General features: G+C 71.5%; 53 protein-coding genes and 1 pseudogene (2 of these 54 only partly in view). 28 read left to right on the top strand and 26 right to left on the bottom strand.

Annotated elements, in window-relative coordinates; translation table 11 throughout:
- On the bottom strand, positions 1-869 hold the 5' portion of the coding sequence (deoC, locus tag QQM72_RS13970; protein WP_314221397.1) for a deoxyribose-phosphate aldolase. Its footprint begins 94 nt before the window's first position; 869 of the gene's 963 nt are visible here — the first part of the coding sequence; its start codon is at positions 867-869; its stop codon lies off the left edge, out of view.
- 123 nt (positions 870-992) lie between these two features.
- Here deoC and QQM72_RS13975 point away from each other — a divergent pair, with 123 nt between their 5' ends.
- Together QQM72_RS13975 and QQM72_RS13980 are read left to right on the top strand one after the other, a co-directional pair.
- Positions 993-1,721, top strand: a complete 729-nt coding sequence (locus QQM72_RS13975) for a PH domain-containing protein (RefSeq protein WP_314221186.1) — start codon at positions 993-995, stop codon at positions 1,719-1,721.
- Positions 1,722-1,881: 160 nt separating this feature from the next.
- Positions 1,882-2,346, top strand: a complete 465-nt coding sequence (locus QQM72_RS13980) for a hypothetical protein (protein WP_314221187.1) — start codon at positions 1,882-1,884, stop codon at positions 2,344-2,346.
- Between the two features lie 294 nt (positions 2,347-2,640).
- Here QQM72_RS13980 and QQM72_RS13985 read toward each other — a convergent pair whose 3' ends face one another.
- The 4 genes from QQM72_RS13985 to QQM72_RS14000 all read right to left on the bottom strand — a co-directional run bounded on the left by QQM72_RS13985 (position 2,641) and on the right by QQM72_RS14000 (position 6,111).
- Positions 2,641-4,269, bottom strand: a complete 1,629-nt coding sequence (locus QQM72_RS13985) for a phospho-sugar mutase (protein ID WP_314221398.1) — start codon at positions 4,267-4,269, stop codon at positions 2,641-2,643.
- A gap of 136 nt (positions 4,270-4,405) precedes the next feature.
- Entirely contained in the window at positions 4,406-5,230 is an 825-nt protein-coding gene (locus tag QQM72_RS13990) for a purine-nucleoside phosphorylase (protein WP_314221188.1), read from the bottom strand.
- Between the two features lie 106 nt (positions 5,231-5,336).
- On the bottom strand, positions 5,337-5,615 hold the full coding sequence (locus tag QQM72_RS13995) for a type II toxin-antitoxin system RelE family toxin (protein WP_054242524.1): 279 nt from the start codon (positions 5,613-5,615) through the stop codon (positions 5,337-5,339).
- A gap of 49 nt (positions 5,616-5,664) precedes the next feature.
- Positions 5,665-6,111 carry a gamma-glutamylcyclotransferase gene (locus tag QQM72_RS14000; protein WP_314221190.1) on the bottom strand — a complete coding sequence of 149 codons (447 nt, stop codon included), beginning with the start codon at positions 6,109-6,111 and terminating at the stop codon, positions 5,665-5,667.
- A gap of 96 nt (positions 6,112-6,207) precedes the next feature.
- Here QQM72_RS14000 and QQM72_RS14005 point away from each other — a divergent pair, with 96 nt between their 5' ends.
- Both QQM72_RS14005 and QQM72_RS14010 read left to right on the top strand, forming a co-directional pair.
- The gene (locus QQM72_RS14005) at positions 6,208-7,656 is read left to right on the top strand and encodes an NAD(P)H-quinone dehydrogenase (protein ID WP_142265905.1); all 1,449 of its coding nucleotides are present in this window, start codon (positions 6,208-6,210) and stop codon (positions 7,654-7,656) included.
- A gap of 188 nt (positions 7,657-7,844) precedes the next feature.
- Positions 7,845-8,810 (top strand): DeoR/GlpR family DNA-binding transcription regulator, encoded by a 966-nt coding sequence (locus QQM72_RS14010; protein WP_314221191.1) that lies wholly within the window; start codon positions 7,845-7,847, stop codon positions 8,808-8,810.
- 458 nt (positions 8,811-9,268) lie between these two features.
- On the opposite strand, the gene QQM72_RS14015 is transcribed toward QQM72_RS14010, so the two are convergent.
- The gene (locus tag QQM72_RS14015; protein WP_314221192.1) at positions 9,269-11,041 is read right to left on the bottom strand and encodes an acetyl/propionyl/methylcrotonyl-CoA carboxylase subunit alpha; all 1,773 of its coding nucleotides are present in this window, start codon (positions 11,039-11,041) and stop codon (positions 9,269-9,271) included.
- A 373-nt stretch (positions 11,042-11,414) separates the two neighbouring features.
- Between QQM72_RS14015 and QQM72_RS14020 the strand changes: the two genes are divergently transcribed.
- Entirely contained in the window at positions 11,415-11,909 is a 495-nt protein-coding gene (locus tag QQM72_RS14020) for a hypothetical protein (RefSeq protein WP_314221193.1), read from the top strand.
- Here the strand turns inward: QQM72_RS14020 and QQM72_RS14025 are convergent.
- From QQM72_RS14025 to QQM72_RS14040, 4 genes are all read right to left on the bottom strand, one after another.
- Positions 11,878-12,483, bottom strand: coding sequence for a Maf family protein (locus QQM72_RS14025; protein ID WP_054242526.1), 606 nt, complete (start codon positions 12,481-12,483; stop codon positions 11,878-11,880). The two genes, QQM72_RS14020 and QQM72_RS14025, sit on opposite strands and share 32 nt — an antisense overlap.
- A 27-nt stretch (positions 12,484-12,510) precedes the next feature.
- Positions 12,511-12,639 (bottom strand): morphogenic membrane protein MmpB, encoded by a 129-nt coding sequence (gene mmpB / locus QQM72_RS14030; RefSeq protein WP_020128130.1) that lies wholly within the window; start codon positions 12,637-12,639, stop codon positions 12,511-12,513.
- A 234-nt stretch (positions 12,640-12,873) separates the two neighbouring features.
- Complete coding sequence (locus QQM72_RS14035; protein ID WP_314221194.1) at positions 12,874-13,083, bottom strand: acyl-CoA carboxylase epsilon subunit; 210 nt, start codon at positions 13,081-13,083, stop codon at positions 12,874-12,876.
- Positions 13,084-13,092: 9 nt separating this feature from the next.
- On the bottom strand, positions 13,093-14,706 hold the full coding sequence (locus tag QQM72_RS14040; RefSeq protein WP_314221195.1) for an acyl-CoA carboxylase subunit beta: 1,614 nt from the start codon (positions 14,704-14,706) through the stop codon (positions 13,093-13,095).
- Between the two features lie 110 nt (positions 14,707-14,816).
- On the opposite strand from QQM72_RS14040, the gene QQM72_RS14045 reads away from it, so the two are divergent.
- A complete protein-coding gene (locus QQM72_RS14045; RefSeq protein WP_314221196.1) occupies positions 14,817-15,692 on the top strand; it encodes a biotin--[acetyl-CoA-carboxylase] ligase in 876 nt (291 codons plus the stop codon).
- 114 nt (positions 15,693-15,806) lie between these two features.
- Complete coding sequence (locus tag QQM72_RS14050; RefSeq protein WP_314221198.1) at positions 15,807-16,955, top strand: adenylate/guanylate cyclase domain-containing protein; 1,149 nt, start codon at positions 15,807-15,809, stop codon at positions 16,953-16,955.
- Here QQM72_RS14050 and QQM72_RS14055 read toward each other — a convergent pair.
- Entirely contained in the window at positions 16,952-17,632 is a 681-nt protein-coding gene (locus QQM72_RS14055; protein WP_314221199.1) for a hypothetical protein, read from the bottom strand. The two genes, QQM72_RS14050 and QQM72_RS14055, sit on opposite strands and share 4 nt — an antisense overlap.
- A gap of 246 nt (positions 17,633-17,878) precedes the next feature.
- Between QQM72_RS14055 and QQM72_RS14060 the strand changes: the two genes are divergently transcribed.
- The 3 genes from QQM72_RS14060 (at position 17,879) to hutH (ending at position 21,550) form a co-directional block, all read left to right on the top strand.
- Positions 17,879-18,682, top strand: coding sequence for an enoyl-CoA hydratase/isomerase family protein (locus tag QQM72_RS14060; RefSeq protein ID WP_314221200.1), 804 nt, complete (start codon positions 17,879-17,881; stop codon positions 18,680-18,682).
- 102 nt (positions 18,683-18,784) lie between these two features.
- Positions 18,785-19,927 (top strand): GGDEF domain-containing protein, encoded by a 1,143-nt coding sequence (locus tag QQM72_RS14065; protein ID WP_314221201.1) that lies wholly within the window; start codon positions 18,785-18,787, stop codon positions 19,925-19,927.
- Between the two features lie 84 nt (positions 19,928-20,011).
- Entirely contained in the window at positions 20,012-21,550 is a 1,539-nt protein-coding gene (gene hutH, locus QQM72_RS14070) for a histidine ammonia-lyase (RefSeq protein WP_314221399.1), read from the top strand.
- 74 nt (positions 21,551-21,624) lie between these two features.
- Here hutH and QQM72_RS14075 read toward each other — a convergent pair whose 3' ends face one another.
- Together QQM72_RS14075 and QQM72_RS14080 are read right to left on the bottom strand one after the other, a co-directional pair.
- Positions 21,625-22,413, bottom strand: coding sequence for a hypothetical protein (locus QQM72_RS14075; RefSeq protein ID WP_314221202.1), 789 nt, complete (start codon positions 22,411-22,413; stop codon positions 21,625-21,627).
- 42 nt (positions 22,414-22,455) lie between these two features.
- Positions 22,456-22,863 (bottom strand): LPXTG cell wall anchor domain-containing protein, encoded by a 408-nt coding sequence (locus tag QQM72_RS14080; RefSeq protein WP_314221203.1) that lies wholly within the window; start codon positions 22,861-22,863, stop codon positions 22,456-22,458.
- A gap of 109 nt (positions 22,864-22,972) precedes the next feature.
- Here QQM72_RS14080 and QQM72_RS14085 point away from each other — a divergent pair, with 109 nt between their 5' ends.
- The 5 genes from QQM72_RS14085 (at position 22,973) to QQM72_RS14105 (ending at position 28,042) form a co-directional block, all read left to right on the top strand.
- Positions 22,973-23,329, top strand: coding sequence for a hypothetical protein (locus QQM72_RS14085; RefSeq protein WP_314221204.1), 357 nt, complete (start codon positions 22,973-22,975; stop codon positions 23,327-23,329).
- A 200-nt stretch (positions 23,330-23,529) separates the two neighbouring features.
- The gene (locus QQM72_RS14090; protein WP_314221205.1) at positions 23,530-24,792 is read left to right on the top strand and encodes a L,D-transpeptidase; all 1,263 of its coding nucleotides are present in this window, start codon (positions 23,530-23,532) and stop codon (positions 24,790-24,792) included.
- Between the two features lie 155 nt (positions 24,793-24,947).
- The gene (locus tag QQM72_RS14095) at positions 24,948-26,426 is read left to right on the top strand and encodes an ABC transporter permease (protein WP_314221206.1); all 1,479 of its coding nucleotides are present in this window, start codon (positions 24,948-24,950) and stop codon (positions 26,424-26,426) included.
- A gap of 46 nt (positions 26,427-26,472) precedes the next feature.
- Positions 26,473-27,159 carry an ABC transporter ATP-binding protein gene (locus QQM72_RS14100; protein ID WP_314221207.1) on the top strand — a complete coding sequence of 229 codons (687 nt, stop codon included), beginning with the start codon at positions 26,473-26,475 and terminating at the stop codon, positions 27,157-27,159.
- A 91-nt stretch (positions 27,160-27,250) separates the two neighbouring features.
- Positions 27,251-28,042: a group II truncated hemoglobin gene (locus tag QQM72_RS14105; protein ID WP_314221208.1), complete on the top strand. Its 792-nt coding sequence runs from the start codon at positions 27,251-27,253 to the stop codon at positions 28,040-28,042.
- A 41-nt stretch (positions 28,043-28,083) separates the two neighbouring features.
- On the opposite strand, the gene QQM72_RS14110 is transcribed toward QQM72_RS14105, so the two are convergent.
- On the bottom strand, positions 28,084-28,989 hold the full coding sequence (locus QQM72_RS14110) for a helix-turn-helix domain-containing protein (RefSeq protein ID WP_314221209.1): 906 nt from the start codon (positions 28,987-28,989) through the stop codon (positions 28,084-28,086).
- A gap of 173 nt (positions 28,990-29,162) precedes the next feature.
- On the opposite strand from QQM72_RS14110, the gene QQM72_RS14115 reads away from it, so the two are divergent.
- Positions 29,163-30,203, top strand: coding sequence for an NAD(P)-dependent alcohol dehydrogenase (locus QQM72_RS14115; RefSeq protein WP_314221210.1), 1,041 nt, complete (start codon positions 29,163-29,165; stop codon positions 30,201-30,203).
- Positions 30,204-30,379: 176 nt separating this feature from the next.
- Here QQM72_RS14115 and QQM72_RS14120 read toward each other — a convergent pair.
- From QQM72_RS14120 to QQM72_RS14135, 4 genes and pseudogenes are all read right to left on the bottom strand, one after another.
- A pseudogene (locus tag QQM72_RS14120) lies at positions 30,380-30,559 on the bottom strand (IS30 family transposase); the annotation flags it as partial.
- A gap of 11 nt (positions 30,560-30,570) precedes the next feature.
- Positions 30,571-31,377: a type 1 glutamine amidotransferase family protein gene (locus tag QQM72_RS14125; protein ID WP_314221211.1), complete on the bottom strand. Its 807-nt coding sequence runs from the start codon at positions 31,375-31,377 to the stop codon at positions 30,571-30,573.
- Positions 31,378-31,470: 93 nt separating this feature from the next.
- Positions 31,471-32,592: a serine hydrolase domain-containing protein gene (locus QQM72_RS14130; RefSeq protein WP_314221212.1), complete on the bottom strand. Its 1,122-nt coding sequence runs from the start codon at positions 32,590-32,592 to the stop codon at positions 31,471-31,473.
- Between the two features lie 60 nt (positions 32,593-32,652).
- Positions 32,653-33,348, bottom strand: a complete 696-nt coding sequence (locus QQM72_RS14135) for a DUF4389 domain-containing protein (protein WP_314221213.1) — start codon at positions 33,346-33,348, stop codon at positions 32,653-32,655.
- 342 nt (positions 33,349-33,690) lie between these two features.
- On the opposite strand from QQM72_RS14135, the gene QQM72_RS14140 reads away from it, so the two are divergent.
- The gene (locus QQM72_RS14140) at positions 33,691-34,143 is read left to right on the top strand and encodes a DUF5707 domain-containing protein (RefSeq protein WP_314221214.1); all 453 of its coding nucleotides are present in this window, start codon (positions 33,691-33,693) and stop codon (positions 34,141-34,143) included.
- Positions 34,144-34,375: 232 nt separating this feature from the next.
- Entirely contained in the window at positions 34,376-34,945 is a 570-nt protein-coding gene (locus QQM72_RS14145) for a DUF4760 domain-containing protein (RefSeq protein ID WP_314221215.1), read from the top strand.
- Positions 34,946-35,097: 152 nt separating this feature from the next.
- Here the strand turns inward: QQM72_RS14145 and QQM72_RS14150 are convergent, their stop codons facing one another.
- Together QQM72_RS14150 and QQM72_RS14155 are read right to left on the bottom strand one after the other, a co-directional pair.
- On the bottom strand, positions 35,098-36,216 hold the full coding sequence (locus tag QQM72_RS14150; RefSeq protein WP_314221216.1) for an AI-2E family transporter: 1,119 nt from the start codon (positions 36,214-36,216) through the stop codon (positions 35,098-35,100).
- A 127-nt stretch (positions 36,217-36,343) separates the two neighbouring features.
- Positions 36,344-37,462, bottom strand: a complete 1,119-nt coding sequence (locus QQM72_RS14155) for a hypothetical protein (protein ID WP_314221217.1) — start codon at positions 37,460-37,462, stop codon at positions 36,344-36,346.
- 166 nt (positions 37,463-37,628) lie between these two features.
- Between QQM72_RS14155 and QQM72_RS14160 the strand changes: the two genes are divergently transcribed.
- Positions 37,629-38,783: a cystathionine gamma-synthase gene (locus QQM72_RS14160; protein WP_020128098.1), complete on the top strand. Its 1,155-nt coding sequence runs from the start codon at positions 37,629-37,631 to the stop codon at positions 38,781-38,783.
- Between the two features lie 66 nt (positions 38,784-38,849).
- Here the strand turns inward: QQM72_RS14160 and QQM72_RS14165 are convergent, their stop codons facing one another.
- The 3 genes from QQM72_RS14165 to QQM72_RS14175 form a co-directional block, all read right to left on the bottom strand.
- Entirely contained in the window at positions 38,850-39,098 is a 249-nt protein-coding gene (locus tag QQM72_RS14165; protein ID WP_314221218.1) for a hypothetical protein, read from the bottom strand.
- Positions 39,095-39,607 (bottom strand): sigma factor-like helix-turn-helix DNA-binding protein, encoded by a 513-nt coding sequence (locus tag QQM72_RS14170; protein WP_314221219.1) that lies wholly within the window; start codon positions 39,605-39,607, stop codon positions 39,095-39,097. The genes QQM72_RS14165 and QQM72_RS14170 overlap by 4 nt, the downstream gene beginning before the upstream one ends.
- A gap of 133 nt (positions 39,608-39,740) precedes the next feature.
- The gene (locus QQM72_RS14175; RefSeq protein ID WP_314221220.1) at positions 39,741-40,250 is read right to left on the bottom strand and encodes a MarR family winged helix-turn-helix transcriptional regulator; all 510 of its coding nucleotides are present in this window, start codon (positions 40,248-40,250) and stop codon (positions 39,741-39,743) included.
- A gap of 163 nt (positions 40,251-40,413) precedes the next feature.
- Here QQM72_RS14175 and ilvA point away from each other — a divergent pair, with 163 nt between their 5' ends.
- The 3 genes from ilvA to QQM72_RS14190 all read left to right on the top strand — a co-directional run bounded on the left by ilvA (position 40,414) and on the right by QQM72_RS14190 (position 43,785).
- Entirely contained in the window at positions 40,414-41,643 is a 1,230-nt protein-coding gene (gene ilvA, locus QQM72_RS14180) for a threonine ammonia-lyase (RefSeq protein WP_314221221.1), read from the top strand.
- Positions 41,644-41,902: 259 nt separating this feature from the next.
- Positions 41,903-42,925: an ATP-binding cassette domain-containing protein gene (locus QQM72_RS14185; protein WP_314221222.1), complete on the top strand. Its 1,023-nt coding sequence runs from the start codon at positions 41,903-41,905 to the stop codon at positions 42,923-42,925.
- On the top strand, positions 42,922-43,785 hold the full coding sequence (locus tag QQM72_RS14190) for an ABC transporter permease (protein WP_314221223.1): 864 nt from the start codon (positions 42,922-42,924) through the stop codon (positions 43,783-43,785). The genes QQM72_RS14185 and QQM72_RS14190 overlap by 4 nt, the downstream gene beginning before the upstream one ends.
- A 77-nt stretch (positions 43,786-43,862) precedes the next feature.
- Here QQM72_RS14190 and greA read toward each other — a convergent pair whose 3' ends face one another.
- Positions 43,863-44,363, bottom strand: coding sequence for a transcription elongation factor GreA (greA, locus tag QQM72_RS14195; RefSeq protein WP_314221224.1), 501 nt, complete (start codon positions 44,361-44,363; stop codon positions 43,863-43,865).
- Between the two features lie 210 nt (positions 44,364-44,573).
- Positions 44,574-44,975, bottom strand: a complete 402-nt coding sequence (locus QQM72_RS14200) for a DUF4307 domain-containing protein (protein ID WP_314221225.1) — start codon at positions 44,973-44,975, stop codon at positions 44,574-44,576.
- A 125-nt stretch (positions 44,976-45,100) separates the two neighbouring features.
- Here QQM72_RS14200 and mca point away from each other — a divergent pair, with 125 nt between their 5' ends.
- Entirely contained in the window at positions 45,101-45,961 is an 861-nt protein-coding gene (gene mca, locus QQM72_RS14205) for a mycothiol conjugate amidase Mca (RefSeq protein WP_054242565.1), read from the top strand.
- Positions 45,954-46,217: a hypothetical protein gene (locus tag QQM72_RS14210; RefSeq protein WP_314221226.1), complete on the top strand. Its 264-nt coding sequence runs from the start codon at positions 45,954-45,956 to the stop codon at positions 46,215-46,217. The genes mca and QQM72_RS14210 overlap by 8 nt, the downstream gene beginning before the upstream one ends.
- 96 nt (positions 46,218-46,313) lie before the next feature.
- Here QQM72_RS14210 and QQM72_RS14215 read toward each other — a convergent pair whose 3' ends face one another.
- Positions 46,314-49,544, bottom strand: a complete 3,231-nt coding sequence (locus tag QQM72_RS14215) for a tetratricopeptide repeat protein (protein ID WP_314221227.1) — start codon at positions 49,542-49,544, stop codon at positions 46,314-46,316.
- A gap of 157 nt (positions 49,545-49,701) precedes the next feature.
- On the opposite strand from QQM72_RS14215, the gene QQM72_RS14220 reads away from it, so the two are divergent.
- The 4 genes from QQM72_RS14220 to QQM72_RS14235 all read left to right on the top strand — a co-directional run.
- A complete protein-coding gene (locus QQM72_RS14220) occupies positions 49,702-51,747 on the top strand; it encodes a thioredoxin domain-containing protein (protein ID WP_314221228.1) in 2,046 nt (681 codons plus the stop codon).
- Between the two features lie 214 nt (positions 51,748-51,961).
- On the top strand, positions 51,962-53,350 hold the full coding sequence (locus tag QQM72_RS14225; protein WP_314221229.1) for a glycosyltransferase: 1,389 nt from the start codon (positions 51,962-51,964) through the stop codon (positions 53,348-53,350).
- Positions 53,347-54,996, top strand: coding sequence for a phospholipid carrier-dependent glycosyltransferase (locus QQM72_RS14230; RefSeq protein ID WP_314221230.1), 1,650 nt, complete (start codon positions 53,347-53,349; stop codon positions 54,994-54,996). The genes QQM72_RS14225 and QQM72_RS14230 overlap by 4 nt, the downstream gene beginning before the upstream one ends.
- On the top strand, positions 54,993-55,706 hold the 5' portion of the coding sequence (locus QQM72_RS14235; protein WP_314221231.1) for a glycosyltransferase family 2 protein. Its footprint extends 486 nt past the window's final position; the window shows 714 of its 1,200 coding nt (coding positions 1-714); its start codon is at positions 54,993-54,995; its stop codon lies off the right edge, out of view. Before QQM72_RS14230 ends, QQM72_RS14235 begins: the two co-directional genes overlap by 4 nt.

Consider the following 55,706-nt stretch of genomic DNA (forward strand, 5'->3'; position numbering starts at 1 on the left):
AAGCGGAACCAGTGGTTGTCCAGCCAGTCCTCGCCCGCGGTCTCGTTGACCAGGACGAGGAACTTGATCGCGTCCTTGGTGGTGCGGATGCCGCCGGCGGGCTTCACGCCGACCTGGACGCCGGTCTGGGCGCGGAAGTCGCGCACCGCCTCCAGCATCAGCAGGGTGTTCGCGGGCGTGGCGTTGACGGCGACCTTGCCGGTCGAGGTCTTGATGAAGTCGGCGCCCGCGAGCATGCCGAGCCAGCTCGCCCGGCGGATGTTGTCGTACGTCGACAGCTCGCCCGTCTCGAAGATGACCTTCAGCCGGGCGGCCGTCCCGCACGTCTCGCGCACGGCGGTGATCTCGTCGTACACCTTCAGGTACTTGCCCGCGAGGAACGCCCCGCGGTCGATGACCATGTCGATCTCGTCGGCGCCCGCGGCGACGGCGTCGCGGACGTCCGCGAGCTTCACGTCGAGGGCGGCGCGGCCGGCCGGGAAGGCGGTGGCGACCGAGGCGACCTTGACGCCGGATCCGGCGACGGCCGCCTTGGCGGTGGCGACCATGTCCGGATACACGCAGACCGCGGCCGTGGTCGGGGTCGTACGGTCGGTCGGGTCGGGGTGGACCGCCTTCGCGCCGAGCGCCCGGACCTTGCCCGGGGTGTCCGCGCCTTCCAGCGTCGTCAGGTCGACCATCGAGATGGCGAGGTCGATGGCGTACGCCTTCGCGGTCGTCTTGATGGAACGGGTGCCGAGCGCGGCGGCGCGCGCCTCCAGGCCGACCGTGTCGACGCCGGGCAGCCCGTGGAGGAAGCGGCGCAGCGAGCCGTCGGACGCCGTGACGTCCGTGAGTGCGTCGGCTGCGGTAGGTGTATTGGTGGGCATGGTCACCAGACGAGCATATCTACGCGCGTAGCGGCTGTACACCCCGTCGGTTGCATCCGTGCTCGTCGGCAACGGCGGGGCTGCGGATGAGCGGGCCGGTGGGCGTCGGGCAGAATCGGGGCCATGACGACCCCGGAAGACCAGCCACCCGCGCCGCAGCCTTCGGCACCCGAGACCAAGGACCGCGTCTACCGGTCGCCCGCGGGCATGGCCGGGGGTGCGCTGCTGCTGGGCCTGGTGGGCTGGCTCGGCCTCGACGCGATCTTCGTGGGCGACGGGCGCACGCCGTGGCTGGCCCTCGCCTCGCTGATCCTGCTGGTGCCGCTGATCGTCGCCTTCACGCTGCGGCCCGCCGTGTTCGCGGGCCAGGACCGGCTCCGGGTGCGCAACCCGTTGCGGGTGATCGTGCTGCCGTGGGGGCAGGTGGCCTCCCTGCGGTCCGGGTACTCCAACGAGGTCGTCGACGCGTCGGGGAAGAAGTTCCAGCTGTGGTCCATCCCCGTCTCGCTGCGGGCGCGGAAGAAGGCGAACCGGCGGGAGTCCAAGGCGGCGGCTGGGCGGACCGGGCGGACCGGCGGCCGGGACGCCGCGCGGGGCGGCGGCGGGTTCGGCGGCCTCGGTGGCGGGCTCTCGGGTGGCGGTGGGCTCTCGCGCGGCGGCGGCGCCGCCGTGCCGGACGGGCCCGTGCGCGCCGAGACCGACCGGGTCATGGACGAGCTGCGGGAGCTGTGGGGGGCGCGCGAGAAGGAGGGGACCGCACAGGGCGAGGTGACCGTGCGCTGGGCCTGGGAGATCCTGGGCCCGGCGGTGGCGGGGGCCGTGGTGCTGGGGATTCTGCTGGCCGTGGGGTGAGGGCGGCGCGGAGGCGCGGGGTGCGGGGCTCCGGGAGGCCCGGCAGGAGGAGCTGCGCGGGGCCGCCGCGGTCGTCGTCGCCGAGCGGGCCGCCCGGCAGGCCGCCGCGGGCATACGCAAGTGGCGTGCCGGATGGGCCGACTGGTTCGCCGTCGGGCTGGTGCTGCTGTTCCTCCCGCTCTACTGGGAGGACTCCGGCTGGTGGAGGTACGGCTACGGCCTGGTCGCCACGCTGCTCGCCGCCCTGCTGCTGCCGCGCCGCATCGCCTGGCGGGTCACCGCCGACCACGACGGCCTGTGGTTCAACGGTCTGAGCGGCACCCGGCACCTCGCCTGGGACCACGTCCGGGCCGCGGAGTGCGAGGGCGCCCGGCTGCGGATCCTCGGCACGCGGGCCTCGTTCGAGGAGTGGCGGGTGGCCTCGCCGCGCTGGCCGTGGCTGGAGAGCAGGCTCGGCGTGCTGCACCCGTACGAGCGGACCGCCGCCGAGATCACCGCGATGTGGCGGGACCCGGCGACCCGCCCGGCCGCCCCGGCCGACGAACGGCAACGGGGGCGTGCGCTGTGGCCGATCGGGATCGCCATCGGCATCGTGGGTGCGGCGACGGTGATCTTCCTGCCCTGACGCCTGCCCGGCCCGCGAAGGGCCCGCGGCACCCGTGGGCGGGCCGCCCGCCGCTGTGCGGCCCGCCCCTTGGGTGCCGGTGCGGCTCTGCCGCCGAGGTCGCCGGCCGCTCGGCCTTCACCGCCCTGGCCGCCGACCGCCTCGACGAGGACGGCGACGGCGACACCTCCGGTCAAAGATCGACCGATGTGCGCGGCCCGCAGGCCGCGGAGGCCCCGCAAGCCGGTGTTGCGCTCGGCGCGCCCGCGCGCGCCCGAAGGGCCGGCACGGGCCGCCGGGGCTCGCCGGGCGAGGTCAGATGCCGGCCGCCGCCGACAGGTCCCGCTTGATCGCGGTGAGCAGGTCGTCGGCCGTGCCGCGGGCCGTCGGGAGGTCGGCGTGGGTGGGGACCGGGACCACGACCTCCAGGTAGCACTTCAGCTTCGGTTCGGTGCCGCTGGGGCGGACGACGACCCGGGCGCCGTCCAGCGTGTAGCGCAGGCCGTCGGTCGGGGGCAGCTTGTCCGTGCCCAGCGTGAGGTCCTCGGCCCGGGTGATGGCCAGGCCCGCGAGGGAGGTCGGGGGCTGCTCCCGGAGGCGCCGCATCGCGTCGGCGATGAGCGAGAGGTCCTGGACGCGCACCGAGAGCTGGTCGGTGGCGTGCAGACCGTGCTCCACGGCGAGGTCGTCGAGCAGGTCGAGGAGGGTGCGGCCCTCGGCCTTGAGGGTGGAGGCGAGCTCCGTGATCAGCAGGGCGGCGGTGATGCCGTCCTTGTCGCGTACGCCCTCGGGGTCGACGCAGTAGCCGAGGGCCTCCTCGTAGCCGTAGCGCAGGCCGTCGACGCGGGCGATCCACTTGAAGCCGGTGAGGGTCTCCTCGTAGGGCAGGCCCGCCTTCTCGGCGATACGGCCGAGGAGGGAGGAGGACACGATCGACTCGGCGAACGTGCCCCGCGCGCCGCGCCGGACGAGGTGCGCGGCGAGGAGCGAGCCGACCTCGTCGCCCCGCAGCATGCGCCAGTCGCCCGCGTGGGGCACGGCCACGGCGCAGCGGTCGGCGTCCGGGTCGTTGGCGATGACCAGGTCGGGGTGGGTCTCGCGGGCCCTGGCGAAGGCCAGGTCCATCGCGCCGGGCTCCTCCGGGTTGGGGAAGGCGACGGTCGGGAATTCCGGGTCGGGTTCGGCCTGCTCGGCGACGAGGACGGGCTCGGGGAAGCCCGCGCGGGCGAAGGCGGCCAGCAGGACGTCCTTGCCGACGCCGTGCATCGCCGTGTAGACCGTGCGGGCCGTGCGGGGGGAGTCCGCGGCGAGGACCGCGTCCGTGCGGGCCAGATAGGCGTCGAGGACGGCGTCGTCGAGGGTCTGCCAGCCGGCCTCCGGACGCGGAACGTCCTTCAGGGCGGCGATCGCGTCGATCTCGGCCGCGATCCCGGCGTCGGCGGGCGGCACGATCTGCGAGCCGTCCCCCAGGTACACCTTGTAGCCGTTGTCGCGCGGCGGGTTGTGGCTGGCGGTGACCTCCACGCCGGCGACCGCGCCCAGGTGCCTTATGGCGAAGGCGAGGACGGGGGTGGGGAGAGGACGCGGGAGCACGGCCGCGCGGAAGCCCGCGCCCGTCATCACGGCCGCGGTGTCGCGGGCGAAGTCCTCCGACTTGTGCCGGGCGTCGTAGCCGATGACGACCACGCCGCCGGCCCCGCCGTTCTTCGTGAGGTACGCGGCGAGGCCGGCCGCGGCCCGGATCACGACGGAGCGGTTCATCCGCATGGGCCCGGCCCCGAGTTCACCGCGCAGCCCGGCGGTACCGAACTGGAGGGTGCCGTCGAAGCGCTCGGCGAGCTCGCTGACGTCTGCGGCCTCGATGAGCGCGGCGAGCTCGTCGCGGGTCTCCGGGTCGGGGTCCTCGGCGAGCCACGCGTGGGCGCGGGCGATGACGTCGTGCACGTCGGTGTCCAACCTCTCGTCGTCTCGTGGTCCGGGTTCCCGGGGACTGCGGCCCCGGACCCCCATCGGCCCGGAACGGGCCTCGTCAAGCGCGGGACGGGCCGAGTCGTACGGACCGGCGCCGCCGTGCGCCGCCCTACAGCCGGCCCAGCACCTGTGCCAGCAGGGAGCCCATGCGGGTCGCCGAGTCGCGTCCCGCCTGGAGGACCTCCTCGTGGTTCAGCGGCTCGCCGGTCATGCCGGCGGCGAGGTTGGTCACGAGGGAGATGCCGAGCACCTCGGCCCCGGCCTCACGGGCCGCGATGGCCTCCAGCACGGTCGACATGCCGACCAGGTCCGCGCCGATGGTGCGGGCCATCCGGATCTCGGCCGGCGTCTCGTAGTGCGGGCCGGGGAACTGGGCGTAGACGCCTTCCTCGAGCGTGGCGTCGATCTCCTTGCACAGGGTGCGCAGCCGCGGGGAGTACAGGTCCGTGAGGTCCACGAAGTTCGCGCCGAGGATGGGGGACGTCGCCGTGAGGTTGATGTGGTCGCTGATCAGTACCGGCTGCCCGGGGCGCATGCCCTCGCGCAGGCCGCCGCAGCCGTTCGTCAGCACGATCGTCTTGCAGCCGGCCGCCACCGCCGTACGGACACCGTGGGCGACGGCGGCGACGCCGCGGCCCTCGTAGTAGTGGGTGCGGCCCAGGAAGACCAGCGCCCGCTTCGCGCCGATCCGGTACGAGCGGACCTTGCCGCCGTGGCCCTCGACCGCGGGCGGCGGGAAACCGGGCAGCTCGGTGACCTGGAACTCGGCGTCGGGAGCGCCCAGGGCGTCCACGGCCGGCGCCCAGCCGGAGCCCATCACGAGGGCGACGTCGTGGGTCTCGGCGCCGGTCAGTTCGCGCAGGCGTGCGGCGGCGGCGTCGGCCGCGGCGTGCGGGTCGCCCTGGATGTCGTCCGGGAGAAGAGATGCGTTCACGCGATGAGGGTAGCCGGTTCCTGCCTACGCGCGTAGATGACAGAGCCCACGGGATGGCGATCGTTGTCTTGTCGTTTCCAACGAGGCGCGGACCGCTGGGCGACGATCAGTCGTCGGTGATCAGGACGTCCTTGTCGTTGAACACCTCGACGATGAAGACCAGCAGGCGTCCGCGGCTGACCGTGTACTCGACGAGAATGTTCTGGGTCAGGCGGATCGTACGGTCGTCGCCGGTGGACCCTATGGGCCTGGACACCGAAAGGAACGGGTCGCGAGCCAGCAGGGCGATGCCCTTGTCGAACGAGGTGCGCTGTTGATCGTCGAGCCGGTCACGGGCCTCGGCGGCCTGCACCGTGTAGTAGACGTCATATGTGCTGGGGCTCATGCGGTCTCCCGTTGGTGCGCAGATGCTCCGAGTCTAGAGTCGGTCGCGCTCAGCAAGGCCTCTTGCGGAGCTCCATCACGTAATCGTGTGGGGCTCCCGCCGATTCCGCCGCGTCGGCGATCTCGCCCAGGTAGCGGGCCGCCGGCAGGCCGCCCTCGTAGCCGTTCAGGACGAACATCCAGGCGGACTCCTCCCGGTCCATCGTCTGCACCCGCACCCGGGCGCGCCGGTAGATGCCGAGACTCATGCCCTCCCAGCGGTCCAGCGAGTCCTCGTCCATGGGGGCGACGTCGTACAGCGCGACGAAGACCTGCGCGCCGGGGTCCGAGGGATCCTCGACGACCGTCGCCAGCGCGCCCTCCCAGCCCAGCTGTTCGCCGCCGAACGTCAGCCGCCACCCGTTCAGCCAGCCGGTGGCACGCAGTGGCGAGTGGGGAGCGCGGCGGGTCATCAGCCGCGCGTCGAGGTTGCCAGCGTACGCGGCGTAGAGCGACATGCAAGGAGAGTACGGCAGCCCGCGCACGCGTCACTCTCGTAACGGTGGCGCCTCCCGCGCCCCCCGGGGCAGTACCACCGGCCCCCGTGCGGGACAATGGAGTACGTGACTCGGATCGTGATCATCGGTGGCGGACCCGGCGGCTATGAGGCGGCGCTGGTGGCCGCGCAGCTCGGCGCGGAGGTGACCGTCGTCGACTGCGACGGTCTGGGCGGAGCGTCGGTGCTGACCGACTGCGTGCCGTCGAAGACCCTGATCGCCACGGCCGAGGTGATGACCACCTTCGACTCCTCGTACGAGGAGCTGGGGATCATCGTCGCCGACGACACCCCGCCGCTGGAGCAGGCCGCCCGGGTCGTCGGGGTGGACCTCGGCAAGGTCAACCGCCGGGTGAAGCGGCTCGCGCTCGCCCAGTCGCACGACATCACCGCCTCCGTCACCCGGGCCGGCGCGCGCGTGCTGCGCGGGCGCGGCCGGCTGGAGGGCATGCAGGCCCTCGACGGCTCGCGCAAGGTCGTCGTCAGCGCCGCCGACGGCACCGAGGAGACCCTCACCGCCGACGCCGTCCTGCTCGCCACCGGCGCCCACCCGCGCGAACTGCCGGACGCCCAGCCCGACGGCGAGCGCATCCTGAACTGGACCCAGGTCTACGACCTGGGCGAGCTCCCCGAGGAGCTCATCGTGGTCGGCTCGGGCGTGACCGGCGCGGAGTTCGCCGGCGCCTACCAGGCCCTCGGCTCCAAGGTCACCCTCGTGTCCTCGCGCGACCGCGTGCTGCCCGGCGAGGACCCGGACGCCGCCGCCGTCCTCGAGGACGTCTTCCGGCGCCGCGGCATGAACGTCATGGCCCGCTCGCGCGCCGAGTCCGCCAAGCGGGTGGGCGACCGGGTCGAGGTCACCCTGTCCGACGGCCGGGTCATCACCGGCTCGCACTGCCTCATGGCGGTCGGCGCCATTCCCAACAGCGAGGGGATGGGGCTGGAGGAGGCGGGCGTCAAGGTCCGCGAGTCGGGTCACATCTGGACCGACAAGGTCTCCCGGACCACAGCACCCGGTGTGTACGCGGCCGGTGACGTGACCGGGATCTTCGCCCTGGCCTCCGTCGCCGCCATGCAGGGCCGTATCGCCATGTACCACTTCCTCGGCGACGCGGTGGCCCCGCTCAACCTCAAGACCGTCTCCTCGAACGTCTTCACCGACCCCGAGATCGCCACCGTCGGCTACAGCCAGGCCGACGTGGACGGCGGCAAGATCGACGCCCGGGTCGTCAAGCTGCCGCTGCTGCGCAACCCGCGCGCCAAGATGCAGGGCATCCGCGACGGCTTCGTCAAGATCTTCTGCCGGCCCGGCACCGGGATCGTCGTCGGTGGTGTGGTCGTGGCGCCGCGCGCCTCGGAACTCATCCACCCGATCTCGATCGCCGTCGACAACAATCTGACGGTCGAACAGATCGCGAACGCGTTCACCGTGTACCCGTCTCTTTCCGGGTCGATCGCGGAAGTGGCGCGACAGTTGCACACCCGCAAGACGGCGGACGAGGGCTGACGGACGGTTTCGACTCCCCGCTGGTCACGGGGAGTTGACGGCGCGTCGTCGCCGGGTTGCCGGACATGCGGGAGGCATGTGCGCCGGAACCGGGCCCTATACCACCCCCCGTCCCCCTGTGCGAACAACTTCTACTATTCGGCGCAAAGAGCTGAAAGCAGACGGTCGTCCGCGTTACTGTCAGTTTCGTGTTCGCTGCAGAACGTCGTCAATTGATCCTCGAAATGGTGCGAGCGAACGGGGCCGTATCGCTCCGTGAACTCGCCCGCGTCGTCCAGACCTCCGAAGTGACCGTACGGCGGGACGTGCGCGCACTGGAGGCAGAAGGACTCCTCGACCGCCGGCACGGCGGTGCGGTATTGCCGGGCGGGTTCACGCGAGAATCCGGCTTTCCGCAGAAATCCCATCTCGCGACCGCCGAAAAGACCGCCATCGCGGACCTCGCCGCGGGCTTCGTCGAAGAGGGCGAAGCCATCGTGGTCGGGGCGGGCACCACCACCCAGGAGCTGGCCCGCCGGCTCGCCCGGGTGCCCGGCCTGACCGTCGTCACCAACTCCCTGCTGGTCGCCCAGGCGTTGGCCCATGCCAACCGGGTCGAGGTCGTGATGACCGGCGGCACCCTGCGCGGCTCCAACTACGCCCTCGTGGGGAGCGGCGCCGAGCAGTCCCTCCAGGGACTCCGGGTGTCGCGGGCCTTCATCTCCGGGAGCGGACTGACCGCGGAGCGCGGGCTGTCCACGTCCAACATGCTGTCGGCGTCCGTGGACCGGGCGCTGGTGCAGGCGGCCGCCGAGGTCGTCGTCCTCGCCGACCACACCAAGCTCGGCACGGACACGATGTTCCAGACCGTGCCGACGGACGTCATCACCCGGCTGGTGACCGACGAGCCGCCCGCGCACGACGACCGTGCGACCACCGAGCTCCAGGCCCTGGCGGACCAGGGGGTGCAGATCGCCGTGGCCGGGGCGTCGGGGAGCCCGGGGGGTGATGCGGTCCCGGCGCGCCATCAGCAGCAGCGTCGGGACGTGCCGTTGCCGGCTCCGCGGCGGGGGCAGGTGCCGGGCTCTGCCGCGGGCTTGCGGGCCGCCTCGATGATGGGGGAGTCGGCCCCCGGCGGGGAGCGGGCCCGGGTCGCGGACCTGCGTCGTCGCTGACCCGCGGGGCCGACCCTGGGGGCTCCGCCCCCAGACCCCCGATCGGCCCTGAACGGGCCTCGTCCTCGAACGCCGGACGGGCTGGAATGTCCCGGACGGGCTGGAGAACGGCCCGGGCGTGTCGGACGGTCCCGGACGGCCGGAGGGCCCGTGCGGGGCGTCCCGGTGGACCGGAGAGCCCGGTAGGCCGGGAAGGCCTGGTGGACCGGAGAGCCCGGTGGACTCGGGATGGCCCGGTGGACCGGAGAGCCCCGTGGACGGGAAGGTCTCGTGGACCGGAGAGCCTGGTAGGCCGGAACCCCGGGGGCCGGAGGGTCGGAAGTCCGGGGGCCCGGAGGGACTGGACGGGGCGGTCGGGGTCCGGAACGCGGGCCCGAGGGCCCGGACGGATCGTCAGGGTGGTGAAACGCGGCGAGGCGCCCGGGGAGCGGGCGCCTCGACACGGGTGATACCCGGGGTCAGTCCTTGATCTCGCAGATCGCCGCGCCCGAGGTGATGGACGCGCCGACCTCCGCGGCCAGGGCCTTGACGGTGCCGGAGCGGTGCGCGTTGAGCGGCTGCTCCATCTTCATCGCTTCGAGGACGACGATCAGGTCGCCCTCCTTGACCTCCTGGCCCTCCTCGACGGCCACCTTCACGATGGTGCCCTGCATCGGGGAGGCGAGGGTGTCGCCGGAGGCCATGGGGCCGGACTTCTTGGCCGCGCGGCGCTTGGGCTTGGCGCCCGCCGCGAGGCCCGTGCGGGCCAGGCTCATGCCGAGCGAGGACGGGAGGGAGACCTCCAGACGCTTGCCGCCGACCTCGACGACGATCGTCTCGCGGTCCGTCTCGTCCTCGGCCTCGGTGTCGGCCGGGGCCGAGAACGCGGGGATCTCGTTGACGAACTCGGTCTCGATCCAGCGCGTGTGCACCGTGAACGGGTCCTGGCTGCCGGTGAGCTCCGGCGCGAACGCCGGGTCCCGGACCACCGCGCGGTGGAACGGGATGGCCGTGGCCATGCCCTCGACCTGGAACTCCGCCAGGGCGCGGGCGGCCCGCTGGAGCGCCTGCTCACGGGTGGCGCCGGTGACGATCAGCTTCGCGAGGAGCGAGTCCCACGCCGGGCCGATCACACTGCCGGACTCGACACCCGCGTCCAGCCGCACACCCGGACCGGACGGCGCGGCGAACGTGGTGACCGTGCCGGGGGCCGGCAGGAAGCCCCGGCCCGGGTCCTCGCCGTTGATACGGAACTCGAACGAGTGACCGCGCAGCTCCGGGTCGCCGTAGCCGAGCTCCTCGCCGTCGGCGATCCGGAACATCTCGCGCACCAGGTCGATGCCCGCGACCTCCTCGGTCACCGGGTGCTCCACCTGGAGACGGGTGTTGACCTCCAGGAAGGAGATCGTGCCGTCGACACCGACGAGGAACTCGACGGTGCCCGCGCCGACGTAGCCGGCCTCCTTGAGGATGGCCTTCGAGGAGGAGTACAGCTCGGCGACCTGCGCCTCGGACAGGAACGGCGCCGGGGCCTCCTCGACCAGCTTCTGGTGGCGGCGCTGGAGCGAGCAGTCACGGGTCGACACGACGACCACGTTGCCGTGGCTGTCGGCCAGGCACTGCGTCTCCACGTGCCGCGGCTTGTCCAGGTACCGCTCGACGAAGCACTCGCCCCGGCCGAAGGCGGCGACCGCCTCGCGGACGGCCGAGTCGTACAGCTCGGGGACTTCTTCCAGCGTCCGGGCGACCTTCAGACCGCGCCCGCCGCCGCCGAAGGCGGCCTTGATCGCGATCGGCAGCCCGTGCTCCTCGGCGAAGGCGACGACCTCGTCGGCGCCGGAGACCGGGTCGGGTGTACCGGCGACCAGGGGCGCACCGGCCCGCTGGGCGATGTGCCGGGCGGCGACCTTGTCGCCGAGGTCACGGATGGCCTGCGGGGGCGGGCCGATCCAGATCAGGCCCGCGTCCAGGACCGCCTGCGCGAAGTCGGCGTTCTCCGAGAGGAAGCCGTAGCCGGGATGAACGGCGTCGGCCTCGGACTCCCGTGCCGCGTTCAGCACCTTCTCGATGTCGAGATAGCTGGTCGCAGGAGAGTCACCGCCCAGGGCGAACGCCTCATCCGCTGCGCGGACATGCAGAGCGTCCCGGTCCGGGTCGGCGTACACGGCCACGCTCGCGATACCGGCATCCCGGCACGCCCGGGCCACGCGGACTGCGATTTCGCCACGGTTGGCGATGAGCACCTTGCGCACGATTGAGGCTCCCTCCTTGAAACAAGCCGAGTTTAGGGACTGCCGACACGCCTCATCGACCCGTCCCCAAAGGTGAGCTTGCCCACACGGAGCGTGATGCCAGGCTCACTCGACCGCGAAATCCCTTGTAGTACCGCCGTACGCAGCACTCCTCCGGCAAACCCTAGCCCTCTGATGTGGCCAAGGTCTCTGTGAGCACGTGCTGCGGCACACTCCGTTTCTTTGTCGAGTCCCTACGAATGGCCCAACGATTCTTTGCCGCGCGCAGAACCCTTGTCCCGCGGTTTACCCGTTAGTAGCGTTCAGGATGTTCCGAACGTACTTCAGGTAACAACACCCTTGCTCGGGTCGGGGTCGAAAGTGGGTGGGACCGGTGGTGCGCAGACCGGTGGCGTGGATCGTGGCGGTCGTGCTCTTCGCGGAGGCGCTCGGCGTCGCCGCGTTGAACTGGTTCATGGGCGTCGTGGTGGACCGGCAGGACATGTCCCTGGCCGGAATGGACCCGGACGTCATGTCGACGTCCTCGAAGGTCGGCGGGATCCTCTTCGGCCTCTACTTCGGCCTGTGCGCCGTGGTGGCCCTGCTGGTGGCGCTGCGCGACCGCGCGCCCGCCGGGGTCGGCCGGGTGCTGCTGATCAGCGCCGCGGTCGTGCACGGCCTGCTGGGCGCCTTCGCGTGGGGTCTGCTGGGCTGGACGCAGTTCCTGTTCATGGTGGTCGTCCTCGCCCTGATCGTGCTGCTCCTGATGACGTACGACGCCCAGGAGCGGCCCGTGGCCCGGCGGCCGGCGGACGGCAAGGGCGACGGCGGCGCCCCGCCGGTCGCGCCGGCGCCGGTCACGCCTCCGACGGCGCCCACAACTCCGTGATCCCGACGCCCAGTTGCGCCAGCAGTCGGCGAACGAGGGGCAGGCTGATGCCGATGACGTTGCCGTGGTCGCCGTCGATGCCCTCGATGAACGGGGCCGAGCGGCCGTCGAGGGTGAACGCCCCGGCCACGTAGAGCGGTTCGCCCGAGGCGACGTACGCCGCGATCTCCTCGTCGGTCGGCTCGCCGAAGCGGACGACGGTGGAGGCGGTCGCGGAGGTGTAGCGGCCGCTGAGCGTGTCGTAGACGCAGTGGCCGGTCTGGAGCGTCCCGGCCCGGCCGCGCATCGCCTTCCAGCGCGCGGTGGCCTCGGCGGCGTCCGCGGGCTTGCCCAGCGCCTCGCCGTCCAGGTCCAACACCGAGTCGCAGCCGATCACCAGGGCGCCCTTGACCTCGGGCTTCGCGGCCACGACGGAGGCCTTCGCCTCGGCGAGCGCCAGCGCCAGGTCGGCCGGTGTGGGGGCGGTGACGGCGTCCTCGTCGACCCCGCTCACGATCACCTCGGGGGCGAGACCGGCCTGGCGCAGCAGATTCAGCCGGGCGGGGGACTGGGAGGCGAGGACGAGTCGGCGCATGTGATCAGCCTAGCGGCGTGGCGCGCTCTACCTGAGCCCCAGCACGATCATCGCTATCACCATGGCCAGTGCGAGGAAGAGGCCGAGTCTCCGCAGGCTCTCCTGCATCTCGCGGAGTTCCTCGGGGGGCTCGTTCTCGGGGTCGGACCACAGCATTCCACCAGCGTGCGGCATGGCGGATTGACGGCGCCTGAGTACCCGTACTCAAGTTGCGGGCCCGCAGCCGTTCACCCGATGTTCGGGTGTTCGTCGGCTGCGGGCCGGTGCGGGCCGGTGCGGGCCTGTCGCGCCCGCGCATGTCGCTACGGCCCCGCGCCGCCGTGAGAACAGGCCGGCCGCCCGAGGGCCGCCGGCCCTCGGGCGCGGGCCTCTCAGCCCCTGGAAAGCCCCTCAGCTCGGCCAGTACGTGCGGGTCCAGGACGCCTGGCCGGGCTGTGGCAGGCGCTGTCCCGCGATGCGGGCGGGGTCGGACCACGCGTCCCTCGGGGCCTGCGCGCCGGACGGTGCGGCCGCTGCCGCCGCGGCGCGGGCCCGGACCACCGCCAGGGCGGCGGCGAGCTCCTCGGGGGTCGGGTTGCCCCGTACGACCTTGATCGTCACAGCGGCTCCTTAGAGGGGGATGTTGCCGTGCTTCTTCGGCGGGAGGGATTCCCGCTTGGTGCGCAGTTGACGCAGGCCGCGCACGATGTGCCGGCGGGTCTCGGACGGCATGATCACCGAGTCGACGTAGCCGCGCTCGGCCGCGACGTACGGGTTGAGGAGGGCGTCCTCGTACTCCTGGATCAGCCGGGCCCGAACCGCCTCCAGATCCTCACCGCTCGCCGCCGCCTGCGCGATCGTGCGGCGGTGCAGGATGTTGACCGCGCCCTGGGCGCCCATCACGGCGATCTGGGCGGTCGGCCAGGCCAGGTTGAGGTCCGCGCCCAGGTGCTTGGAGCCCATGACGTCGTAGGCGCCGCCGAAGGCCTTGCGGGTGATGACGGTGATGAGCGGGACGGTGGCCTCGGCGTAGGCGTAGATCAGCTTGGCGCCGCGGCGGATGATGCCGTCGTGCTCCTGGTCGACGCCGGGCAGGAAGCCGGGCACGTCGACGAAGGTGATGACCGGGATGTTGAAGGCGTCGCAGGTACGGACGAAGCGGGCCGCCTTCTCCGAGGCCGTGATGTCCAGACAGCCCGCGAACTGCATCGGCTGGTTGGCGACGATGCCGACCGGGTGGCCCTCGACCCGGCCGTAGCCGGTGAGGATGTTCGGCGCGAACAGCGCCTGCGTCTCGAAGAACTCGGCGTCGTCCAGCACGTGTTCGATCACCGCGTGCATGTCGTACGGCTGGTTGGCGCTGTCCGGGACGATGGAGTCCAGCTCCAGGTCCTCGTCGGTGACGGACAGGTCCGCCTCCTCCGGGAACACCGGTGCCTCGGAGAGGTTGTTGGACGGCAGGTACGACAGCAGCTGCTTTACGTACTCGATGGCGTCCTTCTCGTCGCCGGCCATGTGGTGCGCCACGCCCGACACCGCGTTGTGGGTGCGCGCGCCGCCCAGCTCCTCGAAGCCGACGTCCTCGCCGGTGACCGTCTTGATGACGTCCGGACCGGTGATGAACATGTGCGAGGTCTGGTCCACCATCACCGTGAAGTCGGTGATCGCGGGCGAGTACACCGCGCCGCCCGCGCACGGGCCGACGACCAGGCTGATCTGCGGGATCACACCGGACGCGTGCGTGTTGCGGCGGAAGATCTCGCCGTACGCGCCCAGGGACGCGACACCCTCCTGGATGCGGGCGCCGCCGGAGTCGTTGATGCCGATGACCGGGCAGCCGGTCTTCAGCGCGAAGTCCATGACCTTGACGATCTTCTGGCCGTAGACCTCGCCGAGGGCGCCGCCGAAGACCGTGAAGTCCTGCGAGAAGACGGCGACCGGGCGGCCGTCGACCGTGCCGTAACCGGTGACGACGCCGTCTCCGTACGGGCGGTTGTTCTCCAGGCCGAAGTTGGTGGAGCGGTGCCGGGCGAACTCGTCCAACTCGACGAAGGAACCCTCGTCGAGGAGCAGTTCGATCCGCTCACGGGCCGTCAGCTTGCCCTTCGCGTGCTGCTTCTCGACGGCACGCTCCGAACCGGCGTGCGTCGCTTCCTGGATGCGACGCTGGAGATCCGCGAGCTTGCCCGCGGTGGTGTGGATGTCGATCCCTGGGATCTCGTGGCGCTCTTCCGGCTCGGACATCGGGATGTGGCTCCCTGCCTGCTCAAAAGGGGGGACGGTTACTCATCCGTAGCGTAGTGCTGGCCCTGGGGATCGGCAGTGCGGCATTCAACACACCTAGGGTGGCTTGCATGACACCGCGAGATGCAGCAGACGAGGGCGGCAGCCGGTGGTCCGATCTGGACCGTCCGCCCCTCAACGCCCCGGCACTGCGCCGGGCTCTGGTACGGGAGGGCGGGCTGTGGTCGCAGGTGGAGGTGGTGCAGAGCACCGGATCCACCAACTCCGACCTGGTCGACGCGGCGATTGCCGGCCGGGCGCGTGAGGGCGCGGTCCTCGTCGCAGAGGAGCAGACCTCGGGGCGCGGCCGGCTGGACCGCCGGTGGACCGCGCCCCCGCGCTCCGGGCTGTTCTTCTCCGTGCTGCTCACCCCGAGCGAGGTGCCGGTGGCCCGCTGGGGCTGGCTGCCCCTGCTCACCGGGGTCGCCGTGGCGACCGGACTGTCCCGGGCGGCGGGCGTCGACACGGCACTCAAGTGGCCCAACGACCTGCTGGTGACCGTCGGGGGAGAGGAACGCAAGGCGGGCGGCATCCTCGCGGAGCGGGCCGGGCGGGCCGATCAGAACACGGTGGTCGTCGGTGTCGGCCTCAACGTCACCCTGCGCGCGGACGAGCTCCCGGTACCGCTGGCGGGGTCGCTGGCCCTGGCCGGCGCGCAGAACACGGACCGGGACCCGCTGCTGCGGGGCGTCCTGCGCTCGTTGGAGGAGTGGTACGGGCGCTGGCGGGCGGCCGGCGGAGACCCGGCGGCGAGCGGTCTCCAGGAGACGTACGCGGCCGGGTGCGCGACGCTGGGACGAACGGTACGGGCCGAACTGCCGGGAGACCGGTCGATCGTCGGCGAGGCGGTCGCGGTCGACGGGGACGGACGGCTTGTGATCGCCACGAAGGAAGGGGTACAGGAGCCGGTGGGCGCGGGAGACATCGTGCATCTGAGGCCGGTGTGACCGAACGCCGGGTGACGTGACCCCGCTGAACCGGACGGAGTGAGCTGGCGCACACCTGCCGTAGAGTTGAGGCCGGTCGATACCTGACCGCGGAAGATCGGAAGGGCAGCAGGCGTGACCGTCGACGACACGGGCTCCGGCGCGGGCGCGGACGGCCGGGGAAACCTGCCGGCCGAGCCGGGTGAGCCGGGCGACCCCGGAGAGGACCCGCATCCTCTCGCCCTGCGCCTCGAACAGCTCATCCTCGGCGCCGAGCGGCGCTACACCCCGTTCCAGGCCGCCCGCAGCGCCGGTGTCTCCATGGAGCTGGCGTCGCGTTTCTGGCGGGCCATGGGCTTCGCCGACATCGGGCAGGCCAGGGCGCTCACCGAGGCCGACGTCCTCGCCCTGCGGCGCCTGGCCGGTCTCGTGGAGGCGGGGCTGCTGAGCGAGGCGATGGCCGTGCAGGTGGCGCGGTCCACCGGGCAGACCACCGCCCGTCTGGCGGAATGGCAGATCGACTCCTTCCTGGAGGGGCTGACCGAGCCGCCCGAGCCGGGCATGACCCGCACCGAGGTCACGTACCCCATCGTCGAGTTGCTGCTGCCCGAGCTGGAGGAGTTCCTCGTCTACGTCTGGCGCCGGCAGCTCGCCGCCTCGGCGGGCCGGGTCGTCCAGGCCGCCGACGACGAGGAGATGGTCGACCGACGGCTGGCCGTCGCCTTCGCGGACCTCGTCGGCTTCACGCGGCTGACCCGGCGCATGGAGGAGGAGGAACTCGGCGAACTGGTCGAGGCCTTCGAGACGACCGCCGCCGACCTGGTCGCCGCCCGCGGCGGACGGCTGATCAAGACGCTCGGCGACGAGGTGCTGTACGCGGCCGACGACGCGGGCATCGCCGCCGACATCGCGCTGCTGCTCGTCGAGACGATGAGCAACGACGAGACGATGCCCGAACTGCGGGTCGGCATGGCGTTCGGCACGGTCACCACCCGGATGGGCGATGTCTTCGGCACGACGGTCAACCTGGCCTCCCGGCTGACGTCGATAGCTCCCCGGGACGCCGTCCTCGTCGACAGCGCCTTCGCCGAGGAGCTGATCCGCACCGGCGACGCCCCGGCCTCGGAGGCGGAGGCCGCCGAGGAGGCGGCCGCCGCCGAGAAGGAGGGCGAGGAGCCGCCGAAGTACCGCTTCGCGCTCCAGCCGATGTGGCAGCGGCCGGTGCGCGGTCTCGGCGTGGTCGAGCCCTGGCTGCTGACGCGACGCAACGACGCCGACGGTTAGGACCTCGGTACGGCGGCGCCCAGCGGGTCCACACAGAGGCCGACGACGGGAACGCAGACGCCCGGCTGACGTGGCTCGTCGGGCCGCTCCGGCCGGGGCGTGGGGGCGGCCGTGGTGGGGGCGGGTGCCGGTGTCCTCGGGGGAGAGGTGGGCCGCGGGGCGGCGCTCGTGTCGGGCGCCGGGGTGCGGGGCGCGGGCGCGGCCGGGGTGTAGGTGGTGCCCGGGGTGAGGGCGACGGACGTCGGCGCGCCGGGGACGCCCGGGAGCAGGCCTGCCTCGGGCGCCGGGGCGGTGCTCGCGCCGCCCATCGCGCTGGGCGCGGTCGGCGAGGGTGCGACGGGGGCGGACGGGTCGGCCGAGCGGTCGGTGTCGGTGTCCGCGCCGGCGGTGGGGTCGGCGGCGGTGCCGGTGCCCGCGACGGGTTCGGGCCGGGGTTCGGCCTCCGCGGTGCCGAGACCACCGGCGCCGCCCGGGTCGGGGGTCAGCCGGACGAGGCTCAGCACTCCGGCGGCCAGCGCGAGGCCACCGGCGGCGAACAGCACCTTGCGCGGGCGGGGACGGCGGTGCCGGCCCCGGGGGCGCGGGGCCCACAGCCCGCCGCCCTCCCCGGACGTCGCCTCGTCCTGCGCGGCCGTCTCGTACGGCCCGGTCCACGTGCTCACCGGCGTGCTCGTCATCGCGTTCTCTCCCCGGTGCGGTCGCGCCCCCGATGCGCCGGGGCGGACGCACGTTATGCGTTCCGCCGGGCGTTGCGGGGGGAGTCGGGAGACATATCACCCGAACGGGTAGCCGGGGCCGGGATGCCGGGGGTTCAGGGGGGCCGGTCCGCTCTTTCGTCCCCCGGTCCCGGCTGCGATGATCGGACGAGCGTTGTTAACCCGCGTTAACCGGAGGGTGTCGTGAGCGGTGTCGGGAGCGGTGGCATGAGCGAGGAGCGGTTCGGGGAGTTCGTCCTGGTGCGGCGGCACGGGGACGGCGGGCACGTCGCCGAGCTGGTCCTCGACCGGCCGAAGGCCATGAACGCCGTCTCCACCGACATGGCCCGGTCGATCACCGGGGCGTGCGCGGCGCTGGGCGGGGACCGGGACGTGCGGGTGGTGGTGCTGACCTCGACGCACGAGCGGGCGTTCTGCGTCGGCGCCGACCTGAAGGAGCGCAACTCCTTCAGCGACGCCGAACTTCTGCGGCAGCGGCCGCTCACCCGTGCCGCGTACACCGGGGTGCTGGAGCTGCCGGTGCCCTCGGTCGCGGCGGTGCACGGCTTCGCGCTGGGCGGCGGTTTCGAACTGGCGCTGGCGTGCGACCTGATCGTGGCCGACGGGACGGCCGTGGTCGGGCTGCCCGAGGTGTCGGTGGGCGTGATCCCCGGCGGCGGCGGGACCCAGTTGCTGCCGCGCCGGGTGGGGGCGGCCCGGGCGGCCGAGCTGGTGTTCACGGCGCGCCGGGTGGCGGCGGCCGAGGCGCGGGACCTGGGTCTGGTGGACGTCCTGGTGGAGGAAGGGCGGGACCGGGAGGAGGCGCTGGCGCTGGCCGCGCGGATCGGCGGCAACTCGCCGGTGGGCCTGCGGGCGGCGAAGCGGGCGCTGCGCCTGGGGCAGGGGCTGGATCTGCGGGCCGGGCTCGAGGTCGAGGACGCGGCGTGGCGGTCGGTGGCCTTCTCCGGGGACCGGGCGGAAGGGGTGGCGGCCTTCAACGAGAAGCGCAAGCCGCGGTGGCCGGGCGAGTGACCCGGCGGCGGACGGCGGGCGACACGCGGCCGGAGGTGCGCTCATCACTCTCAGTCGCGCTTCGGTGTCCCCTTTCGGACTGAATGTCCCTAGCCTGGGGAGATGGGTGAGGACAGACGCCTGGTGGCCGTGGTGGCGCTCGCGCAGGGTATGGCGGCCGCGCACACCCCCCGTGAGTCGTGGCGCGCGGCCGCGCTCGGAGCCTGCCGGGCGCTCTCCGGAGGCTTCGCCGCGCTCTCGGTGTGGGAGCGGGACCTCGGGCGGCTCCGCGTCCTGGTGAACGTGGGGGACCTGGCCGCCGACGAGGACGAGTTCCCGGACGGGGAGGCCTATCCGGTGCACCAGTTCCCCGAGATCACCGAGTTCCTGCACGAGCGCTGGGTGGGGGGCGGGGAGCCCGACGCCTGGGTGGAGACGGCCCAGGGCCCCGCCGCCGGGCGCCCCGGCTACTGTCATCAGCGGGTCGCCGCCCTGCGTCGCCGGGGCCGTGGCTCCTGTGTGGTCGCGCCGGTCGTGCTGCACGGCCGCGCCTGGGGCGAGCTGTATGTCGCCCGTTCCGTGGGCACCCCTGTCTTCGACCGGGCCGACGCCGACTTCGCCACCGTCCTCGCCGCCGTCGTCGCCGCCGGGCTCGCCCAGACCGAGCGGCTGGAGGAGGCCCGCCGGCTCGCCTTCACCGACGCCCTCACCGGTCTGGCCAACCGGCGCGCCGTCGACGTACGGCTGGAGGAGGCGGTCGAGCGGCATCGCGCGGAGGGGGTCGTCGTCAGCCTCGTGGTGTGTGACCTCAACGGGCTGAAGCGGGTCAACGACACCCTCGGGCACGCCGTCGGGGACCGGCTCCTCGAGCGGTTCGGGTCGGTGCTGTCGCTGTGCGGGGCCATGCTGCCCGGCGCGCTGGCCGCCCGGCTCGGCGGCGACGAGTTCTGCCTGCTGGCCGTCGGGCCGCTCGCCGACGAGGTCGTCAAGGTCGCCGACGACCTCTGCCGGCGGGCCGGTGGGCTGGAGCTCGGGGAGGGGGTGGCCTGCGGGGTCGCCTCCACCGAGGACCCCATCGGGCCGGTGACCTCCGCCCGCCGGCTGTTCCGGCTGGCCGACGCCGCCCAGTACCGGGCCAAGGCCGTGCGGGCCGTCCGGCCGGTGGTCGCCGGGCGGGAGGGCCCCGACGATCCCGTCGTACGCCTGGCCGACGAGCCCTCCCACGAGCGGACCGCCGAGCGGCGCCGGTTCAGGGGGCGGCGTTGAGGATGTGACCTATTCGGTAAGGGGTGAACCCGGTACCCACTGGTGACATCCTGGTCTTCACTGCGTACGCTCCTGAATATGGATATGCACACTGTGGTGGTGGGGACGTCCGGCGTGACCGCGTCCGACGTGCTCGCGGTGGCGCGCGGCGGCGCCCGGATCGAGCTCTCCGGCGAGGCGGTGGCGGCCCTCGCCGCGGCCCGCGAGATCGTGGACGCGCTGGCGGCCAAGCCCGAGCCCGTCTACGGCGTCTCCACCGGGTTCGGCGCCCTCGCCACCCGGCACATCAGCCCGGAGCTGCGCGCCCAGCTCCAGCGCAACATCGTCCGCTCGCACGCCGCCGGCATGGGCCCGCGGGTCGAGCGCGAGGTCGTCCGGGCGCTGATGTTCCTGCGGCTGAAGACCGTCTGCTCCGGGCACACCGGCGTCCGGCCCGAGGTCGCGCAGACCATGGCCGACATCCTCAACGCCGGCATCACCCCGGTCGTGCACGAGTACGGCTCCCTCGGCTGCTCCGGCGACCTGGCCCCGCTCTCGCACTGCGCCCTCACCCTCATGGGGGAGGGCGACGCGGAGGGCCCGGACGGCGCCGTACGGCCCGCCGGCGAGCTGCTCGCCGAGCACGGCATCGCCCCCGTCGAGCTGCGCGAGAAGGAGGGGCTGGCGCTCCTCAACGGCACCGACGGCATGCTCGGCATGCTGGTCATGGCCCTCGCCGACCTCGACATGCTCTACAAGTCCGCCGACGTCACCGCCGCGCTCAGCCTGGAGGCGCTGCTCGGCACCGACAAGGTGCTCGCCCCCGAACTGCACGCCATCCGCCCGCACCCGGGGCAGGGCGCCTCGGCCGCCAACATGCTGGCCGTGCTGGCGGGTTCGGAACTCACCGGCCACCACCAGGACGACGCGCCCCGGGTCCAGGACGCCTACTCGGTGCGCTGCGCCCCGCAGGTCGCCGGCGCCGGCCGCGACACCATGGCGCACGCCCGGCTCGTCGCCGAGCGGGAGCTGGCCTCGGCCGTCGACAACCCGGTAGTCCTCCCCGACGGACGGGTCGAGTCCAACGGCAACTTCCACGGCGCGCCGGTCGCCTACGTCCTGGACTTCCTCGCCATCGCCGTCGCCGACCTCGCCTCCATCGCCGAGCGGCGCACCGACCGGCTGCTGGACAAGAACCGCAGCCACGGCCTCCCGCCGTTCCTCGCGGACGACGCCGGCGTCGACTCCGGGCTGATGATCGCCCAGTACACGCAGGCCGCGCTGGTCAGCGAGCTGAAGCGGCTGGCCGTACCGGCGTCCGCCGACTCCATCCCGTCCTCCGCGATGCAGGAGGACCACGTGTCGATGGGCTGGTCCGCGGCCCGCAAGCTGCGCACCGCCGTCGACAACCTCACCCGCGTGATCGCCGTCGAGCTGTACGCCGCCGGCCGCGGTGTGGAGCTGCGCGAGGGGCTCACCCCGGCGCCGGCGACGCGTGCCGTCATCGAGGCGGCACGCAAGGCGGGGGTGCGGGGCCCCGGCCCGGACCGGTTCCTCGCGCCCGACCTCGCGGCGGCGGACGCCTTCGTGCGCGCCGGCGGGATCGTCGCCGCGGTGGAGACGGTCACCGGACCGCTCCGGTAACGCGATCCGGTAGCGCGAAAGGGCCCCGCCGCACGGACGCGGCGGGGCCCTTTCGGCGTGCGTGGGCCGGCGGGCTACTTCAGCTTGGCGACCTGCGCGTCGACCACGGCCGCCGGGACGGCGCCCATGTCGCCGCCCTTCGACATCGCGGCGAAGTTCACGGTGTAGAACGAGGCGACGGTGTTGCCCTTGCGCACCACCTGGGTGTGGAAGGTGGCCGTGCCCGCGCCGTCCATGTCGACGTCCGCGGCGAAGGCCACCGTCTCGTCGCCCTTCGCGGCGCCCTTCTCCGCGACCACCTTGGTGACCTTGGTGGTCTCGCCCTCGGCCGTCAGGCCGTACCCGCCGGCGCAGGCCGTCACGCCGTCGGAGACGGCCTTCATGGCCTTCTCGGCGCCGTCGCCCTCGTACGAGGACAGACCCACGAACGTCATGTCGATGTCGAAGGCGTCCGCGATGTCCTCCGGCTGCGCGGTGGCACCGGACGCCTTGTCCTCCGAGACCGTGTTGCTGGCGTTCGCGTCCGTGTCGCCCGGGGCGAGAGCGGCCGTGGCCCAGGCGAGCGGGTCGCAGGCCGGCTTGTCGGTCTTCACCGAGCTCTTGGAGGCCGGCAGGGTGTCGTCGCCCGACGCGGACTTGTAGCCCTTGAGTTCGCCCTGCGCGAGCAGCAGCTTCTCCAGCTCGGCGGAGGTGAGCGCCTTCGCGGCCGGAGCCGACGAGGAGGAGCCGGCGGACGAGGAGGCGGAGGCCTTGGAGTCCGCGGAGTCCTTCGACCCGTCGTCCGAACATGCGGTGAGGAGGGAGAGCGACAGTGCGCCTATCGCGGCGGTGGCGCACAGCCGTGCCCCCGGTGATCTCTTCATGGGCGAACTATGAAGAGCCTGTCAAAGAACAGTCAAGTTGATTCAAAAACCCAGGCGTTCCCGGCGGACGGAATACACCACGAAGCCCGCGCCGAGCGCGAGAAGCGTGGTTCCGCCGACGACGTAGGGGGTCGTGTCGAAGCTGCCGGTGTCGGCGAGCCGGGTGCCGTCGTCGACCGTGGTGCCGGTCGCCGTGTCGGCCTCGGTGTCGGCTGCCGTCCTGGCTGTCGTCCCGGTCGTGCCGTCGGCGGTCGTGCCGTCGGCTGTGGTGCCGGCGGTGGTGTCGGTCGTGGTCGTCGACGCGGCCCGTGCCTGGGTCGTGATCTGCGTCGTCGTGCCCGTTCTGGCCGGGGTGTCCTGGGACGCATTCGCGGACGGAACGAACCACAGGGCACCCAGCAGGGTCCCCGCGGCGGTGGCGGTCAGCAACGGACGTCGAGCGGATGACACGGAATATCGATCCCCTTGTGGCGCTGGCGAATTGGCCGTGTGGTCCGATGCTAATGAAAGTCGCGGGTCGCGGGAAAGTTGCGGGAGCTGTGAGCCGTACGCTCCGGCCATGAGCACTGAAGAGACATCACGTTTTGTGCGGATCAGGGTGGATATTCTCCTCGAGGTGCACGACGAGGACGCCGTGACGACGGCGGCGCTGCGGCGTATCGCCGACGACGCGGAGCTCCCCGACACCGAACGCGCGCACGCCGAGGGGGCTGTGACGCAGGACACGGCGGAGGCCCTCGCCTATCTCGTCGACCCGTTCGACCTGGTCGGTGAGGTACCCGGGGTGGAGCTCCAGCAGGCCTCCTGGTCCAGCGAACGGATCGACTACGACCCGGATTCGCCGGAGTGGGACCTCGACGAGGATGATGTCGACGAGGATGACGAGGCGGACGGCGAAGAGACGCGCATCGGCTGAGCTTTCCGGGAAACTCGTCACCCCGGACGGCAACCGCCGACCGGGGTTTCGTCGTCTCACCAGGCGCACGAACCGACACCCGCATCACCCGCGCCATGAACGTGGCGTGCCCCACACCTTCGGGAATGTGGAACGGGAGGTACCGGTCGTAGCGTTGATGTTCTTGACGGGGACTCTCTGGGTTCTGGCAATCGGCGACGATGGAGAAGCGTGTGATGACGGACAGTAGGCGGCGCCGAGGTCTGATGACCGCGTCCGCACTGCTCGGCGGTGTTCTGGTGCTCTCTGCGTGTTCCGGCGGCGACAGTGACGCCTCCGACGGCGGAGGCAGCTCCTCGCAGGCCAAGGCCGACGAGGCGGCGGCCAAGAAGTCCTCCGAGGCCCAGATCAAGATCACGCCCGCGGACGGCTCGGACAACGCCTCCATCAACAACTCCGCGACGGTCAAGGTGAGCAAGGGCACGCTCACCACGGTGACGATGACCACCTCCGACGGCACGGCCGTCGAGGGCGCGCTCTCCGCCGACAAGACCAGCTGGAAGCCGAACGCGCAGCTCGAGCGCTCCACCACCTACAAGGTGGCGGCCGAGGCGAAGGACTCGGGCGGCCTCGTGGCGCACGAGAACGCCTCCTTCACCACGGTCTCCCCGGGCAACAGCTTCATAGGCAACTTCACGCCTGAGGACGGTTCGACCGTCGGCGTGGGCATGCCGGTGTCGATCAACTTCAACAAGGAGATCACCAACAAGGCGGCCGTGCAGAAGGGCGTCACGGTCACCTCCACCAGCGGTCAGGAAGTCGTCTGCCACTGGTTCTCCACCCAGCGCATGGACTGCCGGCCCGAGGACTACTGGAAGGAGAACTCCACCGTCACGCTGAAGCTCGCGCTCGACGGGGTGGAGGGCGCCGACGGTGTCATCGGAGTCCAGCAGAAGACGGTCACCTTCAAGGTCGGCCGCAACCAGGTGTCCTACGTGGACGCCAAGACCAAGCAGATGAAGATCACGCACAACGGCGCGGTCATCAAGACCATCCCGATCTCCGCCGGCTCGCCCGACAACAAGACGTACGAGGGCCAGATGGTGATGTCGGAGAAGTTCAAGGAGACGCGCATGAACGGCGCGACCGTGGGCTTCACCGATGACGACGGCAAGGGCGAGTACGACATCAAGGACGTGCCGCACGCCATCCGCCTCACCAACTCCGGCACCTTCGTGCACGGCAACTACTGGGGCGCGAAGTCCATCTTCGGCTCGGTGAACACCAGCCACGGCTGCGTGGGTCTGTCCGACACCAAGGGCGCCAACGACTCGGGCACGGCGGGCTACTGGTTCTACACCAACTCCATCGTCGGTGACGTCGTGGTGGTCAAGAACACCGGCGACAAGACCGTGTCCCCGGACAACGGCCTCAACGGCTGGAACATGGACTGGGCGCAGTGGAAGGCGGGTTCGGCCGTCTGAGGCAGTTCCTGACGGTCGGTTCGACAGTCCACCCACAGCTTTCCGGTGCCGCCCCCAGGGGCGGCACCGGTGTTTCCGGGGTTGATCACAGCCTTCTCATCGTTCTCTTATTTCGGCCTTATCCCTTCATCACGCGCGGTACCTACCGTGCGGCCATGTTCTTCACCTACCTGAGGCGCGAACTGCGCCGCCGTAGAAAAGCGGCCCTCGTCGTCGCCTCCGGGCTCGCGCTGGGTATCGCGCTGGTCATCGTGGTCACCTCCGTGTCCTCCGGCATGGGGAAGGCCCAGGACAAGGTCCTCCAGTCCCTGTACGGACTGGGTACGGACATGACCGTCACCAAGGCCGCCTCGCCCACCGCGAGCGCCTCGGACCGGCCGCGCTTCCAGTTCGACGCGCAGGACGACGACTCCGACGCGCAGCAGAGCACCGACCGCGTCATGGTGCAGGGCTTCCAGACCCTGTCGACCGCGACCGTCACCAAGGTCGGCAAGCAGGGCGGTGTCTCCGACGCGGTCGGCGGACTGAGCCTCCAGGTCCTCAAGGTCGACGGCCAGTTCACCCGCGGCCAGTTCCAGCAGAACGGCAACGGCAACGGCGGCCAGCAGGGCGGCGGCGCCGGTGGCAACGGCGGCGGCAACGGCCAGCCGCAGGGTGAAGTGCAGGGCGGCGGAGCCAACTTCGACGTCAACAGCTACTCCGTCTACGGCACCGACGTCACCGAGCCCACGCTCGGCCCGCTGACCTCCTCGACCATCACCAGCGGCCGCACCTTCAAGGCCACGGAGAACAACGGCAAGGTCGCCGTCCTCGACTCGGCGTACGCCAAGGAGAAGTCGCTCAAGGTCGGTTCCACGCTGACCATCAGCAAGGTCAAGTTCTCGGTGATCGGCATCGCCACGGCCGACAGCGGTGACGCCGCCGCCAACGTCTACCTTCCGCTGACCCAGGCCCAGACCCTCAGCGACTCGAAGGACAAGGTCACCACGATCTACGTCAAGGCGACCGACTCCCAGAAGATCGACAGCGTCAAGTCGACGATCCAGAAGAACGTCTCGGGCACCACGGTGACGACCTCCGCCGACCTCGCGGACACCGTCTCCGGCTCCCTCTCCACGGCCTCCTCGCTCGCCACCAACGTCGGCAAGTGGCTGTCCATCGCGGTTCTGATCGCCGCCTTCCTGGTCGCCGGTCTGCTCACCTCCTCGGCGGTCTCCCGCCGCGTCCGTGAGTTCGGCACGCTGAAGGCGCTCGGCTGGAAGTCCGGCCGGGTCACCCGGCAGGTCGTCGGCGAGGCCATGGTCAACGGTCTGCTGGGCGGCGCGCTCGGCATCGCCCTGGGCCTGGGCGGCGCGTACGTCGTGACCGCCATCAGCCCCACCCTCCAGGCCCAGTTGGGCGGCGGCGGTGGCGGCGGGGGCCAGGGCGGTCCCGGCGGTGGCGGCGGCTTCGGCGGCCCCGGTCGCCAGGCGGCGGCCAAGACCCTCGACGTGGCGCTGACGGCGCCGGTGAGCGTCACGACGGTGGCCGTCGCGGTGGGTCTCGCCGTGGCCGGCGGTCTGATCGCCGGAGCGTTCGGCGGCTGGCGCGCCTCCCGGCTGCGCCCGGCCGACGCGCTGCGCCGCGTCGAGTAGCCGAACCGCCCCCAACCAACGAACGCACACCAGGAGTTGCTGTCCCATGTACGAACTCAGAGGCGTCACCAAGCGCTACAGCCGGGGCAAGGAGACGGTCCACGCCCTCGCCGGCGTCGACCTGACCATCCCGGACGGCGACCGGCTCGTCATCCAGGGCCCCACCGGCGGCGGCAAGTCCACGCTGCTCCAGATGATCGGCGCGCTCGACCGGCCGTCCGAGGGCGAGATCATCCTCGACGGCGTCGACCTGGCCAAGCTCTCCGAGGCCAGGCTGACGAAGGTGCGCAGCGAGAACATCGGCTTCGTCTTCCAGTCCTTCAACCTCATCCCGACGCTCAACGCGCAGGAGAACGTCGAGACCGCGCTCGTCCCGCTCGGCGTGAAGGTCAAGGAGCGGCGCGAACGGGCCGCCGAGGCGCTGAGGTCCGTCGGCCTGGGAGAGCGCCTCGGACACCTGCCGTCCGAGATGTCCGGCGGCCAGCAGCAGCGCGTCGCGATCGCCCGCGCGCTGGTCAAGCAGCCGAAGGTGCTGCTCGCCGACGAGCCCACCGGCAACCTCGACGAGAGCATGCGCGACGAGATCATGGACGTGCTGCACACCATGTGGAAGGAGCACGGGCTGACCTTCATCATGGTCACCCACGACTCCTCGATCGCGAAGAAGGCCCCGCGCGTCGCGACGATCCGCAAGGGCAAGATCACGGTGAAGGAGAACGCGGCGTCAGCCTGACGGAGGCGCAGAACACCGGTTCGCTGAGCGCTGAGCGAACGCCCGCCGGAAGACGAGCCTCCGGCGGGCCGTTCGTGCTTGCGTGGGCCCCATGACGGCACCCGAGACAAGCACACCCCGCACCACGGTCGAGTACATCCGGTACCGCATCCCCGAGGAGCGGTCCGCTGAGTTCCTGGCCGCGTACACCCGAGCCGCGCGTGAGCTCGCGGCCTCCCCGCACTGCGTCGACTACGAACTCGCCCGCTGCCAGGAGGACTTCGGCCACTACATCCTGCGGATCACCTGGACGTCGACCGAAGACCACCTCGAGGGCTTCCGCACCTCGGACCTGTTCCCCGTCTTCCTCGCGGAGATCCGCCCGTACGTCGGGCACATCGACGAGATGCGGCACTACAAGGCCACCTCGGTGCGCGGGACGGGCTCCGCCGTGCCCACGCTGTACGACTGGGCCGGCGGCGCGGAGGCCTTCGCCCGGCTCACCGAGGCCTTCTACGGCAAGGTCCTCCAGGACGACCTGCTCGCGCCGGTCTTCGCGGGCCTCGCCCCCGAGCACGCCGAGCACGTCGCCCTCTGGCTCGCGGAGGTCTTCGGCGGGCCGCGGAGCTACTCGGCGACCCAGGGCGGCCACAGCCACATGGTGGCCAAGCACTTCGGGCGGGACATCACCGAGCCCCAGCGCCGCCGCTGGGTCAACCTCATCCAGGACGCGGCCGACGAGGCGGGTCTGCCGACCGACGCCGAGTTCCGTTCGGCGTTCCTCGCCTACGTGGAGTGGGGCACCCGGCTCGCCGTCCACTTCTCCGGCCCGGACGCCAAGCCGCCGGCCGAGCAGCCGGTGCCGCGGTGGGGATGGGGCGCGGCTCCGCCGTACCAGGGCTGACGCCCCCCGAGGGGGAGGGGCGGCCGGAGGAGGGGCGGCTCTCACACGGACGGAGTCTGGGAGCCGGCCCCCGCCCGCGTCGCGTCCGCACCCCAGCTCGCCAGCAGCCGCAACGCCTCCGCCGAGGCCGACCCCTGATCCGCGTGATACGTCACCATCGTCTGTTCGCCGTCGCCCATCAGCCTGAACCCCTCGAAGTTCAGGGAGAGTTCGCCGACCAGCGGATGCCTCAGCAGCTTCACGCCGTGGCTCTTCTCCTTGACGTCGTGGGTCGCCCACAGCCGCCGGAAGTCCTCGCTCTTCACCGACAACTGGCCCACCAGCGCGGACAGCCGCGGGTCGTCCGGATAACAGCCCGCGTCCATGCGCAGGGCGCAGACGATGTCGATCGCCTTCTGCTCCCAGTCCACGAAGAGGTCCCGGTAGTCGGGGCGCAGGAAGACCAGCCGGGCCCAGTTGCGCTCCGCCACCGGCAGCTCCGCCCAGTCGCCGAAGACGGCCGCCGCCATCCGGTTCCAGCCCAGGATCTCGGTGCGCCGCCCGATGAGGTACGCCGGCACCGAGTCCATCGTGTCCAGCAGCTGCCGCAGCGGTCCCCGCACCTGCTGCTGCGGCGCGCTCTGCTTCTTCTTGTGCTTGGGCTTCGCCAGGTGGGTGAGATGCGCGTGCTCGGCGTCGGAGAGCCGCAGCGCCCTGGCGATGGAGTCCAGCACCTCCGCCGACACGTTCCGCCCGTTGCCCTGCTCCAGGCGCGTGTAGTACGCCACCGAGACCCCGGCCAGCTGCGCCAGCTCCTCGCGCCGCAGCCCCGGCACCCTGCGGTGCCGCCCGAAGTCCGGCAGCCCCACGTCCTGCGGCTTCAGCCTGGCCCGCCGGGTGCGCAGGAACTCGCTGAGCTCGGCACGCCGGTCCAGGGGGGCGCCGGGAGGTTCGGGGTGTTCGTCCATGCCGTCCAGTATTCCCGGTCGTACGCACACCAGCCTGACCCCGCCAGTGGTAGGCACGGCAGACGTACGCAGAGGCGTGACCTGGGTGAATGTTGTGCGATGGGGCAGGCTGAACGTCGTACCCGGCCGGAAGGCAGGCCGGAACACGAACCCCCCGCTAGGAGATCCCCGGCATGACCACCGTTTCCGCGTACGCCGCACCCTCCGCCAAGGCTCCGCTGGAGCGCACGACGATCGAACGCCGCGCGGTGCGCGAGTTCGACGTCCTGATCGACATCGAGTTCGCCGGAATCTGTCACTCGGACATCCACCAGGCCCGGGAGGGCTGGGGCGAGGCGATCTTCCCGATGGTGCCCGGTCACGAGATCGCGGGCGTCGTCTCCGAGGTGGGCCCCGGTGTCACCCGGTTCGCCGTCGGCGACCGCGTGGGTGTCGGCTGCCTCGTCGACTCCTGCCGTGAGTGCGACAACTGCAAGGCCGGCCTGGAGCAGTACTGCACCGGCGGCAGCGTCGGTACGTACAACGCCGTCGGCAAGGACGGCGAGCCCACCTACGGCGGCTACGCGCAGAAGATCGTCGTGGACGAGAACTACGTCGTCCGCATCCCCGACGGCCTCTCGCTCGACGTCGCCGCGCCGCTGCTCTGCGCCGGCATCACCACGTACTCCCCGCTGAAGCACTGGAACGCCGGCCCCGGCAAGAAGGTCGCGATCCTCGGCATGGGCGGCCTCGGCCACATGGGCGTCAAGATCGCGCATGCCCTCGGCGCCGAGGTGACCGTCCTGTCCCAGTCGCTGCGCAAGAAGGACGACGGCCTGAAGCTGGGCGCCGACCACTACTACGCCACCAGCGACGAGAAGACCTTCAAGGAGCTGGCGGGCACCTTCGACCTCATCCTCTCGACGGTCTCGGCGCCGCTGAACCTGGACGCCTACCTGGCCCTGCTGAAGACCGACGGCGCCTTCGTGAACGTCGGCGCGCCCGAGGAGCCCGTGGCCCTCAACCTGTTCTCGGTGATAGGCGGCCGCAAGACCCTCGCCGGCTCCGGCATCGGCGGCATCCAGGAGACCCAGGAGATGCTGGACTTCTGCGCCGAGCACGGCTTGGGCGCCGAGATCGAGCTGATCAGCGCCGACCAGATCAACGAGGCGTACGAGCGGGTGCTCGCCAGCGACGTCCGCTACCGCTTCGTGATCGACACGTCGACGATCTGACGGGCTTCGCGGGCTTCGCGGGCTTCGTGACGGGCCGCGCGGGCCTCGTGACGGGCCGCGCGGGCCTCGTGACGGTCCCTGTCCACCTCGTGACGGTCCTCGCGGCTTCCCGACCGTGAGTGGGCCCCCGCGCATCGGGCGGATTCAAAGGGTCGTCGCGACACGTGGTGAGTTGATCAAGCCGCGAGCAGCTCGGACGGGCGCTCGGCTGGGGTTTCCCAGCCGAGCGTTTCGCGTGGGCGGCTGTTGAGTTCGGCGGCGACGGCGTCCAGGTCCTCGCGGGTACGGACGGACAGGTCGCCGCCTTTGGGGAAGTACTGCCGCAGCGGGCCGTTGGTCTCGTTCGAACCGCGCTGCCCTCTCTGGTTCAGGACACGGGGAACGACTCGCCGTCGCCGTAGGACCGGACGAGGACTCCGCCGCCCGGAGCGGGACGCACGCAATGGGCCCGGCCGCGCCCGGCCACCCGGGCGCGGCCGTCGCCACCTTCGCCCCCGACCTCCACCAGCGTGTTCTCGTCGATGGCCACCCCGTGCGCCAGCCGTCCGGCCGCCACGACGGCCGCCAGCCGCCCCAACGTCCCCCACTGCGCGGCATGGTTGTCCACCCCGAACGGCACGAGCCCCAGCCCGGGCCGGACATCGAGCTCCTCGAGATCCTCCGCGGTGTCCGGCGGACACACGGCGATCCCGTCCACCAGCCACCCCCCGACCACCGCGTCGCGCGCCGCCATCGCGGCTCCCGCGGAGAACCCGGCGTACGGAAGCCCGCGCTCGCGAAGCAGGGCGTACAGCTGACCGGAGGACTCGGCGAACGCCTCCTGGTACGCGGGCGTAAGCCCACCGCAGACGAACACCCCGGCCACGTCCTCGGTCACCGCGCCGGTCTCGAACCGCTGCCCGATCGGCACCAGCACAGGCACGGGCGTACAGTCCCCGGCCTTCCGCAAGGCGACGTCGTACCGGGCGAACTGCTCGGCTCCGTCGCCCTCGTCGACGATCACGCAGAGGACGCGGGGCGCCGACCCGGAACCGGATCCCGACGCCTTCGACGCCTCCGACACGGCGCGGGCCGCGCGCAGGAACGGCCCGTGCACGACGTCGGCGACCGTCTCCTCCCACCCGCCGCCGATCAGGAACACCCGGCCACCACTGCTCTTCTTACCGCTGCTCACGCGCACTTCCCCCCAAGGGCTCACGGCTCATGGCTCATGGACGACTCGGCCAAGTAACTCACGAAGGGCGGCCGGGTCCGGCCGGTTCGCGCCTCAGCCACCGGCCCGGAGCCCCTGGAGACCGTCGTAGGCGGCCATCACGAGGTCCAGTCCCCGGGTGTCCTCAGCCGGTTCGCGCATCTGGTTGGTCACGTAGGCCACCACCGCGCGGGCCTCGGGGTCGATCATGACCGTCGAGCCGCCCCAACCGCCCCAGCCGTAGGTGCCGCCGAACCGTCCGTAGCCCAGCCCCCAGCTGATCGGCATGCCCAGGACGCGGTCCTCGCCGCTGAACTGCTCCTCCCAGGCCCGGTCACAGCCCGCCCGGGACAGCAGCCGCACCCCACGCACGGAGCCCCCGCAGGCCATCGCCGACTGGACGAGGGCGACCGAGCGGGCGTTGCCGAAGCCGCTCGCCGCCGGGATCTGTGCCCGTCGCCAGGCCTTGCTGTTGCCGTCGCGGAGCCGGATCGCCGTCGGCGTGGCCGTCACGGTCCGGGCCACGTCGCCGCGGGCCGCGCCCGCCGTGTAGTCCTCGTCCCGCAACGGCGGCGGGACCGTGAGCGCCACCCGGTGATCGTGCTCGGCCGGCAGCCCCATCCGGAAGTCCGCGCCCAGCGGTCCGGCGATCTCGTCGGCGAAGAACTCACCCGGGCTGCGGCCGGTGATCCGGCGCAGGACCTCGCCCACGAGGAACCCCTGGGTGAGCGAGTGGTACCCGGCCGCGCTGCCCGGCTCCCACTGCGGGGCCTGCGCGGCCAGGTATGCCGTGGCGGCCGGCCAGTCGTAGATGTCCGCCACCGGGCCGTACCAGTCGGGCAGCCCGGCGGTGTGCGAGAGCAGGTGCCGTACCAGCACCGCCTCCTTGCCCGCCGCCGCGAACTCCGGCCAGTACCGGGCCACCGGCGCGTCCGGATCGAGCTCGCCCCGGTCGGCCAGGACCAGCGCGCACAGCGCCGTCATCGTCTTCGTGACGGACCAGACGTTGACGATCGTGTCCCGCTGCCAGGGGACACGGCGCGCCGCGTCGGCGAACCCGCCCCAGACGTCCACCACCGGCTCGCCGTCCACGAAGACGGCCACCGAGCCGCCGACGTCCCCGCCGTCCAGCAGCGCGGCCAGCGCGGTGGGCACGGCGGTGAACAGATCGTCGTACGAGCCCTGGATGTCAGCCATGCCCGCCATTGAGCCCCCACGGGACGGCCGGAGGCAACCGAATTCCGACGCCGCCGGACGCTACCGTCCGGGCCCGCCCATCGGGGCCCGCGTCTCCGCCTGCGGGGAGGCCTGTGCGCCCATGTCCAGCCGGAACGGCGGGTACGCGTCGGTCATCAGCGCCGCGTAGGCGCCCACCCGAGCGACCCAGCGGGCCAGGCCGAGCAGGAAGTCGAAAAGGTGCACCGGGTAACGACCGGTGAAGGCCAGGATGATCACGGCGACGAAGGAGAGGAAGAAGACGAGCCCGCCCCCGTGCCAACCGTCCGTCCCACCCCAGCCCCAGCCCCAGTCGCCGACGAACATCCCGACGACGATGTACTGCGGAATGGCCAGCAGCCACCACTTCACCAGCACCAGACCGCGCGACAGACGCTCGGGATAGACGACGTCGAAATGCGCCGGGTAGTCGGGCACCTCGGCGAGGGTGAACGGCGGGTACCGGTCGGTACCGAGCGCGGCGTGGGCGTAGTAGGCGACACGCCAGTTCCAGCGCATCACACCGACGTTGAAGTCGAAGAGCGCCCGGGGATACCGGGCCGTGAACAGGATCGCGAAGAACGCGACGACGGTCACGAAGGAGAACGCGATCCACAGGAAGAACAGCACGATGTAGTGCGGGATGGCGAGGAACCACTTCACCAGCCACATCCATCTGGACAACCGAGGATCGAGAAACGCCTCGATGCGCACAGGAGACACGGCGACCGGAATCATGGGGACCAGCTCAGTTCCCGGATCATGATCCCAGGCTCGCACACCGCAGGAAGGGCCGCGACCGGGGCCGCTTCGCCCACCCGAACCGCTGGAGGACGGGCAGCGCCCTGTGTCGCACGCTGCGGGTGCGGGTGCGGGTGCGGGTGCGGGTGCGGTGCGGGTTGGGGTTGGGGTGAGGGTTGGGTTCGGGTCGGATTCACAGCGGCTGCCGTCCGGTGGGCCTACTCAGGACGAGTGAGTAGGTGCGCTCATGTCCGGCGGGTCCCCGGGCGGCGAGCATCAGTGCAGCGGCGCGGGGTTCGGCGCCGGTCCGATGCAGCTGAGTCAGTTACGGAGAATCCCATGTCCCGTCGTATCGCTCTGTCCGTTGCCGCCGGTGTCGTCGTCCTCGGTGGTGCCGGTGCCTTCGCTCTCGCCCACGCCGGGGAGCAGCCTCCGGCACTGGCGGACGGTACGGCCAGCTACACCGCTCCCGACGGCGACCGCGACGGCTCGTTCACCTTCGTCACCGCTGTCACCGCGTCCTCCGGTGTCAAGAGCGTGAAGGTGCTGGCATGGCCGGAGAAGTCGTCCTTCGCCGAGAAGCCGCTGACCGCCAAGGACATGGCCGCGGTGGAGTCGGCCGTCTGCAAGCCCTCCGGGGAGGACACCGTGCGCTGCACCTACACCGTCAAGGTCACCGCTTCCGACGCCGAGTCCTCCCCGCGCGGCCTCTGGCACGTCGCGGTCCTGGCCACCGCGAAGGACGGCGGCACGACCCTCAACACCGAAGCCGCCGACTTCACCGTCAGGTAGGCCGACGCGCAGATGACCACCCGGCCGGAGTCCGTCCGGACGACTTCGACCACAACCGGCGCCGAGTCGGCCGATGCGCCTGGCCCGTCTCTTGGGGCGCCCACCAGGACGGAAGGCCGAATCAGACGGCAAAGGGGCCTCGCGCGAAAGCTCCTCTGCGGGCATCTCGACAGGGGTGTACGCGACGGGCACTCTAGGACTCACGTGTGTGGTGGTCACCGGGGGGCGGCTCATGATGGACGCGATCACTGCGTTCGCTTCAGTCTTCATCGCGCTCATCGCCGTCGCGGCGACGATCTGGCAGGCCCGCAGGAGCGCGCGGCTGGCGGAGGACGCACTGGCGTTACCCGTAGCCGCTGAGACCTTCCGTGAGTTCAGGTCCCAGACGTTCAGGGAGCACGCACGAAGGCTGCTCACCGTTCCTGGCGAGGAGCTGAACCAGGCCTCCGGATTCCACGAATTGAGCCCGGAGTTTCAGGAGAGCGCCTATCACATCTGTTACTACTTCGAGTACATAGGAGTACTCACGGCACATGGTTTGGTCCGGAAGGAGGTGGTGATAGGAACCATGTCGACTCAGATCATGGAGGTATGGGAAAAGATGGCGCCGTGCATTATTGCTGAACGGCAATTCAGGCGCGAGAACCTTCCTCAAGATGCTGGAGTCGAGTTCCTGCCGCACTATGAAAATCTCGTACGCCAGATTGCGGTACTCGGTGGAAGAAGCGCCGGAATGAGGATACGCAAAGGGCTGGACGGTTGGTGTGCGGACGGGTCGGCTCGTCGCGCCCGCACGGAATAGTCCTGGCGGCACGTACAGAGGAGGCGCATTCGGGCCGACGGCACTGACTTGCGTGGGGTGGGCCGGTGCGGGCGGCCACTGCGGTTCGACCCGCGGTTCTGCGCGACGGAGAGCGCGGCCGCTGGAGGACCTGAAGGCGTGGATACGCAGCCCTACGACGGGACCGGGGCGTCGGCGCCGGCGTCCGATGGGTCGGTGCCCGGAGAGGACGGGTCTCGGAGCTGCTCGCGCCCGTAGTTCCAGACCACCGCGATCAGCGCGGCGATCGGTACCGCGAGCAGACTGCCCACGATGCCGGCCAGGCTGCCGCCCAACGTCACCGCCAGCAGAACCACTGCCGCGTGGAGGCCGAGCCCACGACTTTGGATCATGGGCTGGAACACGTTGCCCTCGAGCTGCTGCACCACGACGATGACGGCCAGCACGATCAGCGCGTCCGTCAGGCCGTTGGAGACGAGCGCGATGAGAACCGCGACGAGACCGGCGAACAGGGCGCCGATGATCGGCACGAACGCGGAGACGAAGGTCAGCACCGCCAGCGGGAGCACCAGCGGTACCCCCACGATCCACAGGCCCAGGCCGATCAGGACGGCGTCGAGCAGGCCGACGGCCGCCTGGGACCGCACGAACGCTCCCAGGGTGTCCCAGCCGCGCGCGGCCACCGCCGGGACGTCGGTGGCGAGCCGACCGGGCAGCTGACGGGCGAGCCACGGCAGGAACCGCGGGCCGTCCTTGAGGAAGAAGAACATCAGGAACAGGGCCAGGACGGCGGTGACCAAGCCGCTCATCACGGTGCTCACTCCGGTGACGACAGTGCCGACCATGCTGCCGAGACCGTCCTGCGCGCGGGAGACCGCGGTGTCGAAGGCCTTGTCGATCTGGGCGTCACCGATGTTCAACGGCGGCCCGGCGGCCCACTCGCGCAACTTCTGGATGCCTTCGACCACTCCGTCGGTCAGCTCGCCGGACTGGGATGCCACCGGTACCGCGATCAGTGCCACGACGCCGATGGCGACCAGGAGGAACAGCACCGTCACGACCGATGCGGCGAGGGCGGGTTTCCATCCGCGACGAAGCAGGAAACGGGTCGGTGGCCAGGTCAGCGTGGTCAGCAGCAGGCCGACCACGAGCGGCCAGACGACCGACCACATCCGGCCCAGGATCCACAGACTCACCGCGAGCATCAGGAATATGAGCAGCAGGTCGGCGGAGGCACGCGCCGTCGTGCGGAGCGCGGCGCGGGCTCTTGTGGAACTCGATGTGGCAGTCACGGGTGCACCCTACGGGTACGAAAGTCATACCGGAATCGCTGCTCACAGTGTGTGTACCTCTGCCACACGAGAGACGCCGACCGGGAAACCGCCCCCGGTTTCGGGCGTGCCGCAGTGGTGGCCCGGGTCAGTGCGGCAGTGTTGCCGGGCTGCCGCCGTTCGCCTCGTAGCCCGCGACCGCCAGTGCCCGGTAGACCGCGAATTCGCCGGCCGGGTCGGGGGAGAGGGTCCACGGGAGGGCGCCCACATGGCCGTCCACGTGTATGAGCTGGTTCATCGCCTCCGACCAGCGCTCGGCGCGCACCAGGAAGAAGATCAGCAGGTGACGGACGTGCGCCAGCATCGGGTCGTCGGGACGGGCCGCGTGCACCGCGAACAGCGCGCCGTGCATCGCCTTCGTCACGACCTCGCTCTGGTAGAAGCTGCTGACCAGGTTCACCTCGGGGAGGTGCTCGAAGACCGCGAACAGCGGCATGGCCGCGAGAAGGGAGCCCTGGGGGGCTCGCGCGGCCGCCGCCTCCGCGAACGCGTTCGCCAGTTCGCGCGAGCCGTGCCACTTCTCGCACCAGTAGTGCAGGGCGGCCAGATGCGCTCCCATGTGCGCCGGGGCGCGGTCCAGGATCTTCAGCCAGAGCTGCTCGAACTCCTTCTGCTCGTACTGAAGACCGCGGGCCACCGACAACTCGACGATGTACGGGATCGGGTCACCGGGGGCGAGCAGCGCCGCCTGACCGCAGGCGTCCTTCGCCTCCTCCATGATGATCCGGAAGTCGTCCGTGCCCCGCGTCGCCGTCCGCCATGCCTGCTGCACCAGGAACTCGGCGTGCACCGCCGCGCCGCCCGCGTCCTTCGGCGCCTCCGTGCGCCACACCCGCAGCCACTGCCCGCCCGGCGTCTCGCCGACGCCGCCCGGCCGCTGCTGGAGTTCCAGCGCCGCCGCGCCCGCGAAGGCCTGCACGCGCTGCCAGCGCAGCTCGCCCTCCGTCTCCGTGCCGGCCAGCAGCTGCTGCGCGGCCCGGTAGTCCTGCGTGTGCTGCACCACGTCCAGGACGTCCAGCAGGTCCTGGTCGGGGCCGGGCATCCGGATGTCCAGTTCCTCCGTGCGCACGAAGCCGTAGGTCTCGGGGTCCGCGGCGTCCGGGTGGCCCGCCGGGACCTGCTCGACCATGCCGCGCCTGCGCCGCAGGAACGGCAGCAGCACGAAGCTGATCATGAGCAGCGCCATCAGGACGAACAGAATCTCCATGTCTCAAGCGAACCAGACCGCGCCGACAATTGGCCAACCCGCCCCCGAACCTGTGGAAAAACGTCGGGGGAGGGTCGCCCGTGAAGGTCGTCCGCCGCCGTCCGCCCCCGCCCACGCGCTCCCGCCGTCCCGCAGCAGGCCCGCGAGCGGACTACGCTCGGTCCTCATGAGCGACAGGCACATCAGTCAGCACTTCGAGACCCTCGCGATCCACGCGGGCAACACCGCCGATCCCCTCACCGGCGCGGTGGTCCCGCCTATCTACCAGGTCTCGACCTACAAGCAGGACGGCGTCGGCGGTCTGCGCGGCGGCTACGAGTACAGCCGCAGCGCCAACCCGACCAGGACCGCCCTGGAGGAGAACCTCGCCGCCCTCGAAGGCGGCCGCCGAGGTCTCGCGTTCGCTTCCGGACTGGCGGCCGAGGACTGCCTGTTGCGTACGCTGCTCAGCCCCGGTGACCACGTGGTGATCCCGAACGACGCCTACGGCGGCACGTTCCGGCTCTTCGCGAAGGTCGTCGCCCGCTGGGGCGTGGAGTGGTCGGTCGCCGACACCGGCGACGCCGCCGCCGTGCGGGCCGCGATCACCCCGAAGACCAAGGCCGTGTGGGTGGAGACCCCGTCCAACCCGCTCCTCGGCATCACCGACATCGCCGCCGTCGCCCAGGTCGCCCGGGAGGCGGGCGCCCGTCTCGTCGTCGACAACACCTTCGCCACGCCGTACCTCCAGCAGCCCCTGTCGCTCGGCGCGGACGTCGTGGTGCACTCCCTGACCAAGTACATGGGCGGTCACTCGGACGTCGTCGGCGGCGCGCTGGTCACCGGCGACGCGGAGCTGGGCGAGGAGCTGGCGTACCACCAGAACGCGATGGGCGCGGTCGCCGGGCCGTTCGACTCCTGGCTGGTGCTGCGCGGCGCCAAGACGCTGTCGGTGCGCATGGACCGGCACAGCGAGAACGCCACCAAGGTCGCCGACATGCTGACCCGGCACGCGCGCGTGACGAACGTGCTGTACCCGGGGCTGCCGGACCACCCCGGTCACGAGGTCGCGGCCAAGCAGATGCGGGCGTTCGGCGGCATGGTCTCCTTCCAGGTCGCCGGTGGTGAGGAGGCGGCCGTCGAGGTGTGCAACCGCGCGAAGGTGTTCACGCTCGGCGAGTCGCTGGGCGGCGTCGAGTCCCTGATCGAGCACCCGGGGCGCATGACGCACGCGTCCGTGGTCGGCTCGGCGCTGGAGGTCCCCGGCGACCTCGTACGGCTCTCCGTCGGCATCGAGAACATCGACGACCTTCTCGGCGACCTGCAGCAGGCTCTCGGCTAGACAGCCTGCTGCCGGCCTTTCCGGGTCACCGGTCGGCCTTTCCGGGTCACCGGCCGGCCTTCCGGGTCACCAGCCGGTCAGCGGTGGAGTCGTCTGCGACGGCGGCTCCACCCACGGCTGGGCCATCACCGCCCAGACCGTGAAGGCCAGCGCGGCCACGAGCAGCAGCAGCCACAGCAGCCGCCGGGCGAGCGTCCGGCGGCGCAGTATGCGGCCGCCCCGGCGTACGACGTCCGCGTGGAGTTCCGTCGGCACGTGCGGCGCGGTCCGCTCCATGAGCTGCCGTACGGCGGCCTCCCGTTCGGGCCGGTTCACGACGTCGCCGCCTTCGCCCGGTGCACCGTGGGCGCCGGGCCCCGAGGCGGATGCAGAAGCGTCGCCGTCGCCCGGTCGCAGACCGTGCGGATCCGTTCCACGGGCAGGCCGAGCAGGGCCGCCACCTGCTCTTCGGCGACACCCTCGTAGAGCCTCAGGACCAGGACGAGGCGTTCCTGGGCGGTGAGCCGTGCCAGCGGACCGACGGCGGTGGGCGGCCGGCCGCGGCCGAGCGGGAGAGCGGCGTACCGGTGCCAGGCGCCGTGGGCGAAGCGGGTGGCCAGATACTCGCGGGCCCGGTTGTAGGGGTCCTCGCCGTGCAGCCGGTCCCAGCACGCGTACGTGTGCGCGAGGGCGAGTGTCAGCAGGCGCCGCGCGCGCGGGTTGTCGGCCGGGGCCTCCGCCGTGAGCAGCGTGGCGGCGTGCAGCAACCGCCCGCCCGCTCCGGCGACGAACGCTTCGAACTCCCGTGCCCGGCGGGCTTCCTGGGCCGTACGCCGCTCTCGCACACCGAGCCTCCCGCCTGACGGCGTCCCCCTGGAGGGCCATATGCCCCGGTCTCATATGAGGCCAGGGGTGGGCTTTCGGTCAAGAGCCGCGCACGGCCGCCGGAAAGTCGCCGCACGCGCGCGTGCGACCGGTTCAGGAAGCGGCGGACGACGGCTCCGCGCCCGGTACGCCCTGGGCCGCCATCCGGGTGGACAGCGCGGTGTTGAAGCGGGTGAGGAGATCGCAGAACGTCTCCCGCTCCTCCGGCGCCCAGTCGTCCGTCAACTCGGCCATCAACTGGCGCCGGGACGACCGTACTTCCTCGAGCCGGGACTGCCCGCGCGGGGACAGCTGGAGCACCACGGCCCGTCCGTCCTCGGGGTGCGAGGTCCGCTTGACCAGGCCGGTGTCGACGAGCGGAGCCACCTGCCGGGTGACGGTGGACGAGTCGATGCCCATGCTCGCGGCGAGAGCCTTGACGCCCATCGGGCCTTCCTTGTCGAGGCGGTTGAGCAGCAGGTACGCGGCGCGGTCCATGGAGTTGCGCACCTGCCCGACGCCGCCGAGCCGCGTCTGTTCGGCACGGCGGGCGAACACCGCGACCTCGTGCTGCAAGGTGTCGAGAAGACCGGTGTCACCGACGGTCGTCATGTCCATCGACATTTCAGGTGTTGTGGGCATGGCCGGGGGCTCACTTCATGAAGGGGCTGCTGGAATGGGGGACAGAGTACGCGGCTGGAAGGCGGGTCGTACCGACGCTGCGGAAACCGGTCTCGGAGGTTGGTCACAGCGGTCGTGGCCGCCTGTGAACTGCGATGCTGGAGTCATGAGCTACCGCACGGCTGACTCCTTGCGTCCCGTCACCCTCGACGATGTGCGCGGGGCCCAGAAGATGCTGTCGGGCGTGGCGCGGATGACCGCGATGGAGGGCAGCAGGCACCTGTCCCAGCTGGTCGGGGCGCCGGTGCACTTCAAGTGCGAGAACCTCCAGCGCACGGGGTCGTTCAAGCTGCGCGGCGCGTACGTCCGGATCGCCGGGCTGCTGCCGGAGGAGCGGGCCGCCGGGGTGGTCGCGGCGAGCGCGGGCAACCACGCGCAGGGCGTTGCGCTGGCCTCGACGGTGCTGGGTGTGCGCTCCACCGTGTTCATGCCCCAGGGCGCTCCGCTGCCGAAGATCAGCGCCACCCGCGAGTACGGCGCCGAGGTGCGGCTGCACGGTCAGGTGGTCGACGAGACGCTGGCCGCGGCGCAGGAGTACGCGGCCGGGACGGGTGCGGTGTTCATCCATCCCTTCGACCACCCCGACATCATCGCGGGTCAGGGCACGGTCGGCCTGGAGATCCTGGAGCAGTGCCCGGAGGTGCGCACGATCGTCGTCGGGATCGGCGGCGGCGGGCTGGCGGCGGGCATCGCGGTCGCGGTGAAGGCGCTGCGGCCGGACGTGCGGATCGTCGGGGTGCAGGCTGCCGGGGCCGCGGCGTACCCGCCCTCGCTGGCGGCCGGGCGGCCGGTGTCGATCCGCACCCCGGCGACGATGGCCGACGGCATCAAGGTCGGCCGGCCCGGTGACGTGCCGTTCTCCATCGTCGGCGACCTGGTGGACGAGGTGCGCACGGTCACGGAGGACGAGCTGGCCGCGGCGCTGCTGCTGTGCCTGGAGCGGGCCAAGCTGGTCGTCGAGCCGGCCGGGGCGAGTCCGGTGGCCGCACTGCTCAGCGCGCCCGGCGCCTTCGAGGGCCCGGTCGTCGCGGTGCTGTCCGGCGGCAACGTCGACCCGGTGCTGATGGAGCGCGTCCTGCGGCACGGCATGGCGGCGCAGGGCCGCTACCTGGCCGTACGCCTGCGGCTGACGGACCGGCCGGGCGCCCTCGCCACGCTTCTGGGGGCGTTGTCAGTGGTCGACGCTAACGTCTTGGACGTGAGCCATCTGCGGACCGACCCCCGGCTCGGGCTGACCGAGGCGGAGGTCGAGCTGCACCTGGAGACGAAGGGGCCGGAGCACTGCGCCGAGGTCGGCCGAGCCCTGTGCGAGGCCGGTTACACCGTCATCGACTGACGCCGACGGGGGCGTCGACCGAGGGTGTCGACGAAGGTCGAAGCCCTCTCGGAACCTGCTTCGTGCCTTCTCGGAGCCGGCTCGGAGTCGGCTCGGAGCCCGCTTCGCGTTCCTTCGTCACTCGTTCGAGAAAGACCGTTGTGAGACGCGATACATCGCGTTATGGTGTGTCTCGCGCCGCCCCCTCATTCCCCATCGGGCGGAACGAAAAGTACAAACCTAGGCTTTCCGAAGAATCCTCAATGACGTGGAGACTGATATGCCAGGTGCCATCTATGCCGAAGGCCTGGTGAAGACCTTCGGCGACGTAAAGGCTCTGGACGGCGTGGACCTGGACGTCCCGGAGGGCACGGTGCTGGGCCTGCTCGGGCCGAACGGAGCGGGCAAGACCACCACGGTCCGCTGTCTGACCACGCTCCTGCGCCCCGACCGCGGCCGGGCCATGGTCGCCGGCCTCGACGTGCTCAAGCACCCCAACGAGGTCCGCCGCTCCATCGGCCTGTCCGGCCAGTTCGCGGCCGTCGACGAATACCTCACCGGCCGCGAGAACCTCCAGATGGTCGGCATGCTCTACCAGATGAAGGCGGGCGCGGCGAAGGCCCGGGCCGCCGAACTGCTCGACCAGTTCGGCCTCGCGGAAGCCGCCGACCGTACGGCCAAGACCTACTCCGGAGGCATGCGCCGCCGCCTCGACCTGGCCGCGGCACTGGTCGTCTCACCGCCCGTGATGTTCATGGACGAGCCGACGACCGGCCTCGACCCGCGCAACCGCCAGATGCTGTGGGAGGTGATCAAGCGCCTCGTCTCCGGCGGCACGACCCTGCTGCTCACCACGCAGTACCTCGAAGAGGCCGACCACCTCGCGCACGACATCGCGGTCGTCGACCACGGCCGGGTGATCGCCCGAGGCACCTCCGACCAGCTCAAGGCCCGCACCGGCGGAGAGCGCGTGGAGGTAGTGGTGCACGACCGCGAACACATCGCCACGGCCGCGGAGGTACTGGCCGGCTTCGGCAAGGGTGAGACCACCGTCGAGCAGCACACCCGCAAGCTCACCGTGCCCGTCGCCGGCGGCGCCAAGCTCCTCGCCGAGGTCATCCGTGAGCTCGACGGCCGCGGCATCGAGATCGACGACATCGGCCTGCGCCGCCCCACCCTCGACGACGTCTTCCTGTCCCTGACGGGACACGTCGCCGAGACGAAGGCCGAGGAGAGCGAAGAGGACCGCCGGGACGCCCCGCGCGGTACGAGCGGCCAGAGCGAGAGGGAGACCGTCAAATGAGTGCCGTCACCGACGCCGTACGCGGCGCGGCGCCCAAGCCCGCCCATCCGCTGGGGCAGTCCGTCCGCGACTCGCTGGTCATCGCCAGGCGCAACCTGATTCGGATGTCCCGCATTCCGGAGATGGTCATCTTCGGGCTGATCCAGCCGATCATGTTCGTGGTGCTGTTCACCTACGTGTTCGGCGGGTCCATGCGGATCGGCGGCAGCACGAGCGCCACCGACTACACGAACTTCCTGATGGCGGGCATCTTCGCGCAGACCGTCACCTTCGCCACCGCCGGAGCCGGCGCGGGCATCGCCGACGACATGCACAAGGGGCTCATCGACCGCTTCCGGTCCCTGCCCATGGCGCGTGGCGCGGTGCTCACCGGCCGCACCCTCGCCGACCTCGTGCAGACGGCGCTCACCCTGCTCGTCCTGGCGGTGGTCGCCCTCCTGGTCGGCTGGCGGGTCGGCTCCGACGGCAACACCGACGCCGCCCGGGTCCTGGCCGCCTTCGGGCTGCTGCTCCTGCTCGGCTACGCGTTCACCTGGATCGGCGCCCTGATCGGCCTGAGCGTCCGCACCCCCGAGGCGGCCACCTCCGGCGGACTGATCTGGCTCTTCCCGGTGACCTTCATCTCCAACGCGTTCGTGGACACCAGCAACATGACGCCGTGGCTGCGTCACATCGCCGAGTGGAACCCGTTCAGTGCCACCGTCCAGGCCTGCCGGGTGCTCTTCGCCAACCCGGGCCAGTCGGCGTCCGACGCCTGGCCGATGCAGCACCCGGTCTGGGCCTCGCTGATCTACTCGGTGCTGATCGTCGTGATCTTCCGGACGCTGGCGGTCCGGAAGTACCGCTCGGCGACGGCCTGAGTGTTCCGGACATGACGAAGCCCCCGGCGGCGTGGGCGCCGGGGGCCGGTCACAGCGGGGCGACGGACAGGGGTCGGTCAGCCGCTGTAGGCCTCGGCCTTGAGAATGCGCACGGAGGCCTTCTTGCCGTTGGGCAGCTCGTACTCCGCGTCCTCGCCGACCTTGTGGCCGATCACGCCGGTGCCGAGCGGGGACTGCGGCGAGTAGGTCTCGATGTCCGAGCTCGCGTACTCGCGCGAGGCGAGCAGGAACGTCATGGTGTCGTCCTCGTCACCGTCGAAGGCGATCGTCACGACCATGCCGGGCGCCACCGCGCCGTCGGCGGAGGTCGGGGTCTCGCCGACCTTGGCGTTGTCGAGAAGCTGGGTCAGCTGGCGCACGCGGAGCTCCTGCTTGCCCTGCTCCTCCTTGGCCGCGTGGTACCCACCGTTCTCACGCAGGTCCCCCTCCTCGCGCGCGGCCGCGATCTTGGCGGCGATCTCCGTGCGCGCAGGACCAGTAAGGTACTCAAGCTCGACCTTGAGCTTGTTGTACGCCTCCTGGGTCAGCCAGGTGACGGACTCGCTGGTCTGGGTCACAGGTGCTCCTCGTCGGTACTGGGAATACAAAGCATCGCCCTACCAAAAGCATGTTCCTCAGGTGATGGGCGAAACCACGAGCCTAACAATTCAGTGGCCGAAGGGGGAGGACATAAGCCATCAGAATTACGTCAACGCAGGTCAGCGTGTACGTATTGCGGAGGATACGGCTCGCCCGGCGGCCCCCGCGTCAGTCACTGCCGGTCCGCGTCAGTCGGCGTGACAGCCGAGCAGCTCCGCCGTCGTGCCCTTGGCCGTCGTACGCAGCGTGACCGTCCGGTCGATGCGCGTGTCCGAGCCGGCGAAGCGGAAGTCCGCCCGGCCCACCTCGGCCCCGTCGGCCGACTGCGAGCGCACCGTGCAGTAGCCGCTCGCGCCCGAGTCCTTGCGGACCTCCAGGTGGAGCTGCACCGCTTCGTCCGAGGTCGCCTTGAAGGTGATCACCTCGGCGCTGATCTTGTTCTGGCCGACGTAGTGGTAAGCGAAGTACCCGACCAGGGCGAGCAGGAACGCGCCCAGCACGGCGCCGGTGATCCTGAGCTTGTGGTCGGCCCGCTCGTCCGAGGAACGGCCGTAGCGGCCCTCGGGGAGTCGGGTGCTCGCCGTACTCATGATCGTCCTCCCGGCACGGAATTATTCGCCTCCCGATTCGGTCACTATAGAAGCCTGCGATCGCGCCGGTTCACACCGGGCGCCGACTTACCGAGGATTGAGTCTTGACTGACCAGCTGCGACTGATGGCCGTTCACGCGCACCCCGACGACGAGTCGAGCAAGGGCGCGGCCACCATGGCGAAGTACGTGTCCGAGGGGGTGGACGTGCTGGTCGTGACCTGCACGGGCGGGGAGCGCGGCTCCATCCTCAATCCCAAGCTTCAGGGCGACAAGTACATCGAGGAGCACATCCACGAGGTACGCAAGAAGGAGATGGACGAGGCTCGCGAGATCCTCGGCGTCAAGCAGGAGTGGCTCGGCTTCATCGACTCGGGCCTGCCCGAGGGCGACCCGCTGCCGCCGCTGCCCGACGGCTGCTTCGCCCTGGAGGACGTCGACAAGGCGGCCGGCGAACTGGTGAAGCAGATCCGCTCCTTCCGTCCCCAGGTGATCACCACCTACGACGAGAACGGCGGCTACCCGCACCCCGACCACATCATGACCCACAAGATCTCGATGGTGGCGTTCGAGGGCGCGGACGACGCCGCGAAGTACCCCGAGGCCGAGTTCGGGCCCGTGTACCGGCCGTCGAAGCTGTACTACAACCAGGGCTTCAACCGTCCCCGCACCGAGGCGCTGCACCACGCGATGCTCGACCGGGGCCTGGAGTCGCCCTACGGGGAGTGGCTCAAGCGCTGGGACGAGTTCGGCCAGAAGGAGCGCACGCTCACCACGCACGTTCCGTGTGCCGACTTCTACGAGATCCGCGACAAGGCGCTGATCGCGCACGCCACGCAGATCGACCCCGACGGCGGCTGGTTCCGGGTGCCGATGGAGATCCAGAAGGAGGTCTGGCCCACGGAGGAGTACGAGCTCGCGAAGTCCCGCGTCGATACCTCCCTCCCCGAGGACGACCTCTTTGCGGGCATCCGCGACAATGCCTGACATGAGCGCAAGCGTGAGCCTGGCAATGACGCACCTCGTCCCCCTCGCCAAGGAGGTCGACGAGAACAAGGTCACCCCCGGCGTCCTCGGCTTCATCGTCTTCGCGGCGATGGCCGTGGCGGTGTGGGGCCTGATGAAGTCCATGAGCAAGCACATGGGCAAGGTCGACTTCAAGGAGCCGGCGGACCCGGAGCAGACCCCCGCCGCCGGCACGGCGAAGGCGACGGCGACGGGGAAGCCCTCCTCGACGTCGTGAGGCCAGTGCGCGGCGCGAACGCGTGGCGCCGGGGTGCGTGGCCCCGGGGTGCGTGGCCCCGGGGTGCGGGCTGACCGCCCCACCCCGGGGCGCACCTCACCCCCGCGCCTGTCGCGGTTCGCGTGGCTGCTGGTCGTTCACCGCCACCCCCATGACCTCCCGGCCGTGCCTGCCCGGTACCAGGCCCAGGCGCCAGGCCTGCCAGCCGGACTCCAGGCGGATGCCTCGTTCCAGCAGTAGCCCGTAGGCCTCCAGGCACTCGGTCAGTCGGATGTCGCGCAGCGGGTGGTGGGTGCGGGCCAGCTGGGCCAGTTCCTCCTGGGCCACCGCCGTGCCGACCTCGACCCCGCCCGGGGCCGCGTAGGGCAGCAGGGTGCAGCGCAGGAAGCGGGCCCAGTCCGCGCCGCGCCGGTCGCCGTAGGACGCGAACAGACCGGCCGCCTCGTCGCACAGGGCCAGCGCCGCCTGCGTACGGGCGTTCCCCGCGTCGACGATCGCCAGCTCCAGGCAGGTCCAGGCCTCGCCGTGGGCGACGCCGATGCGCTGGAAGTCGGCGCGCGCGTCGACCAGGAGCTGCCGGGCGAAGCCCGAGTTGCGCAGCGAACCGGTCTGGGCGGCGCGCTGGTCCCGGGTCACCCGGGCCGAGTGGTGGCGGGCACAGGCCAGGCCGTAGACGTCACGCATGCGGGAGAAGAGGGAGCGGGAACGTTCCAGCTCGCGGACGGCGTGGTCCAGGTCGCCCGTCTCCTCCAGAGCCAGCCCCAGGTAGTAGACCGTCCAGGCCTCACCGCGCGCGTCCTCGTTGTCCCGGTGCCGCGCCGACGCCCGGCGCAGGTCCTCCGCCGCCGGGTCCGGGTCCCCGGCGATGAGCCGGGCCCGGGCCAGCTGGGTCAGGGCCCAGGCCTCGCCGCGGGCGTCGCGGGTGCGGCCGTACCGGTCGAGGGCCTCGCGCAGATCGGCCTCGGCCCGCGGGACGTCGCCGCGGCGCAGGTTCAGCTGGCCCAGCTGGAAGTGCGCCCATGCCTCGCCGTGCACGGAGCCGCCCTCGCGGTGCAGGACCAGGGAGCGGGTGAGCAGGTCGAGGGCCTCGGCGAGATGCCCTCTGTCCCGCTCGACCGCCGCCAGCGCGTGCATCGTCCAGGCCCGGTCCGTGGCCAGCTCGGGCGCGGCCTGCAGGTCCATCGCCTCCCGCAGCTTCGCCGCGGCCTCCGTCAGCTGGCCCTGGTGGTGCAGGGTGATGCCCAGCGAGCACAGGGCGCGTGCCGCCCCCGCGTCGTGGTGGGCCTGGAGATAGAGGTCGACGACCGAGCTGAGCGTCGTACGGGCCTTGTCCAGCTCGCCCAGTTGACGGGCCGCGATGCCGGTACGCCACTGCACGGACCGCACCAGCAGGTCCTGGCCGACCGACTGCGCCAGCTCGCTGATCTCACCGAGCCGGTAGAGGTCGCCGCGCAGCAGGCAGTAGTCGCACAGGGCGCCCAGCAGGCTCAGTACGGCGTTCTGGTCGACGCCCTCCGCGTGCCGCAGCGTCGCCGTGATGAAGCTCGACTCGTCGTCCAGCCAGCGCAGCGCCTCGTCCAGGGAGGTGAAGCCGTGCGGGGTGAAGCGGTCGGAGCGGGTCGACATGTTGCCGTCGACCAGTCGCAGTACGGAGTCGGCGAGCTCGGCGTAGCTGACGATCAGGCGTTCCTGGGCCGCCGAGCGCTCGTTCTGCTCCTCCTCGTCGAGGAGCCGGGCCTGGGCGAAGGCGCGGACCAGGTCGTGCAGGCGGTAGCGGTCGCCGCGGACGTGGTCGACCAGGCCGGCGTCGGCGAGGGCCGTGAGATGGCGGGTGGCCTCCGCACGGTCCGTGGCGAGGAGGGCGGCCGCCGCGGCCGTCCCGAGCGAGGCCCGTCCGGCCAGGGCCAGCCGGCGCAGCAGCCTGCGGGTCACGTCCGGCTGGTCGGTGTAGCGCAGCCACAGGGCGCGCTCGACCGGCTCCACCGGTCCGTACGCTCCCAGGTCCGCCGCCAGCGCGCGTGGTGAGCGCGGGCCGAGCGAGGAGCCCACGACGCGCAGCGCCAACGGCAGGCCGCCGCACAACTCCCTTATCCGGTCGGTGGATTCGGCGTCGTACGGACCGGAGGTGTCCTGGGCGGCCGCGCCCAGCAGTTCCTCCGTGCCCGCCGCGTCCAGGGGCCGCACCGCCAGTTCGTGCACCCACGCGGACAGTTCGGCCGGCAGCCCCAGCGGGGTCCGGGCGGTGACCAGGACCAGGCTGTCGGAACGTTCCGGCACGAGTGCGAGGACCTGTGCGGGGTCCGAGGCGTCGTCCAGGATCACCGTGACCGGCAGGCCGGTCAGGTGCTGCTGGTACAGCTCGGTGAGCCTCTTGACCTGCTGGTCCGCGGAGGAGCGCTCACGGAAGAGGAGCTGCTCACGGGGCGCGCCGAGCCGGTTCAGCAGGTGCAGCAGGGCGTCCCGGGTGGGCAGTGGCGCCTCCTGGGCGCTGTGGCCGCGCAGGTCCACCACGCAGGCGCCGCGGAACTGGTCGCGCAGATCGTGCGCGGCCCGCACCGCGAGGGTGGTGCGGCCGCTGCCGGGGGGTCCGTGCAGCACGACCACCGTCGGCCGTGTCCGCGTGCTGGCACGGGCCGCCTGCACCCACTGCCGGAGCTGCCCGAGTTCGGTCCGGCGCCCGGCGAACGGGCCCGCCGCTTCCGGTAGTTGGGCGAAGGACTGGGTCAGCAGGGACCGTCCGCGGGCCGCCGCGCTCTTGTCGGCGCCGCGCAGTTGCGGTCCCGGCGCCTTCTTCGGGCCGGTCGTGGCGCTCAGCATCCGCTGCTGGTCCAGGAACGGCCGGATGCCCCGCACCTCCAGAGCGGTGAGCCATTGCAGCCGCAGTTGCTCGGCGCCGCCGGGCTGCCCCGCCTCGCCGGCCCGGTGATGCGCGGCCGGCAGATGGGAGCCCGCCACCTTCACGACGGTCGCCGCGGCGCCGACGACGCCGACGGCCACCCCGGCGCCGAGCGCCGTGCCCGGCCCGGTGCCCAGCGCGAGATCGGCGACCGCCGTCGTGACGGCGGCAACGCCCGCCACCAGCAGGGGAGTCCGCCCGCCCTCCCGCGCGTACCGCTGTCCGAAACTCACCTGGTGGGATTCCGTCTCCTCCAGGGCGCGCGCGTACGCCTCGTACTCCTCGGCGGCCGTCCGGGCCATGGCGTCCAGCGCGCCGCGCGCCCGCGTCATCAGCACCTGCCGGTCGCTGCGCCCGCCGGAGCGCCGTACTTCCTCCTCCACGGCCCGCGCCAACAACCGCTCGGCTTCCGCCCTATGGCCGTCCCGCATGTCCCGTCCCCCTCCGGAGGTCACAGCTTTCCTTGGTCAAGTGTGCGGCGGGCGGCTCCGCGAAGCGAGGGGGCGAAGGGCCTCGGGTCGCCGGGGCGGTGATCGCCCGGGGGCGCCTGACGTCTGCCTGGCGGGGTACTGCGGCAGGATGGACCCCATGCCGAACCGACTGGCCCATGAGACGTCCCCGTACCTCCTCCAGCACGCCGACAACCCCGTCGACTGGTGGCCCTGGTCGGCGGAGGCCTTCGAGGAGGCGCGCAGGCGGGGCGTGCCGGTGCTGCTGAGTGTCGGGTATTCGAGCTGCCACTGGTGCCATGTGATGGCGCACGAGTCCTTCGAGGACCAGGCCACCGCCGACCATCTCAACGAGCACTTCGTCAGCGTCAAGGTCGACCGGGAAGAGCGTCCCGACGTGGACGCCGTCTACATGGAGGCCGTGCAGGCGGCCACCGGCCAGGGCGGCTGGCCGATGACCGTGTTCCTGACGCCCGACGCCGAGCCCTTCTACTTCGGGACCTACTTCCCGCCCGCGCCCCGGCAGGGGATGCCCTCGTTCCGGCAGGTGCTGGAGGGGGTGCGGCAGGCATGGACCGAGCGGCGGGACGAGGTGGCCGAGGTCGCCGGGAAGATCGTCCGGGATCTGGCGGGACGGGAGATCTCCTACGGGGACGGCGTGGCGCCCGGGGAGCAGCAGCTGTCGCAGGCGCTGCTGGGGCTGACCCGGGAGTACGACCCGCAGCGGGGCGGGTTCGGCGGCGCGCCGAAGTTCCCGCCGTCGATGGTGGTCGAGTTCCTGCTGCGCCACCATGCGCGCACCGGCGCCGAGGGCGCGCTCCAGATGGCCCGGGACACCTGCGAACGGATGGCCAGGGGCGGGATCTACGACCAGCTCGGCGGCGGGTTCGCCCGGTACTCCGTGGACCGTGACTGGGTCGTGCCGCACTTCGAGAAGATGCTGTACGACAACGCGCTGCTGTGCCGGGTCTACGCCCATCTCTGGCGGGCCACCGGCAGTGAGCCGGCCCGGCGGGTGGCCCTGGAGACGGCCGACTTCATGGTGCGTGAACTGCGCACCGAGCAGGGCGGGTTCGCCTCCGCGCTCGACGCCGACAGCGACGACGGGAGCGGGAAGCACGTCGAGGGCGTGTACTACGTCTGGACGCCCGAGCAGCTCGCCGAGGTGCTCGGACCGCAGGACGCCGAACTCGCCGCCCGCTACTTCGGCGTCACCGAGGAGGGCACCTTCGAGCACGGCTCCTCCGTCCTGCAACTTCCCCAGCAGGAAGAGGTGTTCGACGCGCAGCGGATCGCCGGGATCAAGGAGCGGCTGCTGCGCGAGCGCGGCGGACGGCCCGCCCCGGGCCGGGACGACAAGGTCGTCGCCGCCTGGAACGGGCTCGCGATCGCCGCGCTCGCCGAGACCGGCGCCTACTTCGACCGGCCGGATCTCGTCGAGGCCGCGGTCGGGGCCGCCGATCTCCTCGTCCGGCTGCATCTCGACGAGCAGGCCCGCATCGCCCGTACCAGCAAGGACGGACAGGCCGGGGCCACCGCGGGGGTTCTCGAGGACTACGCCGACGTGGCCGAGGGGTTCCTCGCCCTCGCCTCCGTCACCGGGGAGGGCGTCTGGCTGGAGTTCGCCGGATTCCTGCTCGATCACGTCCTCGTCCGGTTCGTCGACCCCGAGTCCGGTGCGCTGTACGACACCGCGGCCGACGCCGAGCGGCTCATCCGGCGTCCGCAGGATCCGACCGACAACGCGGTGCCCTCCGGCTGGACCGCCGCCGCCGGCGCGCTGCTCAGCTACGCCGCCCATACCGGCTCGGAACCCCACCGCACCGCCGCGGAGCGGGCGTTGGGCGTCGTGAAGGCGCTCGGGCCGCGGGTGCCGCGGTTCATCGGATGGGGGCTCGCCGTCGCCGAGGCACTGCTCGACGGGCCGCGTGAGGTCGCCGTGGTCGTACCCGGCAAGGCTGACCCGGCTTCGGCGGCGTTGCACCGTACGGCGCTTCTGGGCACCGCCCCGGGGGCCGTCGTCGCGTTCGGCACGACGGGGAGTGACGAGTTCCCGTTGCTCGCCGACCGCCCGCTGATCGACGGTGAACCGACCGCGTACGTCTGCCGTAACTTCACGTGTGACGCGCCGACCGCCGACCCGGAGCGACTGCGCGCGGCGTTGAGCACCGTGGTGAGCGGCTGAAACACCCACAAAGCGGTACCGGAGCGCCGTGGCTCCACAAGGGAAAGCTGAGCATCTGTTCGGATAAGTCGTGTTACGAGCGACAGAGTTCCGAAACAATCTATTTATCGGAAGAGTTCCCGGACTTCACAGAGTCCCCCTAGCCTCTCCACAGTGACGCGACGGATGTGACACGCCGTCGCGACAGGGGGCTCTGGGGTCTGGGGGGATCTGCTTGCTCACGTCTGTCTTCATCGCTGCCGTCTCACTGGCCTTGTTCTGGATGGCGGCGTTCACCCTGTGGTGGCAGATGCACGCGTGGCGTACGCCCGAAGTGCTCGCTTCCACCCGGTTCAGCAGCCCGGACGGCGACGAACACGTCTCCTTCTCGCTGCTGCTTCCGGCACGGCACGAACAAGCCGTGCTGGACCACACCATCCAGCGCCTGCTGGAGTCCGGCCACACCGACTTCGAGATCATCGTCATCGTGGGTCACGACGACCCCGAGACCACGGCGGTGGCCGAGAATGCCGCCGAACGCGACCCGCGCGTCCGTGTCGTCGTCGACACCCACGAGAAGAAGAACAAGCCGAAGGCCATGAACACGGCGCTGCCGCACTGCCGCGGCGATGTCGTCGGGGTCTTCGACGCCGAGGACCAGGTCCATCCCGAGCTGCTCTCCCATGTCGACCACGCCTTCCGGACCACGGGGGCCGACGTCGTGCAGGGCGGGGTGCAGCTCATCAACTTCCACTCCAGCTGGTACAGCCTGCGCAACTGCCTGGAGTACTTCTTCTGGTTCCGCTCCCGGCTCCATCTGCATGCGCAGAAAGGATTCATCCCGCTGGGCGGCAACACCGTCTTCGTACGGACGCGCACCCTCAGGGAAGCCGGCGGCTGGGACCCGGACTGCCTGGCCGAGGACTGTGATCTCGGCGTCCGCCTCTCCAGCGTCGGCAAGAAGGTCGTCGTCGCCTACGACTCCGCGATGGTGACCCGGGAGGAGACCCCGGGCTCGCTCATGTCCCTGCTCAAGCAGCGCACCCGCTGGAACCAGGGCTTCCTCCAGGTCTACCGGAAGAAGGACTGGAAGCAACTCCCGGGTTTCGGGCAGCGGCTGCTGGCCCGCTACACCCTCATGACGCCCTTTCTGCAGGCGTTCTCCGGGGTCGTCATCCCGCTCAACGTGGCGGTCGCGCTCTTCCTCGACGTGCCCGTCGGGATCGCCTTCGTCACCTTCCTGCCGGCCGTGACGGCACTCGTCACCTTCGTCTTCGAGCTCGTCGGCCTGCACGACTTCGGCAAGCAGTACGGCCTGCGCGTCCGCCTCGTCCACTACCTCAAGCTCGTCGTGGGCGGCCCCTTCTACCAGGTCCTCCTCGCGGGAGCCGCGATGCGCGCCGTCTGGCGTGAACAACGCGGCCGCAACGACTGGGAGCTGACCTCACATGTCGGCGCGCACCTGACCGCCGCCACTCCCGGACCCGCAGCCGGGACCGTAGCCGGACGAGCGACCGCGACCGCTGCCGGACCCGCTTCCGGCAGCGGACCCGCTTGCGGTCCCGCGACCGCGGCCGGACCCGCTTGCGATCCCGCAGTGCTCCGAGAGGACGTTCCCGCGTGACCTCCACCCTTCCCGCGGTGACCGCCGGCACGGTCCCCGCGCAGCGCCGGCCTGCGCCTGATCCGCGTTCGACCGGCCGAACGACTGTGCCGCAGCGGCTGCGCCGGTCCCGTCCCGACCTGATCCTGTGCGGTGTGCTCCTCGTGGCGATCCTCGTCGTGCAGGGCTGGAACATCGCCGACTACCCGACCCTCAGCGACGACGAGGGCACCTACCTCGCCCAGGCCTGGGCCGTCCAGGAGGGCAGGGGCCTCGCCCACTACACCTACTGGTACGACCACCCGCCCCTCGGCTGGATCCAGCTCGCCCTGCTGACCTGGATCCCCAAGCTGATCAGCCCCGACTCGATGACCGTCGGCGCGATGCGGCCCGCGATGCTCGTCGTCAGCGCGGTCAGCGCCGTCCTCGTCCACGTCCTCGGGCGGCGGCTGTCGCTGCCCCGATGGGCGGCCGGGCTCGGCATGGTCCTGTTCGGGCTCTCCCCGCTCTCGGTCGTCCTCCAGCGGGAGATCTTCCTCGACAACCTCGCGGTGATGTGGACCCTCCTCGCGTTCACCCTGGCCGCCTCGCCGAGCCGCCACCTCTGGCACCACTTCGCGGCGGGTGTCGCCGCCGCGACGGCCGTGCTCACCAAGGAGACGATGCTCTTCGTCCTCCCGGCGGTCTTCGTCACCATGTGGCGGCACAGCCACCGCGACACCCGTAAGTTCGCCCTCACCGGTGCGGTCACCGCCTGCGTGCTGATCGGCCTCGCGTATCCCCTCTTCGCCCTGCTCAAGGGCGAGTTGCTGCCGGGCAGCGGCCATGTCTCCCTCTGGGACGGCATCGCCTACCAGATGACCAGACCCGGGTCGGGCTTCCTCCTCGACCAGGGCTCGGGGTCCTACGACGCGCTCCGCTCGTGGCTCTACTACGACCGGGTGCTGATCCTCGGCGGCCTCGCGGGCGCGCTGCTGCTCCTGCTCACCTGGCGCTGGTCGGTCACCGCCCGCGCCCTCGCCGGACCGTCGCTGGCGGTCGCGGTCCTCGCGGTGGTCGCGATGCGGCCCAGCGGCTACCTGCCCGCGATGTACGTCATCCAGGCGCTGCCCTTCCTCGCGCTCGTCCTCGCCGGCGGCACGGCGAGCGTCGCCCACGCCGTCCTGCGCAGACGGCGCGGGCCGGACGAGGCACGGTGGCGGACCGGCGGCCGCTACGCCCTCGCGGCCGTCCTCGCCCTGGCGGCGGGCGCGTACGTCGTCCCGCGCTGGTACGACGGCGACCGCACCGCCGTCACCGCCGACGCCAACGCCCCCTACCGGGCCGCCTCCACGTGGCTGGCGACCGCGGTCGAGGACCCGGACGGCACCCGTGTCCTGGTCGACGACGCGCTCTGGCTGGACCTGGTGCACGCCGGCTACCGGCCCGGACCCGGGGCCATCTGGTTCTACAAGGCCGACCTCGACCCGGCCGTCACCAAGACCCTGCCGAACGGCTGGCGGGACATCGACTACGTCGTCGCCTCGCCGACCGTCCGGCGGGACGCGAGCGACCTGCCGCAGGTCGGGGCGGCCCTCGAACACTCGACGCCGGTGGCCACCTTCGGCTCCGGTGAGGACCGGATCGAGATCCGGCGGATCCAGACCGACTCCAGAGGCGTCCGATGAGCCACGAATACACCGAACACACCGAGTACAGCGCCCCCGTCCCCGATCTGAGCGCCGCCCAGCTCGCCGAGCCCGGCGCGGTCACCATCGTCGTACCGACCTTCAACGAGTCGGCGAACATCCGCCAACTGCTGCACCGGATCACCGAGTCGGTGCCGTCCCGGCTGCCCTGCGAGGTCGTCTTCGTGGACGACTCCACCGACGACACCCCCGAGGTCATCCGGGACGCGGCGCGCGACTGCCCGTTCCCGGTGACCGTGCTGCACCGGGAGGAACCGGTCGGCGGGCTCGGGGGCGCGGTCGTCGAGGGGATGAGGACGGCCGGCTCGGACTGGATCGTCGTCATGGACGGCGACTGCCAGCACCCTCCTTCCCTGGTACCGGAGCTGGTGGCCACGGGGGAGCGGTCGAACGCCGCGCTCGTCGTCGCCTCGCGGTACGTCAAGGGCGGCAGCCGCGCCGGGCTCGCGGGCAGCTACCGGGTGGCCGTCTCCCGCGGGGCCACCTGGCTCACGAAGTCCCTGTTCCCCCGGAAGCTGCGCGGGATCAGCGATCCGATGAGCGGGTTCTTCGCGATCCGGCGCAGCGCGGTCACCGCCGACGTCCTGAGGCCGCTCGGCTACAAGATCCTCCTCGAACTCGCCGTCCGCAGCCGCCCGCGCGAGGTCGGCGAGGTCCCGTTCGTCTTCGAGGAGCGCTTCGCCGGCGAG

The sequence above is a fragment of the Streptomyces zaehneri genome, assembly GCF_032248645.1.
Classification (GTDB): domain Bacteria; phylum Actinomycetota; class Actinomycetes; order Streptomycetales; family Streptomycetaceae; genus Streptomyces; species Streptomyces coriariae.

What these genes read in the sequence shown, in the direction of transcription:
- QQM72_RS13975 (WP_314221186.1), top strand. Translation starts at nt 993, where the DNA reads ATGACGACCCCGGAAGACCAGCCACCCGCGCCGCAGCCTTCGGCACCC.
- QQM72_RS13995 (WP_054242524.1), bottom strand. Translation starts at nt 5,615, where the DNA reads ATGAGCCCCAGCACATATGACGTCTACTACACGGTGCAGGCCGCCGAG.
- QQM72_RS14000 (WP_314221190.1), bottom strand. Translation starts at nt 6,111, where the DNA reads ATGTCGCTCTACGCCGCGTACGCTGGCAACCTCGACGCGCGGCTGATG.
- QQM72_RS14005 (WP_142265905.1), top strand. Translation starts at nt 6,208, where the DNA reads ATGGAGTACGTGACTCGGATCGTGATCATCGGTGGCGGACCCGGCGGC.
- QQM72_RS14025 (WP_054242526.1), bottom strand. Translation starts at nt 12,483, where the DNA reads ATGCGCCGACTCGTCCTCGCCTCCCAGTCCCCCGCCCGGCTGAATCTG.
- mmpB (WP_020128130.1), bottom strand. Translation starts at nt 12,639, where the DNA reads ATGCTGTGGTCCGACCCCGAGAACGAGCCCCCCGAGGAACTCCGCGAG.
- QQM72_RS14040 (WP_314221195.1), bottom strand. Translation starts at nt 14,706, where the DNA reads ATGTCCGAGCCGGAAGAGCGCCACGAGATCCCAGGGATCGACATCCAC.
- QQM72_RS14045 (WP_314221196.1), top strand. Translation starts at nt 14,817, where the DNA reads ATGACACCGCGAGATGCAGCAGACGAGGGCGGCAGCCGGTGGTCCGAT.
- QQM72_RS14055 (WP_314221199.1), bottom strand. Translation starts at nt 17,632, where the DNA reads ATGACGAGCACGCCGGTGAGCACGTGGACCGGGCCGTACGAGACGGCC.
- QQM72_RS14060 (WP_314221200.1), top strand. Translation starts at nt 17,879, where the DNA reads ATGAGCGAGGAGCGGTTCGGGGAGTTCGTCCTGGTGCGGCGGCACGGG.
- QQM72_RS14065 (WP_314221201.1), top strand. Translation starts at nt 18,785, where the DNA reads ATGGGTGAGGACAGACGCCTGGTGGCCGTGGTGGCGCTCGCGCAGGGT.
- hutH (WP_314221399.1), top strand. Translation starts at nt 20,012, where the DNA reads ATGCACACTGTGGTGGTGGGGACGTCCGGCGTGACCGCGTCCGACGTG.
- QQM72_RS14075 (WP_314221202.1), bottom strand. Translation starts at nt 22,413, where the DNA reads ATGAAGAGATCACCGGGGGCACGGCTGTGCGCCACCGCCGCGATAGGC.
- QQM72_RS14085 (WP_314221204.1), top strand. Translation starts at nt 22,973, where the DNA reads ATGAGCACTGAAGAGACATCACGTTTTGTGCGGATCAGGGTGGATATT.
- QQM72_RS14090 (WP_314221205.1), top strand. Translation starts at nt 23,530, where the DNA reads ATGGAGAAGCGTGTGATGACGGACAGTAGGCGGCGCCGAGGTCTGATG.
- QQM72_RS14095 (WP_314221206.1), top strand. Translation starts at nt 24,948, where the DNA reads ATGTTCTTCACCTACCTGAGGCGCGAACTGCGCCGCCGTAGAAAAGCG.
- QQM72_RS14100 (WP_314221207.1), top strand. Translation starts at nt 26,473, where the DNA reads ATGTACGAACTCAGAGGCGTCACCAAGCGCTACAGCCGGGGCAAGGAG.
- QQM72_RS14105 (WP_314221208.1), top strand. Translation starts at nt 27,251, where the DNA reads ATGACGGCACCCGAGACAAGCACACCCCGCACCACGGTCGAGTACATC.
- QQM72_RS14110 (WP_314221209.1), bottom strand. Translation starts at nt 28,989, where the DNA reads ATGGACGAACACCCCGAACCTCCCGGCGCCCCCCTGGACCGGCGTGCC.
- QQM72_RS14115 (WP_314221210.1), top strand. Translation starts at nt 29,163, where the DNA reads ATGACCACCGTTTCCGCGTACGCCGCACCCTCCGCCAAGGCTCCGCTG.
- QQM72_RS14130 (WP_314221212.1), bottom strand. Translation starts at nt 32,592, where the DNA reads ATGGCTGACATCCAGGGCTCGTACGACGATCTGTTCACCGCCGTGCCC.
- QQM72_RS14135 (WP_314221213.1), bottom strand. Translation starts at nt 33,348, where the DNA reads ATGATTCCGGTCGCCGTGTCTCCTGTGCGCATCGAGGCGTTTCTCGAT.
- QQM72_RS14140 (WP_314221214.1), top strand. Translation starts at nt 33,691, where the DNA reads ATGTCCCGTCGTATCGCTCTGTCCGTTGCCGCCGGTGTCGTCGTCCTC.
- QQM72_RS14145 (WP_314221215.1), top strand. Translation starts at nt 34,376, where the DNA reads ATGATGGACGCGATCACTGCGTTCGCTTCAGTCTTCATCGCGCTCATC.
- QQM72_RS14155 (WP_314221217.1), bottom strand. Translation starts at nt 37,462, where the DNA reads ATGGAGATTCTGTTCGTCCTGATGGCGCTGCTCATGATCAGCTTCGTG.
- QQM72_RS14160 (WP_020128098.1), top strand. Translation starts at nt 37,629, where the DNA reads ATGAGCGACAGGCACATCAGTCAGCACTTCGAGACCCTCGCGATCCAC.
- QQM72_RS14175 (WP_314221220.1), bottom strand. Translation starts at nt 40,250, where the DNA reads ATGTCGATGGACATGACGACCGTCGGTGACACCGGTCTTCTCGACACC.
- ilvA (WP_314221221.1), top strand. Translation starts at nt 40,414, where the DNA reads ATGAGCTACCGCACGGCTGACTCCTTGCGTCCCGTCACCCTCGACGAT.
- QQM72_RS14185 (WP_314221222.1), top strand. Translation starts at nt 41,903, where the DNA reads ATGCCAGGTGCCATCTATGCCGAAGGCCTGGTGAAGACCTTCGGCGAC.
- QQM72_RS14190 (WP_314221223.1), top strand. Translation starts at nt 42,922, where the DNA reads ATGAGTGCCGTCACCGACGCCGTACGCGGCGCGGCGCCCAAGCCCGCC.
- QQM72_RS14200 (WP_314221225.1), bottom strand. Translation starts at nt 44,975, where the DNA reads ATGAGTACGGCGAGCACCCGACTCCCCGAGGGCCGCTACGGCCGTTCC.
- mca (WP_054242565.1), top strand. Translation starts at nt 45,101, where the DNA reads ATGGCCGTTCACGCGCACCCCGACGACGAGTCGAGCAAGGGCGCGGCC.
- QQM72_RS14210 (WP_314221226.1), top strand. Translation starts at nt 45,954, where the DNA reads ATGCCTGACATGAGCGCAAGCGTGAGCCTGGCAATGACGCACCTCGTC.
- QQM72_RS14215 (WP_314221227.1), bottom strand. Translation starts at nt 49,544, where the DNA reads ATGCGGGACGGCCATAGGGCGGAAGCCGAGCGGTTGTTGGCGCGGGCC.
- QQM72_RS14220 (WP_314221228.1), top strand. Translation starts at nt 49,702, where the DNA reads ATGCCGAACCGACTGGCCCATGAGACGTCCCCGTACCTCCTCCAGCAC.